The organism is Streptomyces sp. MJM8645, assembly GCF_001625365.1.
In the GTDB taxonomy this organism is placed as follows: Bacteria; Actinomycetota; Actinomycetes; order Streptomycetales; family Streptomycetaceae; genus Kitasatospora.
Window position 1 is genome coordinate 1875027 of sequence record NZ_LJJF01000001.1, and the last position, 57671, is coordinate 1932697.

The window sequence follows — 57671 nt, forward strand, 5'->3', positions numbered from 1 at the left end:
GGGCGCGAGCGCCTCCAGCGGCCCGCCGTTGTCGATCACCACGTCGGCGATCGCCAGCCGGTCCGCCCGCGAGGCCTGGGCGGCCATCCGGGCCCGGGCCTCCTCCTCGGCCATCCCGCGCAGCCGCACCAGCCGCTCCACCCGCACGTCGTCGGCCGCGTCGACCACCACGACCAGGTCGTACAGCGGGGCGAGGCCGTTCTCCGCGAGCAGCGGCACGTCGTGCACCACCACCGCGTCGGGCGCGGCCGCGGCCTCCAGTTCGGCGGACCGGGCGCGCACCAGCGGGTGGACGATCGCGTTCAGCGCCTGGAGCCGCGCCGGGTCGGCGAACACGATCGCGCCGAGGGCCGGGCGGTCGAGCGCACCGTCCTCGCGCAGCACCTGCGGCCCGAACTCGGCGGCCACGGCGGCCAGACCGTCCGTCCCGGGCGCGACCACCTCGCGGGCGATCACGTCGGAGTCCACGATCACCGCGCCGTGGGCGGCGAGGAGCCGGGACACCTCGCTCTTGCCGGCGCCGATGCCACCCGTCAGTCCGATCTTCAGCATGGCGTCAGGCTACCGGCGCCCGGACCGCCGACGCCATGGACCGGCCACCCGTCGTCAGCCCAGCTCCAGGCTCTCGCCCTCCCCCAGCACGGTCAGCTCCGCGCCGGTGCCCGGCCCGTCCGGCCCGAGCAGCCGGGTGGCGATCATGTGCCCGATCGGGCTGAGCGTCGCCTCGTGCACCGGCACCGCCACGCGCGGGCCCGCCTCCCGAACGTAGTCGACGACCTCACCGGCCTTGCTCCACGGCGCCGCGAGCGGCAGCAGCAGGGTGTCCACCGGGTGCGGCGGCACGGTGAAGGCGTCGCCGGGGTGGAACAGCCGGCCGTCGAAGAGGAAGCCGATGTTCTTCACCTGCGGGATGTCCCGGTGGATGACCGCGTGCCACTCGCCGTGCACACTCACCCCGACCCCGCCGACCTCGAAGGCGTCGCCCTCGCCGACCACGGTGACGCGCTGCGCCACGCCGTCCAGTTGGGCGGCCACCGCACTGTTGGTCCACACCCGCAGGGCCGGGTCGGCCTCCAGGGCGGCGCGCAGCCGGGCCTCCTCGAAGTGGTCCATGTGCTCGTGGGTGATCAGGACGGCGTCGGCCCCGGTCAGCGCGGCGGGGTCGGTGAACGCCCCGGGGTCGACGACGACGGTCGTCCCGTCGTGCTCCAGGCGTACGCAGGCGTGTCCGAACTTGGTGATCCTCATGCGGCCGACCATACAGCAGGACTGCACAGTTTTGCTGTGGAGATTCCCGGTACGCTTCTCCCATGAACAGTCCGGCTCCCGAAACCCTCGAACTCGCCGCCGAGCTGCGCGCCGCCATCGGCGACCTGGTCCGCTCCCTGCGCCCGGGCGACGAGCTGCCGCAGAACCAGGCCGGCGTCCTCGGCCTCCTCGTCCGCGACGAACGCGCCTGCACCGTCGCCGAACTCGCCGAGCACCAGCGCGTCCGCCACCAGTCGATGGCCCGCACCGTCGCCCTGCTGACCGAGGCCGGGCTCGTCACCCAGCAGCCCCACCCCACCGACGGCCGGAAACTGCTGGTCACCGCGACCGGAGCGGGCCGCGCCGCCCTGCTGGAGCAGCGCGCCCGCCGGGAGGAGCGGATCGCCACCGCCATCGAGGCCCGCCTCACCCCCGAGGAGCGGCTGGCCCTGAGGGCGGGCGTCGACCTACTGCGCCGACTGCGCTGAACCCACCAGGTCCCTGGCCTCCGGCCGCGGGGCCGGGACGGCCGCCTCGCCGACGGACGCCTCGCCCACGGCCGCCTCGCCGACAGCCACCTCGCCGAGGGCCGCCTCGCCGACGGTCGGCAGTTCGACGTGCTCGCTCAGCCCGAAGCGCCGGTGCAGGCGCCGCAGCGGGGCGGGCGCCCACCAGTTGAACTCGCCGAACAGGCTCATCGCGGCGGGCACCAGCAGGCAGCGCACCAGGGTGGCGTCCACCGCGACGGCGACGGCCAGCGCGATGCCCATCTGCTTGACCATGAGCATGTCCCCGAGGGCGAACCCGGCGAACACGATCACCATCAGCAGCGCCGCCGAGGTGATGATCCGGCCACTTCGCTGGACCCCGAGCTCCACCGCCCGGGTGCAGCTGTGCCCCTTGTCCCGCAGTTCCTTGATCCGGGCGAGCAGGAACACCTCGTAGTCCATGGACAGCCCGAACGCGAAGGCGAAGACCAGCACCGGGATGAAGGTCTCCAGCCCGCCAGTGGGGCTGAAGCCGAGCAGCCCGCTGAAGTAGCCGTCCTGGAACACCAGGGTGAGCGCGCCGAGCGAAGCGCCCAGCGACAGCAGGTTCATCAGCAGCGCCTTGACCGGCATCACCACCGAGCCGGTCATCAGGAAGAGCAGCACCAGCGTGCCGACCGCGACCAGTCCGAGCGCCCAGGGGCCCCGCGACATCAGCTCGTCCTTGAAGTCGACGACCGAGGCCGCACCGCCGGTGACGTAGGTCTTCAGCCCGCCGCGGTCGTCCCGCAGTTCCTGGACGACCTGCTTGGCCTGGTGGCCCTGCGGGTCGCCGTGGACGAGCACGTCGACGGTGGACACCGAGTCGCTCACCGGGTTCACCGCCCGCACCCCGGCGACCCCGGGCAGCTTGGCGACGATGTCGTCCGCGTACGCCTGGGCGACGGGCGCGCCGCCCTCGACGACGACGGTGATCGGCGCGGCCGCGGCCTGCGGGAAGCGCTGGTCGACGGCGTCGGCGACCTGCCGCCCGGCCGAGGAGGCGGGCAGCACGGCGGCGCCGGAGTTGCGCATGTCGGCGTGCAGGAAGGGTGCGCCGGCGGCCATCAGCAGGGCGACGCAGGCGAGCGCGACCGGCACCGCCCGCTTGCCGACCCGGCGGACGGTCCGGCTGAAGAAGCCCTCGTCGGGGACGGGCGCGGCGGGCGCCTTGATCCGGGAGCCGGCGAAGCCGAGCAGCGCGGGGATCAGGGTCAGCGCGGCGGCGACCGCGATCACGACCACGCTCACCCCCGCGGCGGCGACCGCGCCGAGCACCGGGCTGGTGAAGACGAACAGGCCGGAGAGCGCGACGGCGACGGTGAGGCCGGAGAAGGCGACGGTGCGCCCGGCGGTCGCGGCGGTGCGTTCGACGGCGGCGGCGATGCCCGCGCCGTGCCCGCGTTCCTCCCGGAAGCGGTTCACCATGAGCAGCGCGTAGTCGATCGAGAGTCCGAGCCCGAGCACGGTGGCGATCGGCAGCACGCTGGTGTCGATGTCCATGATCCGGCTGAAACCGAACATGGCCAGCAGCGCGCCGCCCACCGAGGCGACCGCGCCGATCACCGGCAGGCTGGCCGCGGCGAGGCCGCCGAAGACCAGCACCATGACGACCAGGGTGAGCGGCAGCGTCACCATCTCGCCGAAGCGGGTGTCCTGTTCGGTCTGCTTCTTGACCTCGTCCTGGAGCACCAGGTCCCCGCCGACGGTGACGTGGGCACCGGCCTCGCCGTTCAGGGCGGCGAGGCGCTGGGTGACGGCGTCGGTCTGGGCGGAGGTGCTGGTGTCGGCCATCCGTACGGTGACCAGGCTCGCGGTGCCGTCGGCGGAGCGCAGTGCGGCGGGCGCCGGGCCGGCGCCGTAGGCGTCGAGCGCGGAGGAGACGCCGGGGAGGGCGGCGAGGTCGGCGGTGGCCTTGGTGACGGCGGCCCGTACGGCCGGGTCGTCGACCGGTTTCCCGTCCACGACGGCGGTGACGGTGCCGCGGGCCGGGTCGGTCGCGGCGACCACCGCGCTGCCCCGGTCGGCTTCGGCGGTGGCGGAGGAGGCGCCGGCCACCGTTCCTTCGAAGACCCGGCCGCCGATCAGCACGCCCACGACCAGGACGACGGCCCAGAGGCCGAGCACCCAGCGGCGGTGGCGGAAGCAGAACCGGCCGAGGGCGGCGAGCCGCCCGGGGACCGCGGGGTCGCCGGCAGCGGTGGGAGCGTTGCGCATGAAGGAGGCCTTTCGGGCAGCTCCCCTCAATGTAGGTGCAACCCGGTGTTCGACCTATAGACGGACAATGAGCCACATCTCACATAATTCCTTCACATAAACCACAAATAAGTGAAGGCGAAAAACGAAAGAACGTGAAACAAAAGGCCCCGGCCAAAGGCGGAAAACGAAATGGGCCCCACCCGGATTTCTCCGGGTGGGGCCCACCGTTCAGCTATGCGCCAGGTACTGGCAGCAGGTCAGAGCTTCAGCTCTGGCCGCCCGCCAGCTTCTCGCGCAGGGCCGCCAGGGCCTCGTCCGAGGCGAGAGCGCCGGAGCCCTCGTCGCTGCTGGACGAGTAGGAGCCACCGGCAGCGGCGGCGACAGCGTCGCCACCCTCGGCAGCGGCCTCGGCGTCGGCCTCACGGCTCTTGATGACCTGGGCCTGGTGCTGCTCGAAGCGGGACTGCGCCTCGGCGTACTGGCGCTCCCACTCCTCACGCTGCTTCTCGAAGCCGGCCAGCCAGTCGTTCGCCTCGGGGTCGAAGCCCTCCGGGTAGATGTAGTTGCCCTGGTCGTCGTACGAGGCAGCCATGCCGTACAGGGTCGGGTCGAACTCGACCTCGGCCGGGTTGGCACCCAGCGCCTCGTTGGCCTGCTTGAGCGACAGGCTGATGCGACGACGCTCGAGGTCGATGTCGATGACCTTGACGAAGATCTCGTCGCCGACCTGGACGACCTGCTCCGGGATCTCCACGTGGCGCTCGGCCAGCTCGGAGATGTGGACCAGACCCTCGATGCCCTCGTCCACGCGGACGAACGCACCGAACGGAACCAGCTTGGTGACCTTACCCGGAACGACCTGGCCGATCTGGTGGGTACGGGCGAACTGCTGCCACGGGTCCTCCTGGGTCGCCTTCAGCGACAGGGAGACGCGCTCGCGGTCCATGTCAACGTCGAGAACCTCGACGGTGACCTCCTGGCCGACCTCGACAACCTCGGACGGGTGGTCGATGTGCTTCCAGGAGAGCTCGGAGACGTGCACCAGGCCGTCGACGCCACCCAGGTCCACGAAGGCACCGAAGTTGACGATCGAGGAGACGACGCCGGAGCGCACCTGGCCCTTCTGCAGGGTGGTGAGGAAGGTCTGGCGGACCTCGCTCTGGGTCTGCTCCAGCCAGGCACGGCGGGACAGGACCACGTTGTTGCGGTTCTTGTCCAGCTCGATGATCTTGGCCTCGAGCTCCTTGCCCACGTAGGGCTGGAGGTCGCGGACGCGGCGCATCTCGACGAGCGAGGCCGGCAGGAAGCCACGGAGGCCGATGTCGAGGATGAGACCACCCTTGACAACCTCGATGACGGTACCGGTGACGATGCCGTCCTCTTCCTTGATCTTCTCGATCGTGCCCCAGGCACGCTCGTACTGAGCGCGCTTCTTGGACAGGATGAGACGACCCTCCTTGTCCTCCTTCTGGAGAACCAGGGCCTCGATGTTGTCACCGACGGCGACGACCTCGTGCGGGTCGACGTCGTGCTTGATCGAGAGCTCGCGGGACGGGATGACGCCCTCGGTCTTGTAACCGATGTCGAGGAGGACCTCGTCACGGTCGACCTTCACGATGACGCCCTCGACGATGTCGCCATCGTTGAAGTACTTGATGGTCTCGTCGATGGCGGCGAGGAACGCCTCGGCGTCGCCGATGTCGTTGACCGCGACCTGCGGGGTGGTGCTGAGGGAGGAGTCGGTGGGGCTCGTCATTAGGAAAAGGGCTCCGGTACGGACATGAAAGTCGTAGGTAATGCCACGCGGAGGGCCCGTATCGCTCCCACCGAAAGCCGGACAGCCAAGAACACGGCGCACCGGCATTCCCGCACAGCGAGAAATCCGGCGTCCGTCTTGCGACCGTGGGGTCTTCGACAGATGCGAGCGCGACCTGCTCCGTCTGAGGCGCGCAGGCCCGCAGCGCAACTTGTAGCATACGGGGACGGCCAGGCACGGTCAACGCCAAGAGCGGCAAGACGGTGGAGCCCGGTATGGATCAGGCCATATCCTCCGATTGCGCACCTTGCGGTGGCGCCCGAAGGGGGCCCTTCCCCGGATGCCACCGCCAGGATCGGGTCCTTGACGGGCCCGGTCTCGGCAGCGGCGCTTCCGCACTCCACACCCTACGCGATGGGCATTATCACCGTGGCCACCACCCCCCAGTCCGACCTGCATGATCTTGACGGCGACGGCGACGACGCGGTACGGCGCGCGGCCGGCACCGGGGAGAGCAGCCGGGCCAGCCGGCACTGGTGGGACCGCAACGCCGACGAGTACCAGGACGAGCACGGGGAGTTCCTCGGCGACGACCGCTTCACCTGGTGCCCCGAAGGCCTCGACGAGGCCGACGCCCACCTGCTCGGCGAGATCGCGGACAAGGACGTGCTGGAGATCGGCGCCGGCGCCGCCCAGTGCTCGCGCTGGCTGGCCGGCCGCGGCGCCCGCCCCGTCGCCCTGGACATCTCCCACCGCCAACTCCAGCACTCCCGCCGGATCGACCTCGGCCGCGGCGCCACCCCCGTCGCCGTCGTCCAGGCCGACGCCGCCGTCCTGCCCTTCGCCGACGCCTCCTTCGACCTCGCCTGCTCCGCCTACGGAGCCGTCCCGTTCAGCGCCGACACCACCGCCCTGATGCGCGAGGTGCACCGGGTGCTGCGCCCCGGCGGCCGCTGGGTGTTCTCCGTCACCCACCCGATCCGCTGGGCCTTCCCCGACGAGCCCGGCATCGAGGGCCTCACCGCCGCCTCCTCCTACTTCGACCGCACCCCCTACGTCGAAGAGGACGAGCAGGGGCGCGCCAGCTACGTCGAACACCACCGCACCATCGGCGACCGGGTCCGCGAACTCGTCGGCGCCGGCTTCCGGTTGACCGACCTGGTCGAGCCCGAGTGGCCGGCCGGCCTGGAGCAGGAGTGGGGCGGCTGGTCCCCGCTGCGCGGGCGGCTGATCCCCGGCACCGCGATCTTCGTCGCCGAACGGGGCTGACGCCTTGCCGAACCCCGCCTTGCCGAACCCCGCCTCGCCGAATGGGGCTGACGCCTTGCCGAACCCCGGCTCGCTGAACCCCGCCTGGCGCGAACTGCCCGTCCGCAGCGCCCTACCCGCACTGCACGACGCGCTGGACGGGCCCGGCACCGCCGTCCTCGCCGCCCCGCCCGGCACCGGCAAGACGACCCTGGTGCCGCTCGCGCTCGCCGGGCTGCTCGATCCCGAGCGTCCGACGCTCCGCGTGCTGGTCGCCGAACCGCGCCGGCTCGCCGTCCGGGCCGCCGCCCGGCGGATGGCCTGGCTGCTCGGCGAGGCCGTCGGCGGGCGGGTCGGCTACACCGTGCGCGGAGACCGTCGCGTCGGCCCGGAGACGGTGGTCGAGGTGGTCACCACCGGGGTGCTGCTGCAACGGCTCCAGCGCGACCAGGAGTTGCCCGGGGTGGACGTGGTCGTCCTCGACGAGTGCCACGAACGGCACCTGGACGCCGACACCGCGCTCGCGTTCCTCCTCGACGTCCGGGCGGCACTGCGGCCCGAACTGCGGCTGGTCTGCGCCTCGGCCACCTCTGACACCGCGGCCTGGGCCGAACTCCTCGGCGGCGCGCCGGTGGTGGAGGCGCACGGGGTCTCCCACCCGGTCGAGACGGTGTGGGCGCCGCCGCCGCGCGCCGTCCGGCCCGCCCACGGCACCCGGGTCGACCCGGCGCTGCTCGACCACGTCGCCGCCACCGTCCGGCGGGCCCTCGCCGAACAGGAGGGCGACGTGCTCTGCTTCCTGCCCGGCGTCGGCGAGATCAGCCGTGTCGCCGGACAGCTGTCCACGGTGGCGGCGGACGTCCTGCAACTCCACGGCCGTGCCCCGCAGGCCGTCCAGGACGCCGCCCTCGCCCCCTCGGACGGCCGCCGCGTCGTGCTCGCCACCGCCGTCGCCGAATCCTCGCTCACCGTGCCCGGCGTGCGCGTCGTCGTCGACGCCGGACTCGCCCGCGAACCGCGCACCGACCACGCCCGGGGCCTGGCCGGCCTGGTCACCGTCCGCGCCTCGCTCGCCGCCGCCCGCCAGCGCGCCGGCCGTGCGGGCCGCGAGGCCCCCGGCACCGTCTACCGCTGCTGGAACGAGGCCGAGGACGCGCTCGCCGCCCGCTTCCCCACCCCCGAGATCGCCCTCGCCGACCTCACCACGTTCGCTCTCCAGGCCGCCTGCTGGGGCGACCCGGACGCCACCGGCCTCGCCCTGCCCGACGCCCCGCCCGCCGGGGCGATGGCCGCCGCCCGGCAGACCCTCCAGGCCCTCGGCGCCGTCGACACCGACGGCCGGTCCACCCAGCGCGGCGTCCGCCTCGCCCGCACCGGGCTGCACCCCCGACTGGGGCGCGCGCTCGTCGACGGGGCCCCTGCCGTCGGCGCCCGTCGAGCGGCCGAGGTCGTCGCCCTGCTCTCCGAAGAACCGCCGCGCGCCCTCGGCGACGACCTCGGCGCGGTCTGGCGGGCGGTCCGCTCCTCCAGCGACCCGTACGCCGGCCGCTGGCGCGAGGAAGTCCGCCGCCTCCTGCGCGCCGCCGGCTCCGAACCCGCCACCCAACTACCCGACACCACCGCCGCCGGCCTCGTCGTCGCCCTCGCCTTCCCCGAACGCATCGCCCGCGCCCGGGTAGAGCGCCCCGCCCCCGGCGAGCGCAGCCCGTACCTGATGGCCTCCGGGACGGCCGCCGAACTCGCCCCCGGTACTGCGCTCGGCGCACTGCCGTGGCTCGCCATCGCAGCCGCCGACCGCCCGGCCGGCTCGCACTCCGCCCGCATCCTGCACGCTGCGGCACTGGACGAGGACACCGCTCGGCTCGCCGGCGCCTCGCTGCTCGAATCCCGCGAGGAAGTCCACTGGGACACCCGTCGCGACGAGGTCGTCTCCCGCCGGGTCGAGTCGCTGGGCGCGATCGAACTCGCCGAGAAGCCGCTCAACCGCCCCGACCGGGCCCTCGTCCGGACGGCCATCCTCGAAGGCCTGGCCCGCGAGGGCGTTTCCGCCCTCCTCACCTGGCCCTCCCCAGGCCTGCGCGAACGCCTCGCCTTCCTCTACTCCGCCATCGGCGAACCCTGGCCGGACGTCTCCGACGCCGCGCTGCTGGAACGCGCCGAGGAGTGGCTGGAGCCCGAGCTGTCCCGCGCCCGTCGCCGCGCCGACCTCGCCCGCATTGATACGACCGCCGCCCTGCAACGCCTGCTCCCCTGGGCCACCGGCGAGGCAGGCCGCCTGGACGAGCTGGCCCCCGAGCGCATCACCGTGCCGTCCGGCTCGAAGATACGAGTCGACTACAGCACCGAACGCCCTTTTCTCGCCGTCAAGTTGCAAGAACTCTTCGGCTGGACGGCGACCCCCGCCCTGGCCGCCGGCCGCGTCCCCCTCACCATCCACCTGCTGTCGCCCGCCGGGCGCCCCGCCGCCGTCACCGGCGATCTGGAGAGCTTCTGGCACAACGGCTACCGCGCCGTCCGCGCAGAGCTGAGAGGCCGCTACCCCCGCCACCCCTGGCCCGAGGACCCGTCGACGGCAGAACCCACCCGCCGCCTCAACCCGCGGAACTGACACCCCTCCTCGGCGAGGGTGGGCTCCCCGCTCGTGCTGCCGTCAGGAGATCGAGAAGCCCATCTGGCTCACCACCGGCGTCATCGGCACGTAGAGCACCTGCGCGTAGCAGGTCGTCGAGCGTGCCGTCGATCCAGCAGGGCAGCCGAGATCGCCGGGATGCCCTCGGCGGTGGCCGTCACCGGCATCCCGGCGATCTCGGCGGCCATCCGGGAGTACGCCTGCTCGGTCGTGGCGCCGCCGGTCGGCCGGGTCGCCTTCGTCGGCACGTACGTGATCGCGATGGCGGTGCCGTCCTCCTGCGGGCCGATCGACGTCCATGTCTCGGGCGCCACAGCGGCGGTGAACCGGTCGATCGCGGCACGCATCTCGGCACGGGAGTAGGGGCTTTGGTGAACGTCGACGGTGTAGCCGGGGCCGGCGTTCGCGTCGAGCAGCGCCCGGACCTCGGCCGGGGCCTCGCCCTTCCAGTAGATGTCGGCGTGCTGGTTCGACGCATCGATCACGGTCCCGGCGTAGCCGTCCGCCGCCCGGTCGCCGGACTCCACCCAGTCCTGCACCGGGTCCGTCATGCGGTGGAGCTTCTGCTGGGCCTGCGGGTCGCGGAGCACCGGCAGGCTGACCGACGGGACCGGCCCGTCCTGCCCGTCCGGCGCGGCATCGGCGGCGACGAGGGCGGAGGCAGTCACGGCGGACAGGGCCAGGGACAGCAGGAGACGGGAGCGGCGCATACGCGGTCCTTCGACGGGGCTGGCGGGCCGACACCCAGCGTAGGGACCGATCCACGTTTCGCCTGGTCAGAAGGCGCGTTTCAGGAGGCGGCAGGCGCACACGGAAGGCGACGCGCCCCCGTCAGCGGATCACTGCTCCGGGAAGTCACCGGCCTGGACGGAGGAGAGAAAGGACGTCCAGGCCGAGGCGGGGAAAACGAGGACCGGCCCGCCCGGGTCCTTGGAGTCGCGCACCGGGATGCCGGCTGGAAGAGATCCGAGGGCCACCTCGATGCACTCGCCCCCATCGTCGCCGCTGTAGCTGCTCTTGTGCCACGCGAGGGCCACCTCGATGCACTCGCCCGCGTCGCCCGCGCTGTAGCTGCTCTTCCGCCAGGTCACCATCGCCAGCTCCTTGGAGACTTACGTCGGGAAGTCGCCCTCACGGACGGCCATCACGAAGGCTTCCCAGGCCGCGGCCGGAAAAACGAGAGCCGGACCCTGCGGGTCCTTGGAGTCACGCACGGGGACGCCGCCCGGAAGAGATCCGAGGGCCACCTCGACGCACTCACCCCCGTGATCCGCGCTGTAGCTGCTCTTGCGCCAGGTCACCATCGCCAGCTCCTCGGAGGTCTTACGCTAGGAAGTCGCCCTCACGGACGGCCATCACGAAGGCTTCCCAGGCGGCGGCCGGAAAAACGAGAGCCGGGCCCTGCGGGTCCTTGGAGTCACGCACGGGGACGAGGCCGGGGAATCCGGGGGCCACCTCGATGCAGTCTCCGCCGTTGGGAGCGCTGTAGCTGCTCTTCCGCCAGACGGCTCTGGCGAGCTCGTTTCGCGTCATCCTTGTACCCTTCCAGCGCATCACGGATCAGCGCAAGCGAGTTACTCCCTGGGAGTACCTCACTGCGAAGCCGATCATAGACGCGCCGGTGTGCAGCGACGACTTCCGGATCATTGCTCGGATGCCCTCGATCCAAGCTCTCCGAGTAGACGTAGTTCTGCCCGTCGGGCATCTCCAGTAGGACCATCGACGTGGGGATGACGGTCCTACGGTCCGCGAACGGCGCGATCTCAATGATCACGTTCGATAGCTCTGAGATGGCCAGCAGGTGTTCCATCTGCCGATACATCACCTCGGGCCCGCCGATGACCGTCCGAATCGTACTTTCGTCAAGAACAGCCAGAAGTAAGGGGCCGTCCTGCACGAGGAACCGCTGCTGCCGAGCCAATCGTGCAGTCGTTCGCTCCTCAATCAGCGCTGTCGAACCACCAGCCGCAAACAGCGCCTACGCATACTCCCGACACTGCAGCAAGCCATGCATGTATCCGCACTGGTAGACACGGGCACCGAGCGCCTCGGACTCCATGTCTGCATGGGTCTGAAACCAATCCGGGTGTTCAACCTGAGCGTTCCAGTCCACCTTCCCCCAGAGCCGCCTCAACGCACCGCCCGTGTTGAGCAGTTCATCGGCCTTCTCCACCAGTTCCGGCGGCATGCGGCGCTGACCGGTCTCGTACCGGGTGATGTTCGTCCGGCTGCAGTGCAGCAGCTTGCCCAGCTCTTCCTGGGTGTAGCTGGCCAGCTCCCGGTAGAACCGCAGCTCCTCGCCGAACAGCTCGGCCGAACTGACCGTCAACTCCCGCTTGAACCGCCGATGTGCCACAGCCGGCCCCCTCACGCACCACGTGCCCCTGGCACCCGATTTCGACCATCACCGTACCTCTGGACACTCGATGATTGACACCAGAGCGCAATCATTCGCATGCACAGCGTGATTGCGCACTACCCTCGCGCTCCCCCATCCGCCCCCCGAGGTGCCCCGCCATGCTCAAAATCCGTACCGCCCACCGCCCCCGCCCGTTCGCGGCCCGCCTGGACTCCCGCACCGAATCCACCCCCATCGCACGGCAGTTGCTCCGCGCCTACCTCGCCGCACTCCCCACCGGCGACCGCTACCGCGACACCGCCGAACTCCTCCTCGGCGAACTCTTCGCCAACGCCGTCCAACACACCGCCGACGCCCCCACCGACCGCCTCATCGAAGTCCACTTCGCCCTCGCCAACGACCGCCTCCGGCTCGAAGTCCACGACGCCGGCACCGGCCGACCCTCCCTCCACACCCCCACACCCGACGACGAACACGGACGCGGCGTCCTCCTCGTCAACGAGCTGGCCGAGAAGTGGGGTTGCTGCCCCCGCGCCGGCGGCGTCGGCAAGTTCGTCTGGGCCCTCATCGCCCCCGCACCCGCACCCGCCACCCTCCTCACCGTCTGAACAGGCACCCACCATGCGACTCCCCCTCACCGCCCGCCACCTGTTCGACACCGGCTCCACCCCCGCCGACACCTACGCCACCCTCGCCCGCCACACCCGCCACCCCCTCCGATCCGCCCGCGCCGTCTGCACCGCCCTCGGCATCCCCGCCGCCGAAACCCAACGCCGCCTCAACGACTGCTACGACGCCCTCCTCGCCAACCCCCGCCCCGGCACCGAGAACGACACCGGCGAACTCCTCGAAGCCCTCGGCGTCTTCGACATCCCCAAGACCCCCGACGACCGCGACCTCGCCATCATCGAACTCCTCACCACCGCCATCGACGCCCACGGCAGCATCCGCGCCGGCCACCAACACGGCCTCACCCGCTGGTTCACCACCGGCAACCTCACCACCGCCTACCTCTCCCTCACCACCACCCAACCCCACCCCACCACCGGCAACCCCACCCACTACTGGACCACCCTCACCACCGCCAGCGAACTCCTCACCACCACCACCCCCGACCCCCGCCTCAAACCCGCCCTCACCCACTGCCGAAACCAAGCCCAAGCCACCCACACAACCCACCCATGAACACAGGAAGTCGACCCACCCGACTTCCTGCGCGCCCCGCAGAACCCATCTGCCGCACACCGCCCTGGCTTCGTTCACTTCTAGCAGTAGCGTTTGTCTGCCGGTTTGAGCAGCAGTTGACGATCTTGAGGACCGTGGATGTTCACGAAGCAGCAGCAGTCCACGGGACGGCCCGCCGCCCCTTCGGGCGGCGGGCCGTCGAGTCTGTTTTCGCCCCACCCACGAGCCCGTGGTGTGGGTTCTCCCGCAGCTGGCCTTCGAGGCAGTTGCTGCCAACGCGGGTAGCTCAGCTGTTGATGCCGGGTGCGACCTCGCGGGTCATACGGAGGTTGGGCAGCCTTCCTTGCCAGAGCTCTCGCTCACCCGTGGCCTTGAATCCGTGGCGCTGGTAGAAGCGGACCGCGCTGTCGTTGTAGTCGGTGGCCCATAGGCATATGGGTGCGGATCCGGCCCAGGTGAGGAACTCGGTCATCATGCGGCCACCGAGCCCCTGGCCCTGGACGTGTTCCAGCAGATACATCGGTCCGAGAGTGACCACCTCGCCGCGGCGCCCGCAGAGAACGCCCACGATCTCGGTTTCAGAACGGAGAACACGGCAGAACAGCAGATCCGGCTCCTGGTTCGCTGTCTCGATGAACTCCCGCCACTGGTTGATGCCTTCCGTGGTAGCTGACGAGCCGCGATGCTCACGGATCCAGTCCTCGTCGATCCCCACCTCCGGGTTGGGGTATGTCTGCAGCCAAGCCCTCAGCAGCAACGGCCCCAGCTGCGCGGAGTCGCCCGGACGAGCAGCTTCGATCACGTAGGTCATGGCAACGATCCTCGTCGATCATCCGCCGCTTCAGGCCGCCCAGTCATCCCTACGACGAACTTCTGATGGGTGCCACCGCCGACGACTTCCTGTTCACCGGGGAACCTGCCTGACCGGGACCTCGAAGGCGGTGGCCCAGCGCGCGTGATCGTCGGCAGCGCCGGGCCGAGCTGGACGCAGGAAGTCGGCCCCGCCGACTTCCTGCGCCTGGGCCCTCGCGCCAAGGGCGAGCACCGGCGTCGGCCACCGCACCGCGCGCCGCGGCCGGCCGCCGCGTTCGCCCTCCCAACCCTGTGATGTGATCGTTCTGTTGACGTACTACCAACAGGAGCTGACCATGTCCTCACCCCTGCCCAGCGCCGTCCGTCTGACCGTCGGCCGGCACACCTTCGACGGGCTGGCCGCCGGGCCCGCCGACGGGGAGCTCGTGCTGCTGCTGCACGGGTTCCCCGAGTTCGCCGACTGCTGGAGCGCCGAGCTGACCGCGCTGGCCGCGGCCGGCTACCGCGCGGTGGCGGTGGACCAGCGCGGCTACTCCCCCGACGCCCGCCCCGCGGACATCGCGGACTACTCCGTCGAGCTGCTGGTCGCGGACGCGCTGGGCTTCGCCGACGCCCTGGACGCGCCCCGCTTCCACCTGGTCGCCCACGACTGGGGCGGCCTCGTCGCCTGGGCGCTGGCCTCCACCCACCCGGAGCGGCTGCACAGCCTGACCGTGCTCTCCACCCCGCACCCCGAGGCGCTCTACGAGGCCCTCAACAACGACAGCGACCAGCGCGAACGCTCCCAGTACATCAGGGAGTTCCGCCTGCCGGAGCACGTGGCCGAGCAGGCCATGCTGACCGACGACGCGGCCAGGCTGCGCGCGATCTACCGGGGCGCGCTGCCGACGGACCAGGCCGAGTCCAACGTCCGACGGCTGACCGAGCCGGGCGTGCTGACGGCCGGGCTCAACTGGTACCGGGCGATCAACGAGGAACTCCGGGTGCCGGCCGGCGAGATCACCGTCCGCACGCTCTTCGTCTGGGGCACCGAAGACCGCGCCCTGGGCCGCGACGCCGCCGACCTGACGGCCAAGCACGTCAGCGCCCCGTACCGGTTCGTTGCGCTGGAGGGCGCCACCCACTGGCTGCCGGAGGCCGACGCCGAGCGGATCGTGCCGCTGCTCCTGGAGCACCTCGCGGGCTGACCCGGAGGTGTTCCCGGCGCGCCGCCCCACCGGCACGCCGGCTTCGCCGCCCTCAGGCCGCCCTCGGCCCGGTCTCAGCCCGTCCTCGGCGTGTTCCGGGATCGCGCCCAGCTCTCCGCCTGCTCCGGGTCCCACAGGAAGCGGGCGCCGAAATCCTTCTCCTCGCCGGGCCCCGCCTCCGTCAACGCACGCACCAGCGCCGGGCTGTAGACGGCATGGACCCGGAAGTTCACCAGGAACCGACTCTTGATCACGATCCGCACGTAACGACGGCTGTTGCCCCGATGACGTCCGGCCACGATGACGCAGTCACCGCCGTCGCCCCAGGCCGGCGGCGCGATCCACACCTTCGCCCCCGGCGCGAAGTGCCGCAGCCCCTCGCGGATCTCCGACCCGCCTTCGCCGTGACCGGTCTCCTGAGCGACATTGGCCACGAGGCACACGCCCAACGGCTCCGCTCCGGTTGCATCCGTCATGGCAGCCATGATCGCCTGGCCGGGCGCAGCGGCGCGCGTCCTTTTCCGAGGCCGCCCCTCCGGGCCGCCGGCTCCGCCCGCACGATCGCACCGGGCCAGGCCAGGCCAGGCCGAAATCACGATGACTTCCGGCACCGCGCCGCCTATCGTCCGGCGGATGAGCGACCAGCGCACCGACCCCACCGACGCGCCGGCCGTCGACGTCCGCTGCCGCAACGACCCGGCCACCCGGGTCAGGCTCACCGACCGCCACTTCCCGGACGAGCACGGCACCGGCTTCGCCGTGGAACTGCACGCCGAAGGCCTTCGGGCCCGGCTCGACTCGGTCATCGCCTGGGCCTGGGGCCCGGACCATCCGGCCGACTTCCTCGACGAGTTGGCCGCCGATTACCGGGGCTGGGAGGCGGAGCGCACCTGGTACACCCACCGCCTCGCCCTCCGGGCCGTCTTCCGCCCGGGGGGCCACGTCGGCCTCACCTGGACCGTCCGCCCGCGGATCGGTCGGGACGCCTCCTGGGAGGCCTCGGTCACCACGTGGCTGGAGGCCGGGGAACAGCTGGCCGGTCTCGCCTCGGACGTCCGCCGGTTCCTCGCCCCCGGCGACCTGACGGAGTCCCGTCCGCCCGGGGGTACCGCTTGATCGACCGGGCCGGCTACGACCGGGACTCCTCCCCCCTCCTGTTCGCCACGGCCGCCGGACTGCTGCTCCACGTCCTGCTCGCCGAAGCCTTCGGCTCCTCCGCCCGACCGGCCGTCCGGCCCTGGGCCGCCACCGGCCGCATCACCGCGCCGCCGCCCAGCCTCCTGCACCAGAAGTCGGCCCCGCCGACTTCCTGCGCTCCCCCCGCCACCGGCCCGGCCGGAGCTGCTCTGCTCCCGCGAGCACTCGGGGTACGGGCCGTACCTGCCGATCGGCAGGGGCAGCCCGATGAACTTGCGCTGGGCATTCGTGAGTTGCCCACGCGTCACGACCAGTGTCCTGCCGGGTCCCGCCCCCACGAAGAAGGCGATACCCACGCCTGATCGCGACGCCACACGGGTCTAGAGGCGGCAGCTGATCTCCATTCCGTCCTCCACGGGGAACGTGACGCTCTGGTAGCCGTTGCGGGGGTCGCGGACGTAGTCGAGGTAGGGCGCGAGGGCCTCCAGGTCGACGTCGTCGGCGACGACGAGGGTGCCGGGCGCGAGGCGGGGTTCGAGGAGTCGCAGGACGGGCAGGCACAGGTCCTTCCAGCCGTCGAGGAGGACGAAGTCCGCGGAGCCGGCGACTGCGGCGAGGGTGTCGCGGGCGTCTCCTTCGAGGACGGTGATCAGGTCGTCCAGTCCCGTCTCGGCGAACGTCCGGCGGGCGGCCGCGGCCTTGGCGGCGCTCAGTTCCGTACTGATCACCCGGCCCGTCCGGTTGTCGCGCACCGCGGCGGCGAGATGGAGCGTGGAGATGCCGAAGGACGTGCCGAACTCGACGACGGTGGCGGGGCGGGTGGCCCGGATCAGGTTGTAGAGGAGGCGGCCGCCCTGGGCCGAAATCGGCATGTACACCTCGGCGTTGGCGTCGGCCTGCTCCTGCGGGCCGAGGGGCGCGGAGCCCTGGGGCCACGCCGCCCGGATCCGCTTGCTGGCCTCCTCGTCCTGCTCGGCATGCCGGAACATCCGGTCGAGGGCGGTGGCGACGCGGGGGTCTTCGAGGGTGTTGGTGGGTGCCATGGGCCTAGACTAGACGCACCGTTGCGTTGCGTCTAGCGGTTCTGGCCTACCCTGGCCCCAGGAGGCAGACATGGAACGAGGAAGTACGGCCGCCGCGGCGGCCGGGCCGCAACCGGCGGCACGCCATCACGGCAACCGGCACGGCCGCAGCGAACAGGCCCGGCAGGCAGTACTGGAGGCGGCCGACGACCTTCTGGTCGAGAAGGGCTTCACCGGCGTCACCATCGAGGGCATCGCCGCCCGGGCGGGCGTCGCCAAGCAGACCGTCTACCGCTGGTGGAAGACCAAGACCGACATCCTCCTGGACGCCTTCCTCCAGGACGCGGCCGAAGCCCTGACCCCGCCGGACCACGGCGACCTGGCCCCGGACCTACGCGCCCACCTGCGCCAACTGGCCCTGTTCCTCACCCGGTCCGACGCGGGCGCCGTCTTCAAGGCCCTCATCGGGCACGCCCAGCACGATCCCGCGTTCGCCGCCGCCCTGCGGTCCGGGTACCTCGACGAACAGCGCCGACGCGACCGGCTCCCGCTGGAACGCGCGGTGGAACGCGGCCAGCTCGCCACCGGACTCGACATGGCGGCGGAGATCGACCAACTCGTGGGACCGCTCTACCACCGCGTCCTGGTGACGGCGGAACCCGTGGACGAGGCTTTCACCGACCGCCTCGTCGAGGCGTTCCTGCACCGCGCGGGCGTAGCGGACGCAGGTGAGTAGCGGACACAGGGGAGTAGCGGAGTAGCCGACGCAGTGGAGTAGCCGACGCAGTGGAGTAGCCGACGCAGGGGAGACGGTGAGCAGCCGACTCCCGGGCACCGGCGGGACCGCCGGGCAGGTGGCCGCGCTCAGTGCCGAGTGGTTGCGGCGTACTGGTCCGACGACAACGCGAACACCCGCACTCGCCGACCGCCGGCGGGACTGACGGTCTCACGGGCCAGCCGCATCCCCAGTTTGGTCATGATCCGTTCGGAGGCATCGTTGCCCACCTGGGTGATGCTGACGATCCGCTCCAGCCCTCGCTCCTCGAACCCGAACCGCACAGCGGCCGCAGCGGCCTCGGTGGCCAAGCCCCGCCCCCAGTGGGAACGTCCCAGCCGCCAACCGACCTCGACCGCCGGCAGTACCTCCGGCAGGAAGCCGGGGACCGAGAGGCCGGTGAACCCGGCCAGCTCGCCCGTGGACCGGATCTCCACGGCGAACAGGCCGAAGCCCTGCGCCTCCCACTCGCTCTCCCAGGCCTGGATCCCGCCGCGGGTCTGCTGTTCGTCACGGACGCTGCCGTCACGGATCCACCGCATGACCTCGGGGTCGGCATTGACGGCGGCCATGGGCGCGACGTCCTCCTCGCGCCAGCGACGCAGGATCAGACGCGGAGTCTCAAGCGTGACCATCGAACCATTCTGGATCACCAAGGGGCTCTCCGCCATCCGCCGATCGTCGTGCCCACTGCGCAACGGACCGGCAGATCGTAGCGGCGGGCCCGGACACCAGCCGTGTCCGGGCCCGCCGAGAACCGCACCGCGCCGCCGTATCAGTGCGCGGCGGCCTCCCAGTTGGCGCCGACGCCCACCGAGACGTCCAGCGGGGCGCGCAGCGGGTAGGCGCCGGCCATCTGCTCGCGGACGATCGCCTCGACCTGCTCGCGCTCGCCCGGGGTCAGCTCCAGCACGATTTCGTCGTGCACCTGGAGCAGCATCCGGGAGGTGAGGCCGGCGGCGCGCAGCGCCTCGTCCACCCGCAGCATGGCGATCTTGACGATGTCGGCGGCCGAGCCCTGGATCGGGGCGTTGAGGGCCATCCGCTCCGCCATCTCGCGGCGCTGGCGGTTGTCGCTGTTGAGGTCCGGCAGGTAGCGGCGGCGCCCGAGCAGCGTCTCGGTGTAGCCGGTGGCGCGGGCCTCGTCGACGACCCGGCGCAGGTAGTCGCGGACGCCGCCGAAGCGCTCGAAGTAGGTGTCCATCAGGCCCTGGGCCTCGCCGGGCTTGATGCCGAGCTGCTGCGAGAGCCCGTACGCGGACAGCCCGTAGGCGAGGCCGTAGGACATCGCCTTGATCTTGCGGCGCATCTCGGCGTCCACCGCGGTGCCCGGGACCTCGAAGACCTGGGAGGCGACGGTGGTGTGCAGGTCCTCGCCGGTGGCGAAGGCCTCCAACAGGGCCTCGTCCTCGGAGAGGTGGGCCATGATGCGCAGTTCGATCTGCGAGTAGTCGGCGGTGAGCAGCGACTCGTAGTCCTCGCCGACGACGAAGGCGCGGCGGATGGCGCGGCCCTCCTCGGTGCGGACGGGGATGTTCTGCAGGTTCGGGTCCTGCGAGGAGAGCCGGCCGGTGGCGGCGACCATCTGGTTGAAGGTGGTGTGGATGCGGCCCTTGGGCGAGACCGTCTTGAGCAGGCCCTCGACGGTGGTGCGCAGCTTGGCCTGGTCGCGGTGGCGCAGCAGGATGACCGGCAGTTCGTTGTCGGTCTGGGTGGCGAGCCAGGTGAGCGCGTCGGCGTCGGTGGTGTAGCCGGTCTTGATCTTCTTGGTCTTGGGGAGGGCGAGCTCGCCGAAGAGGATCTCCTGGAGCTGCTTGGGCGAGCCGAGGTTGAACTCGCGCCCGGCGGCGGCGTGCGCCTCCTCGACCACGCGCTGGATCTCGGTGGCGAACTGCGCCTCCAGGCTGGTGAGCCAGGGGCGGTCGGCGGCGATGCCGGTGCGCTCCATCCGGGCCAGCAGGGCGGCGATCGGCAGCTCCATGTCGCGCAGCAGCCCGGTGGCGCCGACCTCGGCGAGGCGGGTGTCGAAGAGCGCGGCGAGGTCGAGGACGGCGCGGGCCTGGAGCATGAGCGCCTGGGCGCCGGCCGCAGGGTCCTCCTCCGGGGCGTCGAAGGCGAGTTGGCCGTCCTCGGTGGCGGGGGCGGGGGTGAGCGAGCGGGCCAGGTACTCCTCGGCGAGCACCTCCAGGGTGAAGGTGCGGCGGCCGGGCTTCTCCAGGTAGGCGGCGAGGGCGGTGTCGGCGACGACGCCCTCGATGGCCCAGCCGCGCTCGGCGAAGGCCCGCATGACCTGCTTGGCGATGTGCAGGGCCTTGGGGGCGGCCGGGTCGGCGAGCCAGGCGGCGAAGGCCCGCTCGTCCTCCTCGGCGAGCTGCGCCGGGTCGAACCAGGCGGCGGATTCCCCTGCGGCCAGGGCGACTTCGGCGACCTCGCCGGTGCCGAGCGCCCACTGGTAGACGGCGGCGAGGGCGACGGGGGCCTTGGTGTCGGCAGCGTGCTCGCGCAGCCAGCCGGCCAGCGTGCCCGGGTCGGTGAGCAGTTCGCCGTCGACCTCGACGCCGGGGGCAAGTTCGGCCGCGGCCTCCTCCTCGCCGGCGGCCGGGTCGATGCCGTGGACGCGGTCGCGGAAGTTGGCGTTGCGGAACTCCAGCGACTCCATCAGCGTGCCGACGGCGGCCTTGTCGAACGGCGCGCGGGCCAGGTCGCCGACGCCGAGCGGGAGTTCGACGTCGCGGACGAGCTCGGTGAGGACGCGGTTGCGCTTGACCGAGTCGAGGTGTTCGCGCAGCTTCTCGCCGATCTTGCCCTTCACCTCGTCGGCGCGGGAGACGAGTTCGTCGAAGGAGCCGAACTGGTTGACCCACTTGGCGGCGGTCTTCTCGCCGACGCCGGGGATGCCGGGCAGGTTGTCGGACGGGTCGCCGCGCAGGGCGGCGAGGTCCGGGTACTGGCGCGGGGTGACGCCGTACTTCTCGGCGACCTTCTCCGGGGTGTAGCGGGTGAGCTCGGAGACGCCCTTGGTCGGGTAGAGGACGGTGATGTGGTCGGTGACCAGCTGGAGGGAGTCGCGGTCGCCGGTGACGATGTCGACGTCGTAGCCGGCCGCCTCGGCGGCGGTGGCCAGGGTGGCGATGATGTCGTCGGCCTCGAAGCCCTCGGCCGTCAGCCGGGGGACGTTCATCGCGTCGAGCAGTTCGCCGATCAGGGGGACCTGGCTGCGGAACTCGTCCGGCGTCTTGGCGCGGTTGGCCTTGTAGTCGGGGAACTCGACGGAGCGGAAGGTCTGCCGGGAGAGGTCGAAGGCGACGGCGAGGTGGGTGGGCTGCTCGTCCCGGACGGTGTTGGCGAGCATCGAGGCGAAGCCGTAGACCGCGTTGGTGGGCTGGCCGGTGGAGGTATTGAAGTTCTCCACGGGCAGGGCGTAGAAGGCCCGGTAGGCCATCGAGTGCCCGTCGAGCAGCATCAGCCGGGGCCGCGGGCCGGCCCCGCCGCCACCCGTCGCGCCCTTGTCCGTACTCTGCGTAGCCACGTCAACGTCCCGTTCCTGCCGATTCCACTACCGGCCACCGATCCTATGGCCCGGCACCGACAAAAGGGGCGCCGTGCCGATCGGACGCCGTGCCGGGCGCGGGCGGCGGGGCACGCCGGGGGCCGCCGCGCCCGGGGCGTCCGTTGACGCGCCCCGACCCCGGACGCGCCCCGGCCCCGGACACGGCCGCTACCGCCGAGTAGGACGGTCGTACGATCACAGGCAGCACGATGACGATCCCCGAGCGGCAGGAGTTCCCCATGACCGACGCGGCCCCCGACGCGGCCCCCGACGCGGCCCCCGTCCTGAAGGTCCCGCAGGACGTGCTGGACCACTTCGCCAAGCTCGGCGTCGATCCGCAGACCTTCTCCGGCGGCGCCCTCGGCGAGAAGCTCGGCATCCGGATCGTCGAGGCCTCCGGCGACCGGGTGGTCGGCACCATGCCGGTGGAGGGCAACCAGCAGCCGTACGGGCTGCTGCACGGCGGCGCGTCGGCGGCGCTGGCCGAGACGCTGGGCTCGATCGGCGCGATGCTGCACGCGGGCCCCGGCCGGTACGCGGTCGGGGTGGACCTCAACGCCACCCACCACCGCTCGGCCACCTCCGGGCTGGTCACCGGGGTGGCGACGGCGGTGTTCAAGGGCCGCACCGCCGCCACGTACGAGATCGCGATCACCGACGACACCGGCAAGCGGGTCACCAGTTGCCGGCTGACCTGCATGCTGCGCGACCTCTGACCCCGCGCCGGGACTCTTCCCGGTGCCGACGGATCATCAAATCCCTTGGCCGCCCCCTTGTTTGACCTTCCGCCACCCTGGGCAGGCGTTGGTCTGGACAAGGGGGCGGCGGCATGTCCGGGCGCGGCCGACGCGGCAGCATGCCCGGAATCCGCGCAGGTGACTCTGCGTAGCAGGCAGAAAATCCGAGCAATGGCCCGCTCCGAGGCCCGCAGGCAGCCCGGGGCTCCTTCGCCATGCCCTCGCTGTCCGAAATACGAACGATCATGACCGGAACAAGTGAATCGGACATGAGCGTCCGACTATCGACCAGGCCAGCTGCAACCCCCATTTCTGGCCCTTACATTGCCCCAACAGCCCCTAAACGCCCTACATCGGCGGATCGGTCGCGCCAAAACGACCACATGCTGAGACAACTGCTCTGTGTGCTCATAACAAGAGAATCACAGCCTCGCCACACCACTGCCCGAGTCGCCCAGAGGCATCTAGAGTCACGGCCAGTCACCGCGCCAACGGATTGGGCCCGGCCCTCCGCGCATCCCGGCTCCCGCCAACTCAGGCGCGGCGCCTCCCGAACCGAAGGGGACCCTCGTGCGTCACCGTTCCGCAATTGTCGTGAGCATTGCCGTGATCGGCGCCCTGAGCCTCAGCGCGTGCGGCTCCCGCGACGACAAGAAGTCCGCCGACGGAGGCAGCGGCAACAGCGGCTCCACCACCACCGTCACCATCGGCATCGACGCCCCGCTCACCGGCGACCTCTCCGCCATCGGCATCGGCATCCGCAACTCCGTCGACCTCGCGGTCAAGAAGGCCAACGAACAGAACGAGGTCCCCGGCGTCAAGTTCCAGGTCAAGGCCCTGGACGACACCGCCAAGCCCGGCCCCGGCCAGCAGAACGCCACCCAGCTCGTCGCCGACAACAGCGTCCTCGGCGTCGTCGGCCCGCTCAACTCCAGCGTCGCCCAGTCGATGCAGCAGATCTTCAACGACGCCAACCTCGTCGAGATCTCCCCCGCCAACACCGGCGTCGCCCTCAGCCAGGGCGAGAAGTGGGTCACCGGCGAGAAGAAGCGCCCCTTCAAGACCTACTTCCGCACCGCCACCACCGACGCCGTCCAGGGCCCCTTCGCCGCCCAGTTCCTCGCCAAGGACGCCAAGAAGTCCAAGGTCTTCCTCATCGACGACCAGAAGACCTACGGCGCCGGCCTCGCCGCCACCTTCAAGGCCGAATTCACCAAGCAGGGCGGCAACATCGTCGGCGAGGAGCACGTCAACCCCGACGACCGCGACTTCTCCGCCATCGTCACCAAGGTCAAGACCTCCGGCGCCGAAGCCGTCTACTACGGCGGCGAGTACCCCGCCGCCGGCCCGCTCTCCCTCCAGCTCAAGGACGCCGGCGTCAACATCCCGCTGATGGGCGGCGACGGCATGCAGAGCGCCGACTTCATCAAGCTCAACCCCAAGAGCGCCGGCGACTACGCCACCGCCGTCGGCGGCGCCGTCGAACAACTCCCCACCGCCGCCAAGTTCATCGCCGACTACAAGGCCGCCGGCTACAAGGACCCCTACGAGACCTACGGCGGCTACTCCTACGACAGCGGCTGGGCCATCATCCAGGCCGTCAAGGCCGTCGCCGCCGCCAACAACGGCAAGCTGCCCGCCAACCCGCGCGCCGCCGTCGTCGACGCCGTCCAGAAGGTCTCCTTCGACGGCGTCACCGGCAAGGTCTCCTTCGACGAGTTCGGCGACACCACCAACAAGCAACTCACCGTCTACACCGTCAAGGACGGCAAGTGGACCGTGGAGAAGACCGGCACCTTCAGCGGCTGAACCTCCAACGGCTGAACCTCAGCGGCCGAGCCCTCGACGACTGAACCTTCAGCGTCTGAACCTCAACGGCTGAGCCGGCCCGCACCACCATCCAGCAGCACAGCGCGCGGGGGCGCCACGAGTGCCCCCGCGCGCCCCCACATCCACCACCCACACGGACACCCCGAACGCACTACGGAGGCCCAGCGGTGCACGACCTACCGCAGCAGCTGGCCAACGGCCTGATCCTCGGCGCCCTCTACGGACTCGTCGCGATCGGCTACACGATGGTCTACGGCATCGTCCAGCTCATCAACTTCGCCCACGGCGAGATCGTCATGGTCGGCGGCTTCGGCGCCCTGACCGCCTACCTCGCCCTCCCCGGCGGCACCACCCTGTGGCTGGCCCTGCCGCTCATGCTGATCGCCGGCATCCTGGTCTCCACCCTCACCGCCGTCGCCGCCGAGCGCTTCGCCTACCGGCCCCTGCGCAACGCCCCCCGACTCGCCCCCCTCATCACCGCGATCGGGCTGTCCATCTTCCTCCAGCAACTCGTCTTCTCCTTCTACCCCGACGCCAAGAAGGCCCGGGTCTTCCCCAAGATCCCCGGCGACCCCTTCAGCCTCGGCTCCGTCACCATCCAGCGCAGCGACCTCTTCCTGCTCATCGCCGCCCCGCTGTGCATGCTCGCCCTCGGCTGGTTCGTCACCCGCACCCGCTCCGGCCGCGCCATGCAGGCCACCAGCCAGGACCCCGACACCGCCAAGCTCATGGGCATCGACACCGACCGCATCATCGTCATGGCCTTCGCCATCGGCGCCGCGTTCGCCGCCGTCGCCGCCGTCGCCTACGGACTGCGCAGCGGCCAGGTCGACTTCCGCATGGGCTTCATCCTCGGCCTCAAGGCCTTCACCGCCGCCGTCCTCGGCGGCATCGGCAACATCTACGGAGCCATGCTCGGCGGCATCGCCCTCGGCCTCGCCGAAAGCCTCGCCACCGGCTACATCCAGCACCTGCCCGGCATGCACCTCTTCGGAGGCGGCGCCTGGAAGGACGTCTGGGCCTTCGTACTCCTCATCCTCGTGCTCCTCGTCCGGCCCCAGGGCCTGCTCGGCGAGCGCGTCGCGGACAGGGCGTGACCACCATGACCACCACCACCGAAACCACCCCGGTCATCCCCCTGCCGGCCCGCGCCGCCACCGCCCTCACCGGCCTCGGCGCCCTCACCACCGCCGCCTCCGCCGCCCTCCCCTGGACCTGGACCTCCGACTTCCCCGGCGACCTCACCTACACCGGCTCCCCCGCCGGCCTCCAATGGCTCGCCCTCGCCGCCGGACTCCTCACCCTCCTCCTGCTCCTCGCCACCCACGGCACCCCCGGCCTGCGCTGGGCCGCCCCCAGCCGCAGCCACAACGCCGTCCTCTACGCCGCCACCGGTGCCCTCGCCGTCAGCGTCTTCTCCGTCGCCGCCATCGCCACCGAACTCGGCGGCCTCGCCAACCTCGAAGCCGGCGGCTGGATCCTCGCCGCCGGCGGCCTCCTCACCGTCATCGGCGCCCTCGGCCTGCCCCTCGACCGCCGCACCCGCGTCCCGCTGCGCATCCTCGACAGGCGCCTCTTCCTGCTCGTCCCCGTCGCCCCCGCCGGCTGGTTCGCCGCCCACGCCATCCCCGGCGACCAGCCCGTCGCCCCCGTGATGACCGCCCTCGCGGGCGCCCTCGCCATCGCCGCCGGCGTCGTCCTGCTCCTCCAGCTCGGCCACCTCGCCCACACCTGGCTGCGCCTGGGCACCGTCGACCGGCCGCTGCCCGCGCCGCGCCAACTCCCCTCCTGGGCCGAAGTCCTGACCATCGTCCTGGCCTTCGGCCTCGGACTGTTCACGATCACCTTCGGCATCGACACCGAGTACGGCGAACTCTTCATCGGCTACCTGCTGCTCGCCGCCCTCGTCGTCCCCGCCCTCACCCGGTCCGGCCTGCTCGCCCGGCTGCGCGCCCTGACCGTCAAGCACCGCCCCGTCACCACCGGCGCCGCCTTCGCCGCCGCCGCCAGCTTCCCCTTCACCCAGACCAGCGACCAGTACACCTCCGTCGCCACCAACATCCTGATCTTCGCCACCGTCGCCCTCGGCCTCAACATCGTCGTCGGCCTCGCCGGCCTGCTCGACCTCGGCTACGTCGCCTTCCTCGGCGTCGGCGCCTACGCCGCCGCCCTGGTCTCCGGCTCCCCCGCCTCCCCCATCCACGTCCAGTTCCCGTTCTGGGCCGCGATGCTCACCGGCGCCGCCGTCTCCATGGTCTTCGGCGTCCTCATCGGCGCCCCCACGCTGCGCCTGCGCGGCGACTACCTCGCCATCGTCACCCTCGGCTTCGGCGAGATCTTCCGCATCACCATGCTCAACCTCAACGGCACCACCGGCCCCAAGGTCACCAACGGCTCCAACGGCATCCCCCGGATCCCCGACCTGGAGATCCTCGGCTTCGACCTCGGCAAGCCGCACACCGTCGCCGGCATCGAACTCGGCCGCTTCTCCAACTACTACCTGCTGATGCTCCTCGTCACCGCCCTGGTCGTGCTCGTCTTCGCCCGGGTCGGCAACTCCCGCATCGGCCGCGCCTGGGTCGCCATCCGCGAGGACGAGACCGCCGCCGAAGCCATGGGCATCAACGGCTTCCGCCTCAAACTCCTCGCCTTCGCCCTCGGCGCCTGCCTCGCCGGCCTCGCCGGCACCGTCCAGGCCCACGTCAGCTACACCGTCACCCCCGACCAGTACACCTTCGCCGAGGCCCTCCCGCCCAACTCCGCGTTCCTGCTCGCCGCCGTCATCCTCGGCGGCATGGGCACCATCAGCGGGCCCCTCGCCGGCGCCACCCTCCTCTTCCTCATCCCCAAGAAGCTCGAATTCCTCTCCGACTACCAGCTGCTCGCCTTCGGCGCCGCCCTGATCATCCTGATGCGCGTCCGCCCCGAAGGCCTCATCCCCAACCGGCGCCGCCAACTGGAGTTCCACGAGGCCGCCATCCCGGCCCAGCCCGCCGGCGACGGCGCCGCACTCACCAAGGCAGGGGCGTGACCACCCAGATGACCACCACCGCCACACCCCTGCTCGAAGTCACCGGCGTCACCATGCGCTTCGGCGGCCTCACCGCCGTCAACGACGTCAGCCTCACCGTCGGCGAAGGCGAGATCATCGGTCTCATCGGCCCCAACGGCGCCGGCAAGACCACCTTCTTCAACTGCCTCACCGGCCTCTACGTCCCCACCGAGGGCGCCGTCCGCTACCGCGGCACCCTCCTGCCGCCCAAGCCCCACCTCGTCACCCAGGCCGGCGTCGCCCGCACCTTCCAGAACATCCGGCTCTTCGCCAACATGACCGTCCTGGAGAACGTCCTCGTCGGCCGCCACACCCGCACCAAGGAAGGCATCTTCTCCGCCATCCTCCGCGGCCCCGGCTACCACCGCGCCGAAGCCGAGAGCCGCGAGAAGGCCATGGAACTCCTCGCCTTCACCGGCCTCGCCGACAAGGCCGACCACCTCGCCCGCAACCTCCCCTACGGCGAACAGCGCAAGCTGGAGATCGCCCGCGCCCTCGCCTCCGACCCCGGCCTCCTCCTGCTCGACGAACCCACCGCCGGCATGAACCCCCAGGAGACCCGCGCCGCCGAGGAACTCGTCTTCGCCATCCGCGACCAAGGCGTCTCGATCCTCGTCATCGAGCACGACATGCGCTTCATCTTCAACCTCTGCGACCGCACCGCCGTCCTCGTCCAGGGCCAGAAGATCGTCGAAGGCGACCGCGAAACCGTCCAGAACGACGAACGCGTCATCACCGCCTACCTCGGCGCCCCGCTCGAAGGCACCACCCCCGCAGTCGCGGAGACCGTTACGGAGACCGACCAGTGACCGCACTCCTCGAGGTCGAGGACCTCCGCGTCGCCTACGGCAAGATCGAAGCCGTCAAGGGCATCAGCTTCACCGTCAACCAGGGCGAGGTCACCACCCTCATCGGCACCAACGGCGCCGGCAAGACCACCACCCTGCGCACCCTCTCCGGGCTCCTCAAACCCACCGCCGGACGCATCGCCTTCGACGGCCAGGACCTCAGCACCGTCCCCGCCCACAAGATCGTCGCCCTCGGCCTCGCCCACTCCCCCGAAGGCCGGCACATCTTCCCCCGCATGACCATCGAGGAGAACCTCCTCCTCGGCGCCTTCCTGCGCACCGACACCGCCGGCATCACCGCCGACGTCGACCGCGCCTACGACCTCTTCCCCATCCTCGGCGAACGCCGCCGCCAGGCCGCCGGCACCCTCTCCGGCGGCGAACAGCAGATGCTCGCCATGGGACGGGCCCTGATGTCCCAGCCCAAACTGCTCATGCTCGACGAGCCGTCCATGGGCCTGTCACCGCTGATGATGCAGAAGATCATGGCGACCATCATCGAACTCAAGGCCTCCGGCACGACCATCCTGCTCGTCGAACAGAACGCCCAGGCCGCCCTCTCCCTCTCCGACCGCGGCTACGTCATGGAAACCGGCCGCATCGTCCTCTCCGGGACGGGCGCCGACCTCCTGCACGACGAATCCGTCCGCAAGGCCTACCTCGGCGAGGACTGACGCCTCCACGCATCCACGCATCCACGCCTCCACGCACGAAGGGCCCGGCAGATGAGATCTGCCGGGCCCTCCTCGCATCCGTCTACTCGGACGCGTCCTCGTCCGCCTTCTTGCGGTCCTGGGCCGCGCCCTCCTCGATGACCGCCTCGGCCACCGCGGCCATCGTCATCCGACGGTCCATCGACGTCTTCTGGATCCACCGGAACGCCGCCGGCTCGTTCAGCCCGAACTTCGTCTGCAGCACGCCCTTCGCCCGGTCCACCAGCTTCCGGGTCTCCAGCCGCTGGGTGAGATCCGCGATCTCCTCCTCCAGCGTGCGCATCTCGGTGTACCGCGACACCGCCATCTCGATCGCCGGCACCAGATCCGCCTTGCTGAACGGCTTCACGATGTACGCCATCGCCCCGGCGTCCCGCGCCCGGTCCACCAGCTCCCGCTGCGAGAACGCCGTCAGCATCAGAACCGGCGCCAGGTGCTTCTCGTGGATCTGCTCGGCGGCGGAGAGCCCGTCCAGCACCGGCATCTTCACATCGAAGATCGCGAGGTCCGGCCGAAGCTCCTCCACCAGCTTCACCGCCGTAGCCCCGTCCCCGGCCTCACCGACGACGGTGTACCCCTCCTCTTCGAGCATCTCCTTGAGGTCAAGGCGGATCAGCGCCTCATCCTCGGCGATCACAATCCGAGTGATCTGGGGCGAATCGGTCTCAAGCGGCTGTGCCTGCTCGTCGGCGGTGCTCACGGGGCTCCTAGTTCCGGCGGGGTACTGCATGCACGAGGGTACCTAGCTGCGCCCAACAGCGCTCACAGGGTATCCTTCACGGGCGCGAACTTGCCGGGTTGGTGGAAGGGCAGACACGATCGCCTCAAAAGCGATTGCTCGAAAGGGCGTGTGGGTTCGAATCCCACACTCGGCACCATAATTTTTCTCGCATTCCCAGGCTTAGGGAAATTCACCTCATCTAGTGGATCACATCCAAAGGGTCCACGGTCCGGCCTGTCGAGTTCCAATCTGACGCACATGACGTCTCCCTCTGTGCGCGAACAAGCCGTACACCTCCTCCGTCGAGGTGTACGCAATGCCGATGTCGCCCGACGACTCCGGGTCTCTCCTGGCACGGTCTCCTGGTGGAAGCATCAAGACCTCGCCAAACGCCATCAGCTCCCCGGCCGCAAGCGTTCCACATGCATGCACTGCTACGGCGACGACCTGGACCGCGGCGCCTACTCCTACCTACTCGGCCTCTACCTCGGCGACGGCCACATCCTGCTCCCCAACGAGTACCGCAGGACGCAGAGCCTTCAGATCACCTGTGACGATCACTGGCCGGGAATCACCGACTCCGTCGAAAACGCCATGCGCCTGGTCTTTCCCAGGAACAAGCCCTGCAGAGTCCGACGGACCGGCTGTCACGACGTCAAGCTCTACTCGAATCACCTGACCTGCCACTTCCCCCAACACGGTCCCGGCAAGAAGCACGAACGCACCATAGCCCTGGAACCCTGGCAGCAGGAGATCGTCGACGCCCATCCGTGGGAGTTCCTGCGCGGCCTGATCCACTCCGACGGCTGCCGCATCACCAACTGGACGACGCGAATGGTCGGCGGCGTCAAGAAGCGCTACGAGTACCCGCGTTACTTCTTCACCAACACCTCGACCGACATCATCGGCCTGTTCACCGCCACCCTCGACGCCGTCGGCGTCCAGTGGAAGGCCGCGGCCCGGCCGACCGGTGCCACCAATATCTCCGTCGCCCGCAAGGACTCCGTCGCCCTCATGGACGCCCACATCGGCCCCAAGTACTGACAGTGGCGGCGCGGCCCCTCCGGAAGGGCCGCGCCGCGCCGGTCAGTTGTCCAGGGTCCCGACGTGGTGGACGCGGACGAGGTTGGTGGAGCCGGCGAGGCCGGGCGGGGAGCCGGCGGTGATGACGACGATGTCGCCCTTCTGGCAGCGGCCGAGCGACAGGAGGGCCGCGTCGACCTGTTCGACCATCTGGTCGGTGGTGGGGGCGAAGGGGCCGAGGAAGGTCTCGACGCCCCAGGTGAGGGCGAGTTGGCTGCGGACGGCGGGTTCGTAGGTGAAGGCGAGGACGGGGATGGGTGAGCGGTAGCGGGTCAGCCGGCGCGCGGTGTCGCCGGACTGGGTGAAGGCGATGAGGTATTTGGCGTCCAGGAAGTCGCCGATCTCGGCGGCCGCGCGGGCGACGGCGCCGCCCTGGGTGCGCGGCTTGTTGCCGGTGGTCAGGGGCGGCAGTCCGGCGGCGAGGATGTCGGTTTCGGCGGCCTCGATGATGCGGCTCATGGTCTTGACGGTCTCGACGGGGTACTTGCCGACGGAGGTCTCGCCGGAGAGCATCACGGCGTCGGTCCCGTCGAGGACGGCGTTGGCGACGTCGGAGGCCTCGGCCCGGGTGGGCCGGGAGGCGTTGATCATCGAGTCGAGCATCTGGGTGGCGACGATGACCGGCTTGGCGTTGCGCTTGGCGAGCTTGACGGCGCGCTTCTGGACGAGCGGGACCTGTTCGAGGGGCATCTCCACGCCCAGGTCGCCGCGGGCCACCATGATGCCGTCGAAGGCGTCGACGATGGATTCCAGGTTGTCGACCGCCTGCGGCTTCTCGATCTTGGCGATGACGGGGACGAGGCGCCCCTCCTCGGCCATGATCCGGTGGACGTCCTCGATGTCGCGGCCGCTGCGGACGAAGGAGAGCGCGATCAGGTCGGCGCCGGTGCGCAGGCCCCACCGCAGGTCGGCGACGTCCTTGTCGCTGAGTGCGGGGACGGAGACGGCGACGCCGGGGAGGTTGAGGCCCTTGTGGTCGGAGACGAGGCCGCCTTCGATGACGAGGCAGCGCACGCGCGGCCCGTCGACCTCGACGACCTCCAGGGTGACCCGGCCGTCGTCGACGAGGATGCGTTCGCCGCGGGTGACGTCCGCGGCGAGGCCGGGGTAGGTGGTGCCGCAGATGTCCTTGTCTCCGACGACGCCGTTGTCGGTGGAGATGGTGAACTCGTCGCCGCGTTCGAGAAGTACGGGGCCGTGGGCGAAGGTGTCGAGCCGGATCTTCGGGCCTTGAAGGTCGACGAGGATGCCGACGCTGCGGCCGCTCTCGTCGGCGGCCTTGCGGACGCGGCGGTAGCGTTCCTCGTGCTCGTCGTGGGATCCGTGGCTGAGGTTGAAGCGGGCGATGTCCATTCCGGCGTCGACCAGGGATTTGATCTGGTCGTACGAGTCGGTGGCCGGCCCGAGGGTGCAGACGATTTTTGCTCGGCGCATACTGCTGAGGGTAGGCATTACCGGCGCGTAACCACGACGCGGGTCCGGACGGCGGGATGACCTTTGCCGTAAGGCGAGTTGAACAATCTGACACATCCTCGGACCGGTGTGCGAGCACCTGCCCGGGTGCCGTCGCCGTCCGGCCTTCCGATGCGAACCCGTGAAGGGGTGTTCACCCTTGGTTCACCGCCGGTTCGGCCGCCGCTCCCCGCCCGGCGGGACGCTCGTCACCCCCGGGTGACCACCCGGACGACGTAGCGGACGAGGGGGAGGCGTTCGGCATGAGACGCACTCTGGGGGTGTTGGCGGCGTTGGCCCTGCTGGGCGGGGTGACGTACGCACTGATCCCGCAGGACGACCCGGGCGGCGACATCGTCACCGTCTCCGGCCTGATCGGTTCGGAGAAGCGCGACTTCTTCCAGGATCCGCAGGTCGTCGCCGAGTTGGCCAAGCAGGGCATGAAGGTGAACGCGGAGAGCATCGGCTCCTGGCTGATGGACGGCGACGCGAAGGACTTCGCGTTCCCGGCCAGTCAGCCGCCGGCCGACAAGCTGCGCGTGGACTGGAACATCAAGGAGGTCCCGGTCCAGCCGTTCTACTCGCCGCTGGTGATCCTCGCGCACCGCCCGGTGGCGGATGTCCTGATGGGCAACGGCCTGGCCACCCTGGACCATTCCACCGGGCTGTGGACGTTCCGGATGGACGCCTACCTGGCCGCGCTGAAGGCCGGCCGCACCTGGCCGGACCTCGCGGGCGCGACCGAGCACGCGGAGTTGAAGGGCCCGGTGTTCCTCACCACCACCGACCCGGAGACGTCCTCCTCGGGGGCGCTGCACATCGCCCTGCTGTCGTACCTGTTGAACAACCGCCAGGTGGTCTACGACCAGGCCGGGATCGACGCCACCAAGGACGTGCTGCGCACGGCGACGGCGATCCAGGGCGGCCAGAAGAGCAGCAGCGACGAGCCGTTCAAGGCCTTCCTGGCCGGGGTCGGCAATCCGCTGGTGCTCGCGTACGAGTCGCAGGCCGCCGCGATGGTGCTGAAGGGCGAGTCGACCGGCGACATGGTGGTGCTGTACCCGGACACCACCATCTACACCGACCACACCATCGTCGGCCGCACGCCGAACGGCCGGCGGCTGGCCGCCCAGCTGCACGACAACGCCGAACTGCGCCGGCTGGAGGCGAAGTTCGGCTTCCGTCCGCAGGACGACCCGGATGCCTTCGCCGCGCTGGTGAAGGGCAAGACCCCGGTCCTGGCGCCCAATCTCGCGGCGGCGAAGGTCAACCAGCCGCAGATTCCCGTGCCCGACATCCTGACCAGGCTGATCAAGGCCGCCAAGGGGAAGGCTCAGTGAACTCCCGGATGAAGAAGCACAGTTGGACGGTCGCCGCGCTGGCGACCCTGCTGGCGGCCGCCGCCTGCACCTCCACCCCGCCGGGCCCGAAGCCGTCCGACCCGCCGGCCACGACGGCGCAGCCGGGGGTGCTGCGGGTGCTGGCCGGCAGCGAGCTGCAGGACCTGGCGCCGATCCTGGAAGACGCCAGGAAGGCGACCGGGGTGACGGTGCAGTTCTCCTGGACGGGCTCGCTGGACGGCGCGGACGCGGTGTCCTCGGGCCGGGCGGACGGCAAGTACGACGCGGTGTGGTTCCCGTCCAACCAGTACCTGCGGCTGGATGACGCGGGGAAGTCGAAGGTGCTGTCGGAGACGCCGGTGATGGTGTCGCCGGTCGCGGTGGGGGTTCGCTCCTCGGTCCTCAACGAGCTCGGCTGGGGGGACGGTTCGAAGGTCTCCTGGGCGCAGATCGGGGATGCGGCGTCGGCCGGGAAGCTGGCGTACGGGATGGCGGACCCGTCCCGGTCGAACTCGGGCTTCTCGACGCTGGTGGCGGTGGCGTCGGCGTTCTCGGGTGCGGGGGCGGCGCTGACCGAGGGGGACGTGCAGAAGGCGGCGCCGCAGTTGAAGCAGTTCTTCACCGGCCAGAAGCTGACGTCGGGTTCCTCGGGCTGGCTGGCGCAGGCGTACACCCGGGCGGAGCCGGGCAAGGTCGGGGCGCTGGTGAACTACGAGTCGGTGCTGCTGTCGATGAACAAGTCGCTGGCGGCGGACCAGCAGTTGACGGTGATCCGCCCGGTGGACGGGGTGGTGTCGGCGGACTATCCGCTGTCGTTGCTGTCCTCGTCCGCGCAGCGGGAGCGGGACTCCTTCCAGCGGTTGACGGCGTACCTGTTGAAGGAGGACGTGCAGAAACGGATCTCCGAGGTGACGCTGCGCCGCCCGGTGGCGCCGGGGGTGTCGCCGGCGGCCGGGCTGCCGGCGGACCGGCGGCGGGAGCTGCCGTTCCCGGGGAGCCGGGCGGTGGCGGACGGGCTGCTGGCCTCGTACCAGAACGAGCTGCGGCGGCCGTCGCGGACGGTGTACGTGCTGGACACCTCGGGGTCGATGGAGGGTTCGCGGATCTCGGCGCTGAAGTCGGCGCTGGGCCGGTTGACGGGGGCGGACGACACCCGGGCGGTGCGCCGGTTCCGGGACCGCGAGGAGGTGACGCTGATCTCCTTCGCGTCGAAGGTGAAGTGGGCGAGGACGCACGCGGTGCCGGCCTCGGGGAGCAAGCCGGGTCCGGAGGCGGAGCTGGCGTCGATCAACGCGGACGTGCAGTCGCTGGCGGCGTCGGGGGGTACGGCGCTGTACGACTCGCTGGAGGAGGCGTACCGGGTGATCGACCGGCAGCAGTCGGCAGCGGGGGACGACCGGTTCACGTCGATCGTGCTGATGACCGACGGGGAGAGCAACGAGGGGGCTTCGGACGGGGACTTCAAGCGGTTCCACGACGGGCTGCCGTCCGGGCAGAAGTCGATCCCGGTGTTCCCGATCAAGTTCGGGGAGGCGGCGGTGGGCCAGTTGCAGGGGATCGCGGACGTGAGCGGCGGCAAGCTGTTCGACGGGTCGGGTTCGCTGGACGGGGTGTTCGAGGAGATTCGTGGCTACCAGTGACGGGGCCGGCCGGCGGGTGCTGCGGTACCTGGAGTCGGCCCGGAACCTGGTCGGCTGCGGGGGCGGCGCGGTGGGGCTGGGGCTGCACTTCGCCGGGCTGGGCGGGGCGTGGTGGCCGGCGGTGGTGGCGGGGCTGTACGGGGCGGGCGCGCTGCTGACGCCGGGCCCGCGGACGGAGCCGCCCGTCGTCCTGCCCGTGGAGCCGCCCGTCGATCCGCTGGCGCCTCCGCTGCCGTCGACGCCCAGGCCGGAACCGACGCCCAGGTCGGAACCGGAGCCCGCACCGGAACCCGCACCGCGGCCCGATCCCGAGCTCGCGGCGCTGTCCGACTACCTGGCCACGGTGCCGCTGCCGGATTCGGCGGGGGTGGCGGGCCTGCTGGCGGCGCTGCGCTCGGCGGGGCCGGGGCCGGTGCCGGCGGAGATCGTGCGGCACCGGCTGCCGGTGGCGGTGGCCGGCTACCTGCGGGCGCTGACCTGGCGGCCGTGGGCGGGGCCGGACGCGCCGGACCCGGAGGCGGAGCTCGGCCGCGAGGTGCGCCGGCTGGTCGCGGAGCTGAACTGAGGGTCCTGCCTGAAAAAGCCCAGGCAGGACCAGGCCGGAACCCCTTACCACCCCACCCTCCGCGCACCCCCGTCACGAACGAGTCGCCAAGATCTCACCTGCTGGAAACGTCGGAGGGCTATTCACCGGCCGGGCCCGCACGGCACACTTCTACGCGCGTCCTTCTACGCGCGTCGATGCGCGTCGGCACGCCACCCGAACACCAGTTGACGGTCCATCGGCCCGTCAGTCCCCACCCGGGAGAGTCGTCCATGCCCCTGAACCGCCGTGACTTCGTCACCCGGTCCGCCGCCACCGCCGCCGGCGCCGCCCTGACCGGCGGAGCAGTCGCCGCCGCCGCCCCCGCCGCCGTGGCCGCCGAGCCGGCTCCGGCGGCCGCCAAGGGCAAGCGCAAGGGCCGCAAGCAGGCCTTCACCGTCATGGGCACCACCGACCTGCACGGCCGGGTGCTCAACTGGGACTACTTCACCGACGCCGTGTACGCCGACAAGGCGCACAACGACGTCGGCCTCGCCAAGATCTCCACCCTGGCCAACCAGGTCCGCGAGGAGAAGGGCTGGGACCGCTGCCTACTGATCGACTCCGGCGACATCATCCAGGGCACCCAGCTGACCTACTACTACGCCCGGATCGAGCCGATCGCCACCGACGGCGACAACGTGCCCGACCACCCGATGGCCGTCGCCATGAACCTCATGGGCTACGACGCCGCCGCGCTCGGCAACCACGAGTTCAACTACGGCATCCCCACCCTGAAGGCCTTCGAGGACCAGCTGGAGTTCCCGCTGCTGGGCGCCAACGCGCTGCACGCGAAGAACGAGAAGCCGGCCTTCAAGCCGTACGTGATCAAGGAGGTGTGGCTGGACGAGGACACCCCGCTGAAGGTCGGCATCCTCGGCCTCACCAACCCGGGCATCGCGATCTGGGACAAGGCCAACGTCACCGGCAAGATGGTCTTCCCGGGCATCGTCGAGACGGCCGCCAAGTACGTGCCCCGGATGAAGGCCGCGGGCGCGGACGTCATCGTCGTCTCCGCCCACTCCGGCATCGACGAGCCGACCACCTACGGCGACCAGCTGCCCTGGCCCGAGGACGCCTCCGGTGAGATGGCCGAGACCGTTCCGGGCATCGACGCGGTGCTGGTGGGCCACACCCACAAGGAGGTGGCGCAGCGGCTGATCGTCAACAAGAAGACCGGTAAGACCGTGGTGCTCTCCGAGCCGCTGTGCTGGGGCCAGCGCCTGAGCTGCTTCGACTTCGACGTCGAGTTCGCCGACGGCGCGTGGAAGGTCCTCTCGGTGTCCTCGCGGGTGCTGAACTCCAACACCGTGCCGGAGAACCCGGAGATCGTGGACGCGCTGACCGAGCAGCACAAGAAGGTCGTGGCGTACGTCAACCAGCAGATCGGCACCTGCAAGACGGACCTGTCGATCGCCGAGGCGCGGTTCCGGGCGACCCCGATCATCGACCTGATCGGCCGGGTGCAGGCGGACGCGGTGAAGGCGGCGCTGGCGGGCGGGCAGTACGCCAACCTGCCGGTGCTGGCGCAGGCGGCGCCGTTCAACCGGACGGCGCTGATCCCGGCGGGCCAGGTGAAGCTGCGTGACGCGGCGGGTCTGTACATCTACGAGAACACCCTGGAGGCGCGCGTCCTGACGGGTGCGCAGCTGAAGGACTACCTGGAGTTCTCGGCCAAGTACTACAACCAGCTGGCCCCGGGCGCGCCGGTCGACAAGGACGCGCTGACCGGTGCGGAGACCACGCCGGACTACAACTACGACTCGCTGTACGGGCTGAGCTACGACATCGACATCGCGCAGCCGAAGGGCCGGCGGATCGTCAACCTGTCGTTCCAGGGCAAGCCGATCGACCCGGCCGCGCAGTTCGTCCTGGCGGTCAACAACTACCGTGCCAACGGCGGCGGCAACTTCCCGCACGTGGCGCAGGCCAAGCTGGTCTGGTCGAACTCGGACGAGATCCGCAACACGATGATCGCCTGGGTGAAGGCCAAGGGCGTCATCGACCCGGCCGACTTCTTCACCGACTCCTGGCGCCTGGTGCGCGCCGGCCAGCCGGTGTTCTAGCCCGCCCGGCCCCTCAGCCACACCCGACCGAACCGAGGAGCCCCGTGCCGCAGCCGCGGCCGGGGCTCCTTCGTCATGTCCGGGGCTCCTTCGTCATGTCCGGGGCTCCTTCGTCATGTCCGGGGCTCCTTCGTCGTGTCCGGGCCCGCCACTCCGTCGCGTCCGGGCCCGTCACTCCGTCGTCACACCGGGTCTACTCAGTCGCTCCGTAACCTGACTATCCTTCAACGAAGTTTCACGGCATGTCGATTGCATAACATCCGGAAAGGGACACGGTGGGCAAAAAAACTGCGAGGGTCCTCATACCCTCCCTGCTCGGCGCCCTGTTGGCTCCCCTGTCACCAGGGTCGGCATCCGCGGCCACGGCACCGTCCGTGTGGGTGGAGAGCGGCTACGACCACGTCTTCTCGTCCTCGGTCGTCCCCGGCCGCGCCACCCAGCGGGTCGACCTGTTCGCCGCCCGCAACGAGACCCAGGCGGCCCAGATCGCGGTGCGCTCCGGCGCCCAACTGACCGGCCTCCAGCTGGTCCCCGGCGACCTGGCCGGTCCGGGCGGGGCCACCATCCCGGCCTCGCGGATCACCGTGAACCGGGAGTACAACCACCCGAACGTCGACAAGAAGACCGGCTGGGCGGGCAACGACCACCAGGAGCCCCCGGACGGCGGGACGAGCTACTACGACGCGCTGGTCGAGAACACCCCGTACAGCCTCGGCGCCAACACCACCCAGCCGTACTACTACAGCGTCGCGGTGCCGACCGGGCAGGCCCCCGGCGTCTACACCGGGCGGGCCACCGTGCAGAGTTCGGCCGGCGCGGTGGACGTCCCGGTCTCGGTGACGGTGTACGACGCGGCGGTGCCGCCGGCCAACCGGTCGACGTTCCGGATGAACAACTGGTTCACCTCGGTCGGCTGGGACTACAACTGGACCGAGGCCTCGATCCCCGCGCAGTACACCAAGAGCGACGGCTCGGGCGCGCCGGTCAAGGCCTTCGACGAGGACTGGTGGAAGGTCATCACCAACTTCGCCGCCGACCACGCCAAGCACCGCAACAACGTGGTCTACGCCGACTTCCAGGCCCTGTCCATCCCGGACACCACGTCGGACGCCAACGGCAAGCTGACCTTCAGCTGGAAGAACTTCGACCGCTTCCTGCAGACCTTCCAGGACGCCGGCGCCCTGCAGTACATCTACACCCCCACCCTGCTGGAGGGCAGCAGCAACCTGGAGACCCTCGTCCCGGACGGCCGGGGCGGCGTCCAGAAGGTGTTCCAGCAGGCCGGTTCGGACGCGGCCGGCACGTACCTGGACACGGTGTTCAAGGCGTTGAAGGACCACCTCGACACCAAGTGCCTGGACGCGGGGCCGACCTGTGCCCCGGGGCGGCGCTGGAGCGACGTCTTCTACATGAGCGCCGTCGACGAGCCCAACCCCGCCGACGACGTGCAGACCCGGAGCGCGGTGTGGCTCTACGACCACTACAAGCGCGCGTTCCCGGCCGGGCTGAGCAACGAGTCCCGCCAGAGCCCGGTCCCCGGCATCGACGGCTCGCTCAGCACGGTGACCTCCATCGGCGGGCCGCAGTACGACGAGAACATGGCGTACTACCAGAACCTCCGCCTCTCCGGGAAGGACTTCTGGCTCTACTACTGCAACAACCCCACCGACAAGCACCTCAACCGCTACATCAGCTACCCGCTGTCCGACTCCCGGCTGACGCCGTGGATGGTGGCGTCCGCCGGCGGCAACGGCTTCCTGCACTGGGGCTGGAACATCTGGACCGACCCGAACAACAACTACGCCCCCCTCGACACCTTCAACGGCGGGATGGACGGCGACTTCTACCTCGTCCGTCCGAACAAGGCCACCTACGGCGTCTACGACAGCGTCCGCAGCGAGGCCCTGCTCGCCGGCATCCAGGACTACGAGCTGCTGCACCAGCTCTCCGCCACCAAGCCGGTGCTGGCCCGCGCGCTCATCGGCTCGCTGATCAGCGGCACCACCAACTTCTCCACCTCCGGCGCGGCGACCGACCAGCGGCACCGGCAGATCCTCGACGCGCTCGCCTCCCCCGCCCCGGACGCGGCCTTCCCGTTCACCGACGACTTCGGCGCGGACAAGGACGCCTCCTGGCGCACCGTCCGCGGCTCCTGGTCGGCGGCCGGGGACGGCGGGTACGTGCAGGGTGACGCCAACTCCGGCTGGGACGTGGTCGCCGGGCTGACCGGGCGCGCGTACCAGGACGTCTCGGCCTCCGTCGACGTCCGGATCACCGGTGTCAGGCCCGACGGCGGCGACACCAACTGGGCGGGCATGGTGGTCCGCAACCAGAACCCGACCGAGTCGCAGACCGGGTACCTGGTCGCGCTGCGCAACACCGGCGAGGTGTTCGTCAACCGCAGCGGCGTCCCGCTGGCATCGGCCAAGGTGCCGGGCTACACCCCGGGCCAGACGGTCAGCCTGCGGGTGTCCGCCCAGGGTGGCACGATCAAGGTGTACGCCGGGGCCGTCCAGCTGCTCACCGTGACCGACCAGGGCTACCCGGTCGGAGGCTTCGGCCTCGCCACCGGCGGGGCGTCCGCCCGCTTCGAGCACGTGCGGCTCAACCCGGGCACCGACCCGGCGGAGAACGCCGCCGTCGTCACCTCCAGCACGTACGAGGGCGACGGCTGGAGCACGGCCGCGCTGACCGACGGGCGCCGGGGCCTGGCCACCGGCACCAACGGCTGGAGCAGCAACGCCGGCGTGAACGCGGACCACAGCGAGTGGGCGCAGCTGGACCTCGGCTCGACCAGGCGGATCAGCCGGGTGGACCTCCACCCGCGCGCCGACGGTGCGGCCGCCGGCAAGGGCTTCCCGGTGGACTTCACCATCCAGGTCTCCGCGGACGGCGCCACCTGGTCGACCGTCGCCGACCGCAAGAACTACCCGAAGCCGTCGGACGCCTCCGTCCAGACCTTCCCGTTCCAGCCCGCCGACGTGCGCTACGTCCGGGTGATGGGGACCAGGCTCGGCACCGACCCGAACGGCCAGTACCGGATGCAGTTCGCCGAGGTCGAGGCGGCGGGCGGCGAGCTGGCGGTCAACCGGCCGGTCCTGGCGTCGAGTTCGGCGGGCCCCTACAGCTGGCGGCCGGCCGCGGTCAACGACGGCGTCGCGAACTCCACCCTCGACTACTCGATGGGCTGGAGCAGCGCCCGTTCCGCCGGGCCCGGTGCGAACGAGTGGGTCACCGTGGACCTCCAGGGCCCCAGCCTGATCAGCCGGGTGAGCCTGACCCCGCGCAATGACGGCGCCAACACCGGCCTGGGCTTCCCGGTGGACTACACCGTCCAGGTCTCGGCGGACGGCTCCACCTGGTCGACCGTCGCCACCCGGACGGGCACGCCGCGCCCCGGCGCGGCGCCGCAGGTCCTCACCTTCGCTCCGACCACGGCCCGGTACGTGAAGGTCACCGGCACCCGGCTGAGCGCCGACCAGTTCGGCGACTACTACCTTCAGCTCGGTGAACTCGGCGTGAGCTGACCCCGGACCGCTCTCGGGCCCCCGGCGGCATCCGCCGGGGGCCTCGCGCTGTCAAAGCAGCACCGCCAAAGGCGGCACCGTCAAAAACGGCAGCGCCAAAACAGAACAAGAACGCTCAGAACGGGAAGGCCGTGCGCCCGTGCTGGACGGAGATCCACTTCACGGTGGTGAACGCGTCCACCGTGGACTCCCCGTTGAGCCGCCCGATGCCGGAGTTCTTCTCCCCGCCGAACGGCACCGCCGGTTCGTCGGCGATGGTCCCGCCGTTGACGTGGATCATGCCGGTCTCGATCCGGTGCGCGACCCGGACGCCGCGCTCGACGTCGCCGGTGTGCACCGCGCCGCTGAGCCCGAAGGGGCTGTCGTTGGCGAGCCGGACGGCCTCGTCCTCGCCGTCGAAGGGCACCACGAGCACGACCGGGCCGAAGAGTTCGCGCTGGAGGATCGGCGCGTCCTCGGCCAGGCCGGTGAGGACGACGGGCTCCATCAGGCTGCCGACGGTGGTGCCGCGCAGCAGTGCGGTGGCGCCGGCGGCGATGGCCTGGTCGACCTGGGCGGTGATGGTGTCGGCCTGGACGGGGTTGATCAGCGGGCCGATCTGGGTGGCCGGGTCCTTGGGGTCGCCGACGGTGAGCGAGGAGATCTTCGCGACGAACTTGGCGGTGAACTCGGCTTCGACGGAGCGGTCGACGAGGACGCGGTTGGCGGCCATGCAGACCTGGCCCTGGTGGGCGAAGCGGCTGAACACGGCGGCGTCCACGGCGTAGTCGAGGTCGGCGTCGTCGAGCACGATCAGCGCGCTGTTGCCGCCGAGTTCGAGCACGGTGCGCTTGAAGTTGGCGGCGGCGACGGTGGCGACGTGCCGGCCGATCCGGTCGGAGCCGGTGAAGGCGATGACCTTGGGCACGGGGTGCTCGATGAAGGCGTCGCCGATCTCGGCGATGTCGGTGACCACGACGTTGAACAGCCCGGCCGGCAGGCCGGCCTCCTCGAAGAGCCGGGCGATCAGGGTGCCGCCGACGATCGGGGTCTCCTGGTGCGGCTTGAGCACCACGCCGTTGCCGAGTGCGAGGGCGGGGGCGACGGCCTTGATCGAGAGGTACAGCGGGAAGTTGAACGGGCTGATCACGCCGACGACGCCGACCGGCAGCCGGTAGAGGCGGTTCTCCTGGCCCTCCGTGATCGAGGGCAGCAGTCGGCCCTCCAGGCCCAGGGCCACCCGCAGGCAGTCCCGCAGCATGTCCTTGACCAGGGAGAGTTCGAAGGCGGCCTTGAGCGCGGTGCCGCCGAGCTCGGCCATGATGGCGCGGGTGATCTCCTCCTCGCGCTCCTCGATCAGGCGCAGCACGCGTTCGAAGACGAGCCGGCGGGCGTAGGGGGTGGTGGCGGCCCACTGCTTCTGGGTCCGTTCGGCGGCCCGGTAGGCCCGGTCGACCTCGGCGATGGTGGCGACGGTGATGGTGGCGAGCTTGTCGCCGGTGTAGGGGTCGACGTCGACGATGTCCCAGGAGCCGCTGCCGCTGCACCATTCGCCGTCGATGTACTGCAGCGCCAACTCGGAGAAGTACGACATCTGATCCCTCTCGTGCCGGTTCGGGGAACGTCGGCGGGCGAGCCGCTACGGCCCGGTCTGATTGGGCATCATCGTACTGACGTCTTACAGCTCTTGGCGTACGGAGTACAGGAGCTGCCGGGTCTGTTCGGGGTCGAGGCTGTCGGCGAGCAGTCCTTCCATGGCGTGGCAGTACTCGGCGACCTCGGCCGGTTTGTCGAGGTAGAGCGCGGTGGTGAACTGTTCGACGTAGACGACGTCGGCGAGTTCGGGTTCGGCGAAGCCGAGCACGGTGAAGGCGCCGCTCTCGGCGCTCAGTCCGGCGCAGCCCAGCGGCAGCACCCGGAGCCGGACGTTGGGCAGTTCGCCGAGTTCGAGCAGCCGGTCGATCTGGTTGCGCATCAGCTCGGGGCCGCCCCAGGGGCGGCGCAGCGCGGCCTCGTCGAGGATCGCGAGCAGGCGGGGGCCGCTCTCGGCGGTGAGCAGGGCCTGGCGTTTGAGCCGGACCTCGACGCGGCGTTCGATCTCGCCGGGGTCGGTGACGTGGCCGCCGGCGGCGATGACGGCGCGGGCGTAGTCGGCGGTCTGGAGCAGCCCGTGGACGAACTGGACCTCGTAGCTGCGGATCTCGGCGACGGCCTCTTCCAGGCCGACGTAGTTCTGGAACCAGGCGGGCAGCACGTCGCCGTACTCGTGCCACCAGGAGGTGGCGTTGGCGTCCCGGACGAGTCCGAGGACGGTGGCGCGCTCCTGCTCGGCCTCGACGCCGTAGAGGGTGAGCAGGTCGGCGACGTCGCGTTCCTTGAAGCCGACCCGGCCGAGTTCCATCCGGCTGATCTTGGATTCGGAGGCGCGGATCGAGTAGCCGGCCTCCTCGCGGCTGACGCCCCTGGCCTCGCGGAGCTTGCGCAGCTGGGTGCCGAGCAGCAGGCGCCGTACCGTGGCGCCTCCGCTTGTCTGAGTCGTGCTCATCGCGTCAACCTCCGCACTCGCGCAGCAGCCCCCGGCCGTCGGCGGCAGTCTGCCACCTGGCACCGGCGAACAACAGTCCGTCCGGTCAGGCCCTCCCGCGCGGCGTCCGGAACGGGCCTACGGTAGACCCAAGTCCTGGGAAATGTCTGAGAGTTGACACGACCCTTGACGGGCCCGCCAGCTTCAGGGTAGGGCGGGGGAACGCGACGGCGCCCGCCCTCCAACTGGTCGGGGAAGAGGGCAGGCGCCAGGAGACCGCGTTGGCCCGGCGACTCTGGCGGGGGCAGCGGGTTGAGCTCCCGGCGATGCGGCACCGGGGGTTCGGGGGGCCGGTCGGCCCGTCAGACGACCAGCGGGCGGTCGGTGGGACGGATCGGGGCCGGCAGTGGGGTCTTGCCGCCGAGGTACTTGTCCACCGCGGCTGCGGCCGAGCGGCCTTCCGCGATGGCCCAGACGATCAGCGACTGACCGCGGCCGGCGTCTCCGCAGACGTAGACGCCATCGACATTGGTGGCGAACCGGCCGTCGCGGCCAATGTTACCGCGCGCGTCCAGGTCCACGCCGAGCTGCTCGACCAGGCCGTTGCGGACGTCGGTGCCGGTGAAGCCCATGGCCAGGGTGACGAGCTGCGCCGGGACGGCCCGCTCGGTGCCGGGGACGGGCTCGAAGCGGCCGTCCTTGAACTCGACCTCGACGAGGTGCAGCTCCTGGACGTTGCCGTCCTCGTCGCCGCTGAAGCGGGTGGTGTTCACGGAGTAGATCCGCTCGCCGCCCTCCTCGTGCGCGGAGGTGACCTTGTAGGTCATCGGCATGGTCGGCCAGGGCTGGTGGCCGGGGCGCTCCTCGGAGGGCCGCGGCATGATCTCCAGCTGGGTGACGGAGGCCGCGCCCTGGCGGTGGGCGGTGCCGACGCAGTCGGCGCCGGTGTCGCCGCCGCCGATGACGACGACGTGCTTGCCCTTGGCGCTGATCGGCGACTCGACGAAGTCGCCCTCCTGCACCTTGTTGGCCAGCGGCAGGTACTCCATGGCCTGGTGGACGCCCTTGAGCTCGCGCCCGGGCACCGCCAGGTCGCGCGCGGTGGTGGCGCCGGCGGCGACGACGACGGCGTCGAAGCGCTCGCGCAGCTGCTGGCCGGTGATGTCCTCGCCGACGTGCACGCCGGTGCGGAAGCGGGTGCCCTCCGCGCGCATCTGCTCGACGCGGCGGTTGATGTGGCGCTTCTCCATCTTGAACTCGGGGATGCCGTAGCGCAGCAGGCCGCCGACGCGGTCGGCGCGCTCGTACACGACGACGGTGTGCCCGGCCCGGGTGAGCTGCTGGGCGACGGCCAGGCCGGCCGGGCCGGAGCCGACGACGGCGACGGTCTTGCCGGACAGCCGCTCCGGGACCTGCGGCGTGACGCCGCCGCGGTCCCAGGCCTTGTCGATGATGGTGACCTCGACGTTCTTGATGGTCACCGCGTCCTGGTTGATGCCGAGCACGCAGGCCGACTCGCAGGGCGCCGGGCAGAGGCGGCCGGTGAACTCCGGGAAGTTGTTGGTCGCGTGCAGCCGCTCGATCGCGCCGACGAAGTCGTCCCGGTAGGCGAGGTCGTTCCACTCGGGGATGAGGTTCCCGAGCGGGCAGCCGTTGTGGCAGAACGGGATGCCGCAGTCCATGCAGCGGCCGGCCTGCTCGGTGATGATCGGCAGGAGGCTGCGCTCGACGTAGACCTCGTTCCAGTCCCGCAGGCGCACGTCGACGGGGCGCCGCTCGGCCAGCTGCTTGGGCGTGGTCAGGAAGCCCTTGGGGTCAGCCATTAGCCGCCTCCATCATCTTGCGAGTGGTCTCGGCCTCGGAGAGGCCATCGCGCTCAGCGGCGTCCTTGGCGGCGAGCACTGCCTTGTAGTCGGTCGGCATGATCGTGGAGAAGCGGGAGACCCCGCTGCCCCAGTCGGCCAGGAGTTCGGCGGCGACGGTGGAGCCGGTCTCCTCGTAGTGCTGCTGCACGGTCTCGCGCAGCCAGTCGCGGTCGGCGGCGGCGGGGGCCTCGATGCCCACCAGGCCGTCGTTGACGTTCGCGGGGCGCAGGTCCAGGACGTAGGCGATGCCGCCGGACATGCCGGCCGCCAGGTTGCGCCCGGTCTCGCCGAGGATGACGACCCGGCCGCCGGTCATGTACTCCAGGCCGTGGTCGCCCACGCCCTCGACGACCAGGGTGGCGCCGGAGTTGCGGACGGCGAAGCGCTCGCCGGCCTTGCCGCGCAGGTGGATCCGGCCGGAGGTGGCGCCGTAGCCGATGGTGTTGCCGGCGATGACGTGGTTCTGCGCGTCGTTGCCGATGGCCGCGGCGTCGCGGGCCGGGCGGACGATCACGACGCCGCCGGAGAGGCCCTTGCCGACGTAGTCGTTGGCGTCGCCCTCCAGCCGCAGGGTCACGCCGCGCGGCACGAAGGCGCCGAAGGACTGCCCGGCGGAGCCGGTGAAGGTGACGTCGATGGTGCCCTCGGGCAGGCCCTCGCCGCGGTAGCGCTTGGTCACCTCGTGGCCGAGCATGGTGCCGACGGTGCGGTTGACGTTGCGGATCGGCAGCTGGATGCGGACGGTCTCGCCGCGTTCCAGGGCGTCCTCGGCGAGCGTGATCAGCTGGTTGTCCAGGGCCTTGTCGAGCGCGTGGTCCTGGGAGGTGGTGCGGTGGCGGGCCGCGCCCTCGGGCAGCTGCGGGACGTGGAAGAGCGGGGCCAGGTCGAGCCCGGCGGCCTTCCAGTGGTCGATGGCGGCGGCCGCGTCGATGTGCTCGGCGTGGCCGACGGCCTCCTCGATCGTGCGGAAGCCCAGCTCGGCGAGGATCTCCCGGACCTCCTCGGCGATGAACTCGAAGAAGTTGACCACGAACTCGGGCTTGCCGGAGAAGCGCTCGCGCAGCACCGGGTTCTGGGTGGCGACGCCGACCGGGCAGGTGTCCAGGTGGCAGACGCGCATCATGATGCAGCCGGAGACGACCAGCGGCGCGGTGGCGAAGCCGAACTCCTCGGCGCCGAGCAGCGCGGCGATGACGACGTCGCGGCCGGTCTTGAGCTGGCCGTCGGTCTGCACGACGATGCGGTCGCGCAGGCCGTTGAGCAGCAGGGTCTGCTGGGTCTCGGCGAGGCCGAGCTCCCAGGGGCCGCCCGCGTGCTTCAGCGAGGTCAGCGGGGAGGCGCCGGTGCCGCCGTCGTGCCCGGAGACCAGCACCACGTCGGCGTGCGCCTTGGAGACGCCCGCGGCGACCGTGCCGACGCCGACCTCGGAGACCAGCTTCACGTGGATGCGGGCGGCCGGGTTGGCGTTCTTGAGGTCGTGGATGAGCTGCGCCAGGTCCTCGATCGAGTAGATGTCGTGGTGCGGCGGCGGCGAGATCAGGCCGACACCCGGGGTGGAGTGCCGGGTCTTGGCGACCCACGGGTAGACCTTGTGGCCGGGCAGCTGGCCGCCCTCGCCGGGCTTGGCGCCCTGGGCCATCTTGATCTGGATGTCGTCGGCGTTGACCAGGTACTCGGAGGTGACGCCGAAGCGGCCGGAGGCGACCTGCTTGATGGCCGAGCGGCGCTGCGGGTCGTACAGGCGGTCCGGGTCCTCGCCGCCCTCGCCGGTGTTGGACTTGCCGCCGAGGCGGTTCATCGCGATGGCGAGGGTCTCGTGCGCCTCCAGGGAGATGGAGCCGTACGACATGGCGCCGGTGGAGAAGCGCTTGACGATCTCGGAGACGGACTCGACCTCCTCGACCGGGATCGGGGTCCGGCCGAGGGCGTCCAGCTGGAACAGGCCGCGCAGCGTCATCAGGCGGGTGGACTGCTCGTTCACCCGGTCCGTGTACTGCTTGAAGATGTCGTACCGGCGGTTGCGGGTGGAGTGCTGGAGCCGGAAGACGGTGTCCGGGTCGAACAGGTGCGGCTCGCCCTCGCGGCGCCACTGGTACTCGCCGCCGATCTCCAGCGCGCGGTGCGCGGCCGGGATGCCGGAGGCCGGGTAGGCCTTGGCGTGGCGGGCGGCGGTCTCCTTGGCGATCTCCTCCAGGCCGATGCCGCCGAGCTTGGTGGTGGTGCCGGCGAAGTAGCCGTCGACCAGCTCCTGGGAGAGGCCGATGGCCTCGAAGACCTGGGCGCCGCGGTAGGAGGCGACGGTCGAGATGCCCATCTTTGACATGACCTTGAGCACGCCCTTGCCGAGCGCCTTGATCAGGTTCTTGATGGCCTTCTCGGCCTCGACGCCCTGGATGAAGACCTTCTGGGCGACGAGGTCCTCGACGGACTCCATGGCCAGGTACGGGTTGACGGCGCCGGCACCGTAGCCGATCAGCAGCGCGACATGGTGCACCTCGCGGACGTCGCCGGCCTCGACCAGCAGCGACACCTGGGTGCGCTGCTTGGTGCGGATGAGGTGGTGGTGGATCGCGGAGGTGAGCAGCAGCGAGGGGATCGGGGCGTGCTCGGCGTCGGAGTGCCGGTCGGAGAGCACGACGATCCGGGCGCCGTCGGCGATCGCGGCGTCGGCCTCGGCGGCGATCTCGGCCAGCCGGGCGGCCAGGCCCTGGCCGCCGGCGGCGACCTTGTAGAGGCCGGAGAGCGTGACGGCCTTGAGGCCGGGCTGGTCGCCGTCGTGGTTGATGTGGACGAGCTTGGCCAGCTCGTCGTTGTCGATCACCGGGAAGGTGATGCCGACCGAGCGGCAGGCGGCGGCCTCGGCGGCCAGCAGGTTGCCCTCGGGGCCGAGGTTGCTGAGCAGCGAGGTGACGAGCTCCTCGCGGATGGCGTCCAGCGGCGGGTTGGTGACCTGCGCGAAGAGCTGAACGAAGTAGTCGAACAGCAGGCGCGGCTTCTCGCTGAGCGCGGCGATCGGCGAGTCGGTGCCCATCGAGCCGAGCGCCTCGCCGCCGGTCTTGGCCATCGGCGCGAGGATGACCCGCAGCTCCTCCTCGGTGTAGCCGAAGGTCTGCTGGCGGCGGGTGACCGAGGCGTGGGTGTGGAAGATGTGCTCGCGCTCGGGCAGCTTGGCGAGCTGGATCTGCCCGGCGCCGACCCACTCCGCGTAGGGGTGCTCGGCGGCGAGGGAGGACTTGATCTCCTCGTCCCCGACGATGCGGCCCTCGGCGGTGTCGACGAGGAACATCCGGCCGGGCTGCAGCCGGCCCTTCTTGACGACCTTCTCCTGGTCGATGTCGAGCACGCCGACCTCGGAGGAGAGGACGACCAGGCCGTCCTCGGTGATCCAGTAGCGGGCCGGGCGCAGGCCGTTGCGGTCGAGCACGGCGCCGATCTGGGTGCCGTCGGTGAAGGTGACGCAGGCCGGGCCGTCCCAGGGCTCCATCAGGTTGGAGTGGTACTGGTAGAAGGCGCGGCGGGCCGGGTCCATGGTGGCGTGGTTCTCCCACGCCTCCGGGATCATCATCAGCACCGAGTGCGGCAGCGAGCGGCCGCCGAGGTGGAGCAGCTCCAGGACCTCGTCGAAGGAGGCGGAGTCGGAGTGGTCCGGGGTGCAGACCGGGAAGATCCGCTCCAGGCCGCGGCCGTTGCGGTTGGCGGGGATGAGGTCGGTGGCGAGCTGGGACTCGCGGGCGCTCATCCAGTTGCGGTTGCCCTTGACCGTGTTGATCTCGCCGTTGTGGGCGACGAACCGGTACGGGTGGGCGAGCGGCCAGCTCGGGAAGGTGTTGGTGGAGAAGCGCGAGTGCACCAGGCCGACGGCGGAGGCGTAGGAGCGGTCCGACAGGTCGGGGAAGAAGGGCTCCAGCTGGCCGGTGGTCAGCATGCCCTTGTAGACGATGGTGCGCGCGGACAGCGACGGGAAGTAGACCCCGACCTCGCGCTCGGAGCGCTTGCGGACGACGAAGGCGGTCCGGTCGAGCTCGATCCCGGCCAGGCCGTCCTTGGCGAGGAAGAGCTGCCGGAAGCGCGGCATGACGCTGCGGGCGGTGGCGCCGAGCAGGTCCGGGGTGACGGGGACGTCGCGCCAGCCGAGGACGGTCACGTCCTCCTCGGCCGCGATGGCCTCGATCCGGGCGACGGCGTCCGCGTCGGCGGCGTCCTCGTCGGGCAGGAAGGCGATGCCGACCGCGTAGGAGCCGGCGGCGGGGAGCTCGAAGTCGACCTTGCCGCGCAGGAAGGCGTCCGGGATCTGGGTGAGGATGCCGGCGCCGTCACCGGAGTCCGGCTCGGCGCCGGTGGCGCCGCGGTGCTCCAGGTTGCGCAGGACGGTCAGCGCCTGTTCGACGATGGTGTGGTCGGCGATGCCGGTCAGCGTGGCGACGAAACCGACGCCGCAGGCGTCGTGCTCGTTTCGCGGGTCGTACAGGCCCTGAGCGGTAGGTCGCGCATCCGGAACGAGCGCGTACGGCTGGCGGGCTGCGCCGGCCTGGGGCTCGTTGGCGGAGTGCATGGATGCAGGCAGCATCGGCTCTCCCGTCGTCGTCTTTCGGCTGTGTGGTGCAAGGAGGGACGACGTTGGCCCTGATGCGATTTCGTGCAAGTTACATGATGCCCAAGATCCCGGGAAGTGGAATATCTCGTCCACATGGCGGACTGATCCGCAGGTCAAGGGGGGAATGAGAGGACGCGCCACAATGCGCGTCCCCTCGATTGTGCCCGGCGGTCGGCCGCCTGAAACAGGGGCGAAACCCGATCGCCACACAGGACGATCAAGGACGCCTGTGAATCGATCCCGAGGGCTCACCCACGGATGCGAATCCTCGGCCCCGAGGCCCGGATGGTGAGACTAGGCCAGGCACCGCCCGGCGGCCGTGTGCGGAACGTCACGCACTACCTGGCATAGTCATGCACTCCTCCGGGTCGTCACACACCCCGGCCGAACGAGTGCACCTAGCCGACGTGCCCGCCGATCAGCCACCCCAGCAGGTACGTCACCCCGGCCGCCGCCCCGCCCAGCACCAGCTGCCGCAGCCCGCTGAACCACCAGCTGCGCGCCGTCACCCGGGCCACCACCGCGCCGCACAGGAACAGCCCCACCACCGACAGCAGCAGCGCCGGCAGCAGCGAGGTCGCCCCCAGCAGGTACGGCAGCAGCGGCAGCAGCGCGCCCACCGCGAAGCAGACGAAGGACGACCCGGCGGCCACCCACGGTGACGGCAGGTCGTTCGGGTCGATGCCCAGTTCCTCCCTGGCGTGGATCTCCAGGGCCTGGTCCGGGTTGGCGGACAGCTGCCGGGCCACCTCGTGGGCGAGGTCCGGCTCCACCCCGCGGGCCATGTACAGCTGTGCCAGCTCGGCCAGCTCGCCGTGCGGGTTGCGGCTCAGCTCCAGCCGCTCGGCCTCGATCTCGGCCTGCACCAGCTCGGCCTGCGAGGCCACCGAGGTGTACTCCCCCGCCGCCATCGAGCAGGCGCCGGCCACCAGCCCGGCGAGCCCGGTCAGCACCACCGTGCCGCTGGACGCCGCGCCGCCGACCACGCCGGTCATCAGCGCGAAGTTGGAGACCAGGCCGTCCATCGCCCCGAACACGGCGGGCCGCAGCCAGCCTCCGTTCACGTCCCGGTGGTGCCCGGCAGCGGGTATGCGGGGGTGGTGCCCGGCCTCGGGCTCCAGGGTGGTCGCGCTCACGGCAGTTCCCCTCCGTTCGATTCGTCTGCCCCGACCGTAGACCGTCTGACCTGCGCATTTCCAGCAAAGTAAGGCTGTCCGAACAGCGCTTCGGCCGCCCTGCGCGAGCATCGCGCGGGCGGCCGAAGCGGGGGGAACTCCCAGGTCAGGTCAGGTTCTTGGCATTCTTGTCGGCGCTCTCGACGGCTTCGGGGGCTGCCTCCGCGTCCGCCTTTTCGTCCGCGGACTGGGACAGTTCGGCGGTCTCACCGGCCCCGGCGACCTTCTCGGACGGCGCGGGCTTCCCGGCGGCCTTCTCCGCTGAGGAGGCCTTGCCCGCCTTCTCAGCCTTGCCGGACCCCGCAGCCTTGCCGGCCTTCTCGGACACTGCCGCCTTGTCGGACGGGCCCTGCGCCTCGCCCTCCTCGTCGGCCAGCGGGTCGATGCTCGCCGGGTCCTCCCGGCCGGGCCGCTTCTTGCCGACGACCACCAGGTAGACCACGGCGCCGATGAACACCACGATCGACGTCCAGTCGTTCAGCCGCAGGCCGAAGTAGACGTGCGCCTCGTCGATCCGCAGCCACTCGGTCCAGAACCGGCCCACCGTGTACGCGGCCACGTACAGCGCGAAGGCCCGGCCGTGCCCCAGCTTGAAGCGGCGGTCGGCCCAGATGACCAGCAGCGCGACCCCGACGCACCAGATCGACTCGTACAGGAAGGTCGGGTGGTAGACGCCCTTGACGACCTCGCCGCCCGGCAGCTTCTTGTCGATCTCCAGGCCCCACGGCAGCGTGGTCGGCCGGCCGTACAGCTCCTGGTTGAAGTAGTTGCCCCAGCGGCCCATCGCCTGCGCGAGCGCGATGCCCGGCGCGATGGCGTCCGCGTACGCGGGCAGCGGCACGCCCCGGCGGCGGCAGCCGATCCAGGCCCCGACCGCGCCGAGCGCGACGGCGCCCCAGATGCCGAGGCCGCCCTCCCAGATCTTGAAGGCGTTCCAGGGGTTCTTGCCGGCCCCGAAGTACAGCTGGTGGTCGGTGATCACGTGGTACAGCCGGCCGCCGACCAGGCCGAAGGGCACGGCCCAGACGGCGATGTCGCCGACCGTGTGCTTGGCACCGCCCCGGGCGACCCAGCGCTTGCTGCCGAGCCAGACGGCTACGACGACACCGAGGATGATGCAGAAGGCGTAGGCGCGCAGCGGGATCGGTCCGAGGTGCAGGACGCCCCGCGACGGGCTGGGAATGTAGGCGATATCCATGGCGGTTCCGACGCTACAGGGTCTGCGGCCCCCGCTGGGCACCCCCGGGGTCACAGATACCGAACAACGGGCACCGGGAACGGCGCCGCCGCCCCCTCCGGACGGGGAGGAGGCGGCGGCGGTCACCCGGCGGTGTGCGGGGCTCAACCTGCGGTCGGCGACGGGTTGTTGGCCTCCGAGGCGGTGCTGGTGGGCGCCGGGGTCTGCCCGTTGGAGCCCGCGGTGCCCAGCTGCTTGCCCTGGTTGGCGGCGTCGACCCACTTCACCAGGTTCGCCGGGGTGATCTCCTCGGCGCCGTTCTTGGGGTAGACCGGCTGGCCGTTGAGCAGCACGGTCGGGGTGGACTTGTAGCTGGACTTGTCGAAGTCCTGCTGCACGGATGACACCCATCCGCCGTACTTGTTGTCGTTGACGCAGGCCTCGAAAGCGGGCGTGTCGAGGCCGTTGACCTGCTTGGCGAGGTTGATCAGGACGGCCTTGTCGCCGAAGGCGTCGCTGGTCTCGTCCGGCTGGTTGCGGTACAGCACGTCGTGGAAGTCCCGGAAGTGCCCGGCGTCCTGGGCGCAGGCCAGCGCGTTGGCGCCGGCCTTGGAGCCCTTGCCCGGGACGGCCCGGTCGATGAACGACACGATGTGGTAGTTGGTGTAGATCTTGCCGGCGTCTTCCAACTGGTCGACGGTCGAGGAGAACTCGCGCTCGAAGATCCCGCAGGCCGGGCAGCGCGGGTCCTCGTAGACGGTGAGGACGGCCGGGGCGTTGGCCGAGCCGGCCGGGATGACCAGGTTCTTGTCGCCGATCGTCCCGGCGGGGGCGGCGACCGGGGTCTCCGGCTTGGAGCGCTGGTTCTGCACCACGACGCCGGTGACCACGGCGGCGGCGATCACCACGAGCACCGCGCCGCCCACCAACAGCTTCTTCCTGCGCTTGGACGTGGCCTCGTCGGCCGCCCGCTGCTCCAGCATCCGCTCGCGGGCGGTGCGCTTGCCTTCTCGGTTCTTCTCGCTCATTGCCTTGACATCCACAATCGGGGAGGGCCTTCGTGGGGTGGGGTGGGGGTGCGGCGGGGGCCGGCCGGTCAGCTCGCCAGCCAGCCGTCCGCCGAGAGCCTGGTGCGGGGCCGCCACAGCAGCCACCCGGCCAGCAGGAGGAACCCGGTGTCGCGCAGGATCTCCTGGAGGTACTCGGTCTGCGAGGCGTCGACGTGCCCGCCGCCGCCGAAGCAGCCGCAGTCGATCGAGATGCCGCGCGCCCAGGCGGCGGCGATCCCGGCGATGAAGGTGAGCAGCAGCAGCGCGGAGACGCCGGCGACGATCCGGACGCCGAGGCCGATCACCAGCAGCAGGGCGAGCGCCAGCTCCAGGAAGGGCAGGGCGTAGCCGACCGGCTTGACCAGGCCCTCGGGCAGGATCTCGTAGGCGCGGACGGCCTGGGCGGCCTCCGCCGGGTCGGCGATCTTGGCCAGGCCGGCCCAGCCCCAGACCACCGCGAGGCCGAGCCGGACGACGGTGCCCAGCCACGGACTCCAGGCCGGCACCGGCCGCCGGGCGGGCGGCGCGGGCGCCGGGTCACCGGGCTGCGCTGCCGGGCCGGCCATCAGGGAACCCCCCTCGGGAAACTCGTTCACTTCCTGATGAACCGTAAGGGATGAAGGGCGGTTCCTCCATATTCAGGAATTAAGCCGGATGGGTGACGTCTGGTGATGGTGTGTCCGAATCCGGCGAACGTCCGTTCAAGGGCGGACGGCCGGGCGGGCGGCCGCGCGGACGGCCGTGGTCGATCAGGTCGGCGCGGCCCTCAGGAGCGGCAGCCGGGCGGACGGCCGGGGTCGAACAGGTCGGCGCGGCCCTCGTGGTGCGGGTGGGCGGCCCGTTCGGCAGCGTCCCAGCGGGCCGCCTCGGCGCAGGCGTACGCGTCCCGCACGGCCCGCTCGGCACCGCGCCTGGCCAGCGCCTGCCCCACCTCGGTGTGCGCGCCGACGGCGGCGCCGAGCGCCAGCGCGGCGGCGGCCGCCCGCAGCAGAACGGCCCGATGGAGACCCGGCACCGGCTCACTCCTTCGCTCGCTCGGCAACCCCCGTGCACCTCGTTCGTGCACTCGTCCCTCCACTCAACGCCGGTCAACCCCGGCTGATGCGTGTGCCCGCCGCTGTTCACCCGTTCGGGGCCGCGCGAGCGCCGCCGCCCGGCGAGCCGGGCGCACGCAAACGCGACGGCCCGCCACCCACGAAGGGCGACGGGCCATCAGGACGTACGGGTCAGCGCCGGCGGACGCCCGCCGCCAGCTCGCCGGCCAGGGCGCGCACCGCGTCCAGCGCGGCCGCCTCGTCGTCACCGGCCTCCAGGATCCGCTTCACGAACGCGGAGCCCACGATCACGCCGTCGGCGAAGCCCGCCACCTCCGCGGCCTGCGCGGGGGTGGAGACGCCGAGGCCGACGCAGACCGGCAGGTCGGTGGTGGCCCGGGTGCGGGCGACCAGGTCCTCGGCGAGCGAGCCGACCTGGGCGCGGGTCCCGGTCACGCCCATCACGGCGGCCGCGTAGACGAAGCCGCTGCCGGCCGCGGTGACCTCGGCCAGGCGCGGGTCCTTGCTGCTGGGGGCGACCACGAACACGGTGTCCAGCCCGTGCTCGTCCGCCGCCTTGCGCCACTCCTCGGACTCCTCCACCGGCAGGTCCGGCAGGATGCAGCCGGCGCCGCCCGCGGCGGCGAGGTCGGCGGCGAAGCGCGCGGTGCCGTAGCGGTCGACCGGGTTCCAGTACGTCATCACCAGCACCGCCGCCTCGGGGTGCGCGGTGGCGACCTCCTGGACGGTGCGCAGCACGTCCTTGATCCGCACGCCGCCGCGCAGCGCGATGTCGTCGGCGGTCTGGATGACGGCGCCGTCCAGCACCGGGTCGGAGTGCGGCAGGCCGACCTCGACGATGTCGCAGCCGCCCTCGATCAGCGCGTTGATCGCCCGGATGCCGCCGTCGACGGTCGGGAAGCCGCCCGGCAGGTAGCCGATCAGCGCGGCGCGGTCCTCGGCCTTGGCGGCCGCCAGGATGCCACTGAGCTTCGATGCCATGGTCACTTACCCCCGTGGGCCGCGTCGTGGGCCGAGCCGCCGGCCGGCTCGTCGTACAGGCCGAAGTACTCGGCCGCGGTGTGCATGTCCTTGTCGCCGCGCCCGGAGAGCGAGACCAGGATGGTGGCCTCGGGCCCGAGCTCGCGGCCCAGCTCCAGGGCGCCGGCCAGCGCGTGGGCGCTCTCGATGGCCGGGATGATGCCCTCGGTGCGGGACAGCAGCCGCAGCGCCTGCATGGCGGCGTCGTCGGTGACGGGGCGGTACTCGGCCCGTCCGGTGTCCTTCAGCCAGGCGTGCTCCGGGCCGACGCCCGGGTAGTCGAGGCCGGCGGAGATGGAGTGCGACTCGATGGTCTGGCCGTCCTCGTCCTGGAGGACGTAGGTGCGCGAGCCGTGCAGCACGCCGGGGTCGCCCTTGGTGAGGGTGGCGGCGTGCTTGGGGGTGTCGGCGCCCTCGCCGGCGGCCTCGCAGCCGATCAGGCGCACGCCGGCGTCGGGGATGAACTCGTGGAAGATGCCCATCGCGTTGGAGCCGCCGCCGACGCAGGCGACGACGGCGTCGGGCAGCCGCCCGGTGCGGTCGAGCACCTGCTGGCGGGCCTCGATGCCGATGACCCGGTGGAAGTCGCGGACCATCATCGGGAAGGGGTGCGGGCCGGCCACGGTGCCGAACAGGTAGTGGGTGGAGTCCACGTTGGCGACCCAGTCGCGGAACGCCTCGTTGATGGCGTCCTTGAGGGTGCGGCTGCCGGAGGTGACGGACACCACCTCGGCGCCGAGCATCCGCATCCGGGCGACGTTCAGCGCCTGGCGCTGGGTGTCGACCTCGCCCATGTAGATGGTGCAGTCGAAGCCGAACAGGGCGCAGGCGGTGGCGGTGGCCACGCCGTGCTGGCCGGCGCCGGTCTCGGCGATGATCCGGGTCTTGCCCATCCGCCGGGTGAGCAGGGCCTGGCCCAGCACGTTGTTGATCTTGTGCGAGCCGGTGTGGTTGAGGTCCTCGCGCTTGAGCAGGACGCGCGCGCCGCCCGCCTCGGCGGAGAAGCGGTGCACGTCGGTCAGCGGGCTCGGGCGGCCGGTGTAGTCCTTGAGCAGGCCGTCGAGTTCGGCGGCGAAGGCCGGGTCGGCCTTGGCCTTCTCGTACTCCTCGGCGACCTGCTCGACCGCGGCGACCAGCGCCTCGGGGATGAAGCGGCCGCCGTACGCGCCGAAGTAGCCTCGGGCGTCCGGCACCTGGGCGCCGGGCAGGTAGTCCTTCGCGGACTTGTCGGACATGGTGGAGTCCTTTGGAAGATGACGACAGGGACGTCTCGTGGCTGGGCTCAGCCGGATGTCCGTCGCCATCGGCGGCCCGGCACCTGCCCGGGCTCGCAGCCGATCACGTAGCGCACCCGCCGCCCCAGCACCCGGCGTGCGGGCGCGCGGCAGCCGCGCGGGCGGCAACCGGGGGCGAGGCGGGTGGCGATCTTCATGTCGGCGGGTCAGTCCTTGTGCCGGACGGCGGGGTGGGCGCCGGCCGCGACCAGGTCGGCGACCGCGGCGCGCGGGTCCTTGCCGGTCACCAGGGACTCGCCGACCAGGACGGCGTCGGCGCCCAGGTTGGCGTAGGAGATCACGTCCAGCGGGCCGCGCACGCCGGACTCGGCGATCTTGACGACGCTGTCCGGGATGGCGTGGACGACGTTGCCGAAGGTGTTGCGGTCCACCTCAAGGGTCTTGAGGTTGCGGGCGTTGACGCCGATGATCCGCGCCCCGGCGTCCACCGCGCGCTTGATCTCCTCCTCGTCGTGCACCTCGACCAGCGGGGTGAGGCCGATCGACTCGGCCCGCTCGATCAGCGACACCAGGGCCGACTGGTCGAGGGCGGCGACGATCAGCAGCGCGAGGTCGGCGCCGTGCGCGCGGGCCTCCCACAGCTGGTAGGCGGTGACGATGAAGTCCTTGCGCAGCAGCGGGGTGTCCACCGCCGCGCGGACGGCGTCCAGGTCGGCCAGCGAGCCGCCGAAGCGGCGCTGCTCGGTGAGCACGCTGATCGCGGCGGCGCCG

General features: G+C 71.1%; 49 protein-coding genes, 1 tRNA gene and 1 pseudogene (2 of these 51 cut by a window edge). 21 read left to right on the forward strand and 30 right to left on the reverse strand.

Features of this window, described 5'->3' with window-relative positions; genetic code table 11:
• Both coaE and A6F73_RS07955 read right to left on the reverse strand, forming a co-directional pair.
• Positions 1-552, reverse strand: the 5' portion of a protein-coding gene (gene coaE, locus A6F73_RS07950; RefSeq protein WP_063347131.1) for a dephospho-CoA kinase. 51 nt of this gene lie to the left of the window's left edge; 552 of the gene's 603 nt are visible here — the first part of the coding sequence; the start codon lies at positions 550-552; its stop codon lies off the left edge, out of view.
• Between the two features lie 54 nt (positions 553-606).
• Positions 607-1248 carry an MBL fold metallo-hydrolase gene (locus A6F73_RS07955; RefSeq protein ID WP_063351030.1) on the reverse strand — a complete coding sequence of 214 codons (642 nt, stop codon included), beginning with the start codon at positions 1246-1248 and terminating at the stop codon, positions 607-609.
• A gap of 62 nt (positions 1249-1310) precedes the next feature.
• Here A6F73_RS07955 and A6F73_RS07960 point away from each other — a divergent pair, with 62 nt between their 5' ends.
• Positions 1311-1736 carry a MarR family transcriptional regulator gene (locus A6F73_RS07960; RefSeq protein WP_063347132.1) on the forward strand — a complete coding sequence of 142 codons (426 nt, stop codon included), beginning with the start codon at positions 1311-1313 and terminating at the stop codon, positions 1734-1736.
• Here the strand turns inward: A6F73_RS07960 and A6F73_RS07965 are convergent.
• Entirely contained in the window at positions 1716-3992 is a 2277-nt protein-coding gene (locus A6F73_RS07965) for an MMPL family transporter (RefSeq protein WP_063347133.1), read from the reverse strand. The two genes, A6F73_RS07960 and A6F73_RS07965, sit on opposite strands and share 21 nt — an antisense overlap.
• A gap of 247 nt (positions 3993-4239) precedes the next feature.
• Positions 4240-5730 (reverse strand): 30S ribosomal protein S1, encoded by a 1491-nt coding sequence (gene rpsA, locus A6F73_RS07970; protein WP_063347134.1) that lies wholly within the window; start codon positions 5728-5730, stop codon positions 4240-4242.
• Positions 5731-6144: 414 nt separating this feature from the next.
• On the opposite strand from rpsA, the gene A6F73_RS07975 reads away from it, so the two are divergent.
• Complete coding sequence (locus A6F73_RS07975; RefSeq protein WP_079136224.1) at positions 6145-6999, forward strand: class I SAM-dependent methyltransferase; 855 nt, start codon at positions 6145-6147, stop codon at positions 6997-6999.
• 55 nt (positions 7000-7054) lie between these two features.
• Positions 7055-9586, forward strand: coding sequence for an ATP-dependent helicase HrpB (hrpB, locus tag A6F73_RS07980; protein ID WP_244293327.1), 2532 nt, complete (start codon positions 7055-7057; stop codon positions 9584-9586).
• 80 nt (positions 9587-9666) lie between these two features.
• Here hrpB and A6F73_RS07985 read toward each other — a convergent pair whose 3' ends face one another.
• The 6 genes and pseudogenes from A6F73_RS07985 to A6F73_RS42155 all read right to left on the reverse strand — a co-directional run bounded on the left by A6F73_RS07985 (position 9667) and on the right by A6F73_RS42155 (position 11963).
• Positions 9667-10317 carry a hypothetical protein gene (locus A6F73_RS07985; RefSeq protein ID WP_063347135.1) on the reverse strand — a complete coding sequence of 217 codons (651 nt, stop codon included), beginning with the start codon at positions 10315-10317 and terminating at the stop codon, positions 9667-9669.
• Between the two features lie 129 nt (positions 10318-10446).
• The gene (locus tag A6F73_RS07990) at positions 10447-10701 is read right to left on the reverse strand and encodes a DUF397 domain-containing protein (protein ID WP_063347136.1); all 255 of its coding nucleotides are present in this window, start codon (positions 10699-10701) and stop codon (positions 10447-10449) included.
• An 18-nt stretch (positions 10702-10719) separates the two neighbouring features.
• A complete protein-coding gene (locus tag A6F73_RS07995; protein ID WP_063347137.1) occupies positions 10720-10911 on the reverse strand; it encodes a DUF397 domain-containing protein in 192 nt (63 codons plus the stop codon).
• Between the two features lie 19 nt (positions 10912-10930).
• Positions 10931-11140, reverse strand: a complete 210-nt coding sequence (locus tag A6F73_RS39155) for a DUF397 domain-containing protein (protein WP_159398398.1) — start codon at positions 11138-11140, stop codon at positions 10931-10933.
• A 34-nt stretch (positions 11141-11174) separates the two neighbouring features.
• Positions 11175-11582 (reverse strand): annotated as a pseudogene (locus tag A6F73_RS42935) (DUF5753 domain-containing protein); the annotation flags it as partial.
• 3 nt (positions 11583-11585) lie between these two features.
• Entirely contained in the window at positions 11586-11963 is a 378-nt protein-coding gene (locus tag A6F73_RS42155) for a helix-turn-helix transcriptional regulator (RefSeq protein WP_063347139.1), read from the reverse strand.
• Between the two features lie 161 nt (positions 11964-12124).
• Here A6F73_RS42155 and A6F73_RS08010 point away from each other — a divergent pair, with 161 nt between their 5' ends.
• Positions 12125-12574, forward strand: coding sequence for an ATP-binding protein (locus A6F73_RS08010; protein ID WP_079135517.1), 450 nt, complete (start codon positions 12125-12127; stop codon positions 12572-12574).
• A gap of 13 nt (positions 12575-12587) precedes the next feature.
• Entirely contained in the window at positions 12588-13151 is a 564-nt protein-coding gene (locus A6F73_RS42485) for a hypothetical protein (RefSeq protein ID WP_063347140.1), read from the forward strand.
• A 286-nt stretch (positions 13152-13437) separates the two neighbouring features.
• On the opposite strand, the gene A6F73_RS08020 is transcribed toward A6F73_RS42485, so the two are convergent.
• Positions 13438-13962 (reverse strand): GNAT family N-acetyltransferase, encoded by a 525-nt coding sequence (locus A6F73_RS08020; RefSeq protein WP_063347141.1) that lies wholly within the window; start codon positions 13960-13962, stop codon positions 13438-13440.
• Between the two features lie 337 nt (positions 13963-14299).
• Between A6F73_RS08020 and A6F73_RS08025 the strand changes: the two genes are divergently transcribed.
• On the forward strand, positions 14300-15151 hold the full coding sequence (locus A6F73_RS08025; RefSeq protein WP_063347142.1) for an alpha/beta hydrolase: 852 nt from the start codon (positions 14300-14302) through the stop codon (positions 15149-15151).
• Between the two features lie 74 nt (positions 15152-15225).
• On the opposite strand, the gene A6F73_RS08030 is transcribed toward A6F73_RS08025, so the two are convergent.
• Entirely contained in the window at positions 15226-15627 is a 402-nt protein-coding gene (locus A6F73_RS08030) for a hypothetical protein (protein WP_159398399.1), read from the reverse strand.
• A gap of 157 nt (positions 15628-15784) precedes the next feature.
• On the opposite strand from A6F73_RS08030, the gene A6F73_RS08035 reads away from it, so the two are divergent.
• A complete protein-coding gene (locus tag A6F73_RS08035) occupies positions 15785-16267 on the forward strand; it encodes a DUF6228 family protein (protein ID WP_244293328.1) in 483 nt (160 codons plus the stop codon).
• Positions 16268-16668: 401 nt separating this feature from the next.
• Here the strand turns inward: A6F73_RS08035 and A6F73_RS08045 are convergent, their stop codons facing one another.
• Positions 16669-17331, reverse strand: coding sequence for a class I SAM-dependent methyltransferase (locus tag A6F73_RS08045; protein ID WP_063347145.1), 663 nt, complete (start codon positions 17329-17331; stop codon positions 16669-16671).
• A 70-nt stretch (positions 17332-17401) separates the two neighbouring features.
• On the opposite strand from A6F73_RS08045, the gene A6F73_RS08050 reads away from it, so the two are divergent.
• A complete protein-coding gene (locus A6F73_RS08050; RefSeq protein WP_063347146.1) occupies positions 17402-18046 on the forward strand; it encodes a TetR/AcrR family transcriptional regulator in 645 nt (214 codons plus the stop codon).
• Positions 18047-18174: 128 nt separating this feature from the next.
• On the opposite strand, the gene A6F73_RS08055 is transcribed toward A6F73_RS08050, so the two are convergent.
• Entirely contained in the window at positions 18175-18720 is a 546-nt protein-coding gene (locus tag A6F73_RS08055; RefSeq protein WP_079136226.1) for a GNAT family N-acetyltransferase, read from the reverse strand.
• Positions 18721-18860: 140 nt separating this feature from the next.
• A complete protein-coding gene (gene polA / locus A6F73_RS08060; protein WP_063351036.1) occupies positions 18861-21548 on the reverse strand; it encodes a DNA polymerase I in 2688 nt (895 codons plus the stop codon).
• Between the two features lie 326 nt (positions 21549-21874).
• Between polA and A6F73_RS08065 the strand changes: the two genes are divergently transcribed.
• The 6 genes from A6F73_RS08065 to A6F73_RS08090 all read left to right on the forward strand — a co-directional run bounded on the left by A6F73_RS08065 (position 21875) and on the right by A6F73_RS08090 (position 28776).
• On the forward strand, positions 21875-22351 hold the full coding sequence (locus tag A6F73_RS08065; RefSeq protein WP_063347147.1) for a hotdog fold thioesterase: 477 nt from the start codon (positions 21875-21877) through the stop codon (positions 22349-22351).
• Between the two features lie 591 nt (positions 22352-22942).
• Positions 22943-24181: a branched-chain amino acid ABC transporter substrate-binding protein gene (locus A6F73_RS08070; RefSeq protein WP_063347148.1), complete on the forward strand. Its 1239-nt coding sequence runs from the start codon at positions 22943-22945 to the stop codon at positions 24179-24181.
• A gap of 188 nt (positions 24182-24369) precedes the next feature.
• Complete coding sequence (locus A6F73_RS08075; RefSeq protein WP_063347149.1) at positions 24370-25299, forward strand: branched-chain amino acid ABC transporter permease; 930 nt, start codon at positions 24370-24372, stop codon at positions 25297-25299.
• 5 nt (positions 25300-25304) lie between these two features.
• A complete protein-coding gene (locus tag A6F73_RS08080) occupies positions 25305-27233 on the forward strand; it encodes a branched-chain amino acid ABC transporter permease (RefSeq protein ID WP_063351038.1) in 1929 nt (642 codons plus the stop codon).
• Between the two features lie 8 nt (positions 27234-27241).
• On the forward strand, positions 27242-28063 hold the full coding sequence (locus A6F73_RS08085) for an ABC transporter ATP-binding protein (RefSeq protein WP_063351037.1): 822 nt from the start codon (positions 27242-27244) through the stop codon (positions 28061-28063).
• The gene (locus A6F73_RS08090) at positions 28060-28776 is read left to right on the forward strand and encodes an ABC transporter ATP-binding protein (protein ID WP_063347150.1); all 717 of its coding nucleotides are present in this window, start codon (positions 28060-28062) and stop codon (positions 28774-28776) included. Before A6F73_RS08085 ends, A6F73_RS08090 begins: the two co-directional genes overlap by 4 nt.
• 82 nt (positions 28777-28858) lie before the next feature.
• Here the strand turns inward: A6F73_RS08090 and A6F73_RS08095 are convergent, their stop codons facing one another.
• The gene (locus A6F73_RS08095) at positions 28859-29515 is read right to left on the reverse strand and encodes a response regulator (protein WP_063347151.1); all 657 of its coding nucleotides are present in this window, start codon (positions 29513-29515) and stop codon (positions 28859-28861) included.
• A gap of 92 nt (positions 29516-29607) precedes the next feature.
• Here A6F73_RS08095 and A6F73_RS08100 point away from each other — a divergent pair.
• Positions 29608-29693, forward strand: a tRNA-Leu gene (locus A6F73_RS08100).
• A 101-nt stretch (positions 29694-29794) separates the two neighbouring features.
• Complete coding sequence (locus tag A6F73_RS08105; protein ID WP_063347152.1) at positions 29795-30580, forward strand: hypothetical protein; 786 nt, start codon at positions 29795-29797, stop codon at positions 30578-30580.
• Positions 30581-30622: 42 nt separating this feature from the next.
• Here the strand turns inward: A6F73_RS08105 and pyk are convergent, their stop codons facing one another.
• The gene (gene pyk, locus A6F73_RS08110) at positions 30623-32053 is read right to left on the reverse strand and encodes a pyruvate kinase (protein ID WP_063347153.1); all 1431 of its coding nucleotides are present in this window, start codon (positions 32051-32053) and stop codon (positions 30623-30625) included.
• 281 nt (positions 32054-32334) lie between these two features.
• Between pyk and A6F73_RS08115 the strand changes: the two genes are divergently transcribed.
• The 5 genes from A6F73_RS08115 (at position 32335) to A6F73_RS08135 (ending at position 41227) form a co-directional block, all read left to right on the forward strand.
• On the forward strand, positions 32335-33411 hold the full coding sequence (locus A6F73_RS08115; RefSeq protein WP_063347154.1) for a hypothetical protein: 1077 nt from the start codon (positions 32335-32337) through the stop codon (positions 33409-33411).
• Positions 33412-33419: 8 nt separating this feature from the next.
• Positions 33420-35051: a VWA domain-containing protein gene (locus tag A6F73_RS08120; RefSeq protein ID WP_063351039.1), complete on the forward strand. Its 1632-nt coding sequence runs from the start codon at positions 33420-33422 to the stop codon at positions 35049-35051.
• Positions 35038-35616, forward strand: coding sequence for a hypothetical protein (locus tag A6F73_RS08125; protein ID WP_159398400.1), 579 nt, complete (start codon positions 35038-35040; stop codon positions 35614-35616). The genes A6F73_RS08120 and A6F73_RS08125 overlap by 14 nt, the downstream gene beginning before the upstream one ends.
• A gap of 251 nt (positions 35617-35867) precedes the next feature.
• On the forward strand, positions 35868-37700 hold the full coding sequence (locus tag A6F73_RS08130; RefSeq protein ID WP_063347156.1) for a 5'-nucleotidase C-terminal domain-containing protein: 1833 nt from the start codon (positions 35868-35870) through the stop codon (positions 37698-37700).
• A 380-nt stretch (positions 37701-38080) separates the two neighbouring features.
• The gene (locus A6F73_RS08135) at positions 38081-41227 is read left to right on the forward strand and encodes a discoidin domain-containing protein (protein WP_159398401.1); all 3147 of its coding nucleotides are present in this window, start codon (positions 38081-38083) and stop codon (positions 41225-41227) included.
• Between the two features lie 115 nt (positions 41228-41342).
• Here A6F73_RS08135 and A6F73_RS08140 read toward each other — a convergent pair whose 3' ends face one another.
• The 13 genes from A6F73_RS08140 to trpC form a co-directional block, all read right to left on the reverse strand.
• Positions 41343-42800, reverse strand: a complete 1458-nt coding sequence (locus A6F73_RS08140; RefSeq protein ID WP_063347158.1) for an aldehyde dehydrogenase family protein — start codon at positions 42798-42800, stop codon at positions 41343-41345.
• Positions 42801-42884: 84 nt separating this feature from the next.
• The gene (locus A6F73_RS08145; protein ID WP_063347159.1) at positions 42885-43751 is read right to left on the reverse strand and encodes a helix-turn-helix transcriptional regulator; all 867 of its coding nucleotides are present in this window, start codon (positions 43749-43751) and stop codon (positions 42885-42887) included.
• Between the two features lie 341 nt (positions 43752-44092).
• Complete coding sequence (locus A6F73_RS08150) at positions 44093-45553, reverse strand: glutamate synthase subunit beta (protein ID WP_063347160.1); 1461 nt, start codon at positions 45551-45553, stop codon at positions 44093-44095.
• Positions 45546-50147 (reverse strand): glutamate synthase large subunit, encoded by a 4602-nt coding sequence (gene gltB, locus A6F73_RS08155; RefSeq protein ID WP_063347161.1) that lies wholly within the window; start codon positions 50145-50147, stop codon positions 45546-45548. The genes A6F73_RS08150 and gltB overlap by 8 nt, the downstream gene beginning before the upstream one ends.
• 440 nt (positions 50148-50587) lie before the next feature.
• Complete coding sequence (locus tag A6F73_RS08160) at positions 50588-51310, reverse strand: VIT1/CCC1 transporter family protein (RefSeq protein WP_063351040.1); 723 nt, start codon at positions 51308-51310, stop codon at positions 50588-50590.
• A gap of 160 nt (positions 51311-51470) precedes the next feature.
• Positions 51471-52562, reverse strand: a complete 1092-nt coding sequence (lgt, locus tag A6F73_RS08165; protein ID WP_063347162.1) for a prolipoprotein diacylglyceryl transferase — start codon at positions 52560-52562, stop codon at positions 51471-51473.
• A 143-nt stretch (positions 52563-52705) separates the two neighbouring features.
• On the reverse strand, positions 52706-53569 hold the full coding sequence (locus A6F73_RS08170; protein WP_063347163.1) for a thioredoxin domain-containing protein: 864 nt from the start codon (positions 53567-53569) through the stop codon (positions 52706-52708).
• 68 nt (positions 53570-53637) lie between these two features.
• Entirely contained in the window at positions 53638-54156 is a 519-nt protein-coding gene (locus tag A6F73_RS08175; RefSeq protein WP_079135521.1) for a MauE/DoxX family redox-associated membrane protein, read from the reverse strand.
• Between the two features lie 200 nt (positions 54157-54356).
• Positions 54357-54605 carry a hypothetical protein gene (locus A6F73_RS08180; RefSeq protein ID WP_063347164.1) on the reverse strand — a complete coding sequence of 83 codons (249 nt, stop codon included), beginning with the start codon at positions 54603-54605 and terminating at the stop codon, positions 54357-54359.
• A 211-nt stretch (positions 54606-54816) separates the two neighbouring features.
• Positions 54817-55626 (reverse strand): tryptophan synthase subunit alpha, encoded by an 810-nt coding sequence (gene trpA / locus A6F73_RS08185; protein WP_063347165.1) that lies wholly within the window; start codon positions 55624-55626, stop codon positions 54817-54819.
• 2 nt (positions 55627-55628) lie between these two features.
• Positions 55629-56900: a tryptophan synthase subunit beta gene (gene trpB, locus A6F73_RS08190; RefSeq protein ID WP_063347166.1), complete on the reverse strand. Its 1272-nt coding sequence runs from the start codon at positions 56898-56900 to the stop codon at positions 55629-55631.
• A 47-nt stretch (positions 56901-56947) separates the two neighbouring features.
• Entirely contained in the window at positions 56948-57097 is a 150-nt protein-coding gene (locus A6F73_RS42160; RefSeq protein WP_167745855.1) for a hypothetical protein, read from the reverse strand.
• Positions 57098-57106: 9 nt separating this feature from the next.
• Positions 57107-57671: the 3' portion of an indole-3-glycerol phosphate synthase TrpC gene (gene trpC / locus A6F73_RS08195; protein ID WP_063347167.1), read on the reverse strand. 242 nt of this gene lie beyond the right edge of the window; 565 of the gene's 807 nt are visible here — the last part of the coding sequence; the start codon falls outside the window, past its right edge — the gene reads right to left on this strand; the stop codon is at positions 57107-57109.

Excerpts from the sequence above, each read along its gene's own strand:
- gltB (WP_063347161.1), bottom strand. The coding sequence starts at position 50,147 with ATGCACTCCGCCAACGAGCCCCAGGCCGGCGCAGCCCGCCAGCCGTAC.
- A6F73_RS08175 (WP_079135521.1), bottom strand. The coding sequence starts at position 54,156 with ATGGCCGGCCCGGCAGCGCAGCCCGGTGACCCGGCGCCCGCGCCGCCC.
- A6F73_RS42160 (WP_167745855.1), bottom strand. The coding sequence starts at position 57,097 with ATGAAGATCGCCACCCGCCTCGCCCCCGGTTGCCGCCCGCGCGGCTGC.
- A6F73_RS08120 (WP_063351039.1), top strand. The coding sequence starts at position 33,420 with ATGAAGAAGCACAGTTGGACGGTCGCCGCGCTGGCGACCCTGCTGGCG.
- trpB (WP_063347166.1), bottom strand. The coding sequence starts at position 56,900 with ATGTCCGACAAGTCCGCGAAGGACTACCTGCCCGGCGCCCAGGTGCCG.
- A6F73_RS08170 (WP_063347163.1), bottom strand. The coding sequence starts at position 53,569 with ATGAGCGAGAAGAACCGAGAAGGCAAGCGCACCGCCCGCGAGCGGATG.
- A6F73_RS08085 (WP_063351037.1), top strand. The coding sequence starts at position 27,242 with ATGACCACCACCGCCACACCCCTGCTCGAAGTCACCGGCGTCACCATG.
- lgt (WP_063347162.1), bottom strand. The coding sequence starts at position 52,562 with ATGGATATCGCCTACATTCCCAGCCCGTCGCGGGGCGTCCTGCACCTC.
- A6F73_RS08105 (WP_063347152.1), top strand. The coding sequence starts at position 29,795 with ATGACGTCTCCCTCTGTGCGCGAACAAGCCGTACACCTCCTCCGTCGA.
- A6F73_RS08035 (WP_244293328.1), top strand. The coding sequence starts at position 15,785 with ATGAGCGACCAGCGCACCGACCCCACCGACGCGCCGGCCGTCGACGTC.
- A6F73_RS08115 (WP_063347154.1), top strand. The coding sequence starts at position 32,335 with ATGAGACGCACTCTGGGGGTGTTGGCGGCGTTGGCCCTGCTGGGCGGG.
- polA (WP_063351036.1), bottom strand. The coding sequence starts at position 21,548 with ATGCTGCTCGACGGGCACTCGATGGCCTACCGGGCCTTCTACGCCCTG.
- A6F73_RS08025 (WP_063347142.1), top strand. The coding sequence starts at position 14,300 with ATGTCCTCACCCCTGCCCAGCGCCGTCCGTCTGACCGTCGGCCGGCAC.
- A6F73_RS42485 (WP_063347140.1), top strand. The coding sequence starts at position 12,588 with ATGCGACTCCCCCTCACCGCCCGCCACCTGTTCGACACCGGCTCCACC.
- rpsA (WP_063347134.1), bottom strand. The coding sequence starts at position 5,730 with ATGACGAGCCCCACCGACTCCTCCCTCAGCACCACCCCGCAGGTCGCG.
- A6F73_RS07995 (WP_063347137.1), bottom strand. The coding sequence starts at position 10,911 with ATGGTGACCTGGCGCAAGAGCAGCTACAGCGCGGATCACGGGGGTGAG.
- A6F73_RS08055 (WP_079136226.1), bottom strand. The coding sequence starts at position 18,720 with ATGGTCACGCTTGAGACTCCGCGTCTGATCCTGCGTCGCTGGCGCGAG.
- A6F73_RS07955 (WP_063351030.1), bottom strand. The coding sequence starts at position 1,248 with ATGAGGATCACCAAGTTCGGACACGCCTGCGTACGCCTGGAGCACGAC.
- A6F73_RS08030 (WP_159398399.1), bottom strand. The coding sequence starts at position 15,627 with ATGACGGATGCAACCGGAGCGGAGCCGTTGGGCGTGTGCCTCGTGGCC.
- pyk (WP_063347153.1), bottom strand. The coding sequence starts at position 32,053 with ATGCGCCGAGCAAAAATCGTCTGCACCCTCGGGCCGGCCACCGACTCG.
- A6F73_RS07965 (WP_063347133.1), bottom strand. The coding sequence starts at position 3,992 with ATGCGCAACGCTCCCACCGCTGCCGGCGACCCCGCGGTCCCCGGGCGG.
- A6F73_RS08065 (WP_063347147.1), top strand. The coding sequence starts at position 21,875 with ATGACCGACGCGGCCCCCGACGCGGCCCCCGACGCGGCCCCCGTCCTG.
- A6F73_RS08080 (WP_063351038.1), top strand. The coding sequence starts at position 25,305 with ATGACCACCACCACCGAAACCACCCCGGTCATCCCCCTGCCGGCCCGC.
- A6F73_RS08050 (WP_063347146.1), top strand. The coding sequence starts at position 17,402 with ATGGAACGAGGAAGTACGGCCGCCGCGGCGGCCGGGCCGCAACCGGCG.
- A6F73_RS07960 (WP_063347132.1), top strand. The coding sequence starts at position 1,311 with ATGAACAGTCCGGCTCCCGAAACCCTCGAACTCGCCGCCGAGCTGCGC.
- A6F73_RS08140 (WP_063347158.1), bottom strand. The coding sequence starts at position 42,800 with ATGTCGTACTTCTCCGAGTTGGCGCTGCAGTACATCGACGGCGAATGG.
- trpA (WP_063347165.1), bottom strand. The coding sequence starts at position 55,626 with ATGGCATCGAAGCTCAGTGGCATCCTGGCGGCCGCCAAGGCCGAGGAC.
- A6F73_RS08020 (WP_063347141.1), bottom strand. The coding sequence starts at position 13,962 with ATGACCTACGTGATCGAAGCTGCTCGTCCGGGCGACTCCGCGCAGCTG.
- A6F73_RS39155 (WP_159398398.1), bottom strand. The coding sequence starts at position 11,140 with ATGACGCGAAACGAGCTCGCCAGAGCCGTCTGGCGGAAGAGCAGCTAC.
- A6F73_RS07975 (WP_079136224.1), top strand. The coding sequence starts at position 6,145 with ATGGGCATTATCACCGTGGCCACCACCCCCCAGTCCGACCTGCATGAT.
- A6F73_RS08010 (WP_079135517.1), top strand. The coding sequence starts at position 12,125 with ATGCTCAAAATCCGTACCGCCCACCGCCCCCGCCCGTTCGCGGCCCGC.
- A6F73_RS07990 (WP_063347136.1), bottom strand. The coding sequence starts at position 10,701 with ATGGTGACCTGGCGGAAGAGCAGCTACAGCGCGGGCGACGCGGGCGAG.
- A6F73_RS07985 (WP_063347135.1), bottom strand. The coding sequence starts at position 10,317 with ATGCGCCGCTCCCGTCTCCTGCTGTCCCTGGCCCTGTCCGCCGTGACT.
- A6F73_RS08130 (WP_063347156.1), top strand. The coding sequence starts at position 35,868 with ATGCCCCTGAACCGCCGTGACTTCGTCACCCGGTCCGCCGCCACCGCC.
- A6F73_RS08145 (WP_063347159.1), bottom strand. The coding sequence starts at position 43,751 with ATGAGCACGACTCAGACAAGCGGAGGCGCCACGGTACGGCGCCTGCTG.
- A6F73_RS08045 (WP_063347145.1), bottom strand. The coding sequence starts at position 17,331 with ATGGCACCCACCAACACCCTCGAAGACCCCCGCGTCGCCACCGCCCTC.
- A6F73_RS08150 (WP_063347160.1), bottom strand. The coding sequence starts at position 45,553 with ATGGCTGACCCCAAGGGCTTCCTGACCACGCCCAAGCAGCTGGCCGAG.